44 protein-coding genes and 1 pseudogene (1 of these 45 running past the window's edge) are annotated in these 42,142 nt (G+C 42.5%); 25 read left to right on the forward strand and 20 right to left on the reverse strand.

What is annotated here, in order from left to right; genetic code table 11:
* On the reverse strand, positions 1–701 hold the 5' portion of the coding sequence (gene icd / locus BKH46_RS06780) for an isocitrate dehydrogenase (NADP(+)) (protein ID WP_095226083.1). The gene continues 592 nt to the left of window position 1, outside the view; the window shows 701 of its 1,293 coding nt (coding positions 1–701); its start codon is at positions 699–701; its stop codon lies beyond the left edge, outside the window.
* Between the two features lie 167 nt (positions 702–868).
* On the opposite strand from icd, the gene BKH46_RS06785 reads away from it, so the two are divergent.
* The 5 genes from BKH46_RS06785 to BKH46_RS06800 all read left to right on the forward strand — a co-directional run bounded on the left by BKH46_RS06785 (position 869) and on the right by BKH46_RS06800 (position 5,076).
* Complete coding sequence (locus BKH46_RS06785; RefSeq protein WP_095226123.1) at positions 869–2,152, forward strand: citrate synthase; 1,284 nt, start codon at positions 869–871, stop codon at positions 2,150–2,152.
* A 45-nt stretch (positions 2,153–2,197) separates the two neighbouring features.
* On the forward strand, positions 2,198–2,356 hold the full coding sequence (locus BKH46_RS09505) for a hypothetical protein (RefSeq protein WP_172402589.1): 159 nt from the start codon (positions 2,198–2,200) through the stop codon (positions 2,354–2,356).
* A 117-nt stretch (positions 2,357–2,473) separates the two neighbouring features.
* Positions 2,474–2,977: a Rieske 2Fe-2S domain-containing protein gene (locus tag BKH46_RS06790; protein WP_095226084.1), complete on the forward strand. Its 504-nt coding sequence runs from the start codon at positions 2,474–2,476 to the stop codon at positions 2,975–2,977.
* A 9-nt stretch (positions 2,978–2,986) separates the two neighbouring features.
* Entirely contained in the window at positions 2,987–4,219 is a 1,233-nt protein-coding gene (locus tag BKH46_RS06795; RefSeq protein ID WP_095226085.1) for a cytochrome bc complex cytochrome b subunit, read from the forward strand.
* Positions 4,219–5,076: a c-type cytochrome gene (locus tag BKH46_RS06800; protein WP_095226086.1), complete on the forward strand. Its 858-nt coding sequence runs from the start codon at positions 4,219–4,221 to the stop codon at positions 5,074–5,076. Before BKH46_RS06795 ends, BKH46_RS06800 begins: the two co-directional genes overlap by 1 nt.
* A 69-nt stretch (positions 5,077–5,145) precedes the next feature.
* Here the strand turns inward: BKH46_RS06800 and thrC are convergent, their stop codons facing one another.
* Positions 5,146–6,615, reverse strand: coding sequence for a threonine synthase (gene thrC / locus BKH46_RS06805; RefSeq protein WP_095226087.1), 1,470 nt, complete (start codon positions 6,613–6,615; stop codon positions 5,146–5,148).
* 115 nt (positions 6,616–6,730) lie between these two features.
* Between thrC and BKH46_RS06810 the strand changes: the two genes are divergently transcribed.
* From BKH46_RS06810 to BKH46_RS06905, 20 genes are all read left to right on the forward strand, one after another.
* Positions 6,731–6,943 carry a hypothetical protein gene (locus BKH46_RS06810; RefSeq protein WP_095226088.1) on the forward strand — a complete coding sequence of 71 codons (213 nt, stop codon included), beginning with the start codon at positions 6,731–6,733 and terminating at the stop codon, positions 6,941–6,943.
* Positions 6,940–7,953, forward strand: coding sequence for an NADH:flavin oxidoreductase/NADH oxidase (locus BKH46_RS06815; protein ID WP_095226089.1), 1,014 nt, complete (start codon positions 6,940–6,942; stop codon positions 7,951–7,953). The genes BKH46_RS06810 and BKH46_RS06815 overlap by 4 nt, the downstream gene beginning before the upstream one ends.
* An 11-nt stretch (positions 7,954–7,964) precedes the next feature.
* Positions 7,965–9,335 (forward strand): potassium transporter TrkG, encoded by a 1,371-nt coding sequence (locus BKH46_RS06820; protein WP_095226090.1) that lies wholly within the window; start codon positions 7,965–7,967, stop codon positions 9,333–9,335.
* Complete coding sequence (locus BKH46_RS06825) at positions 9,332–10,003, forward strand: TrkA family potassium uptake protein (protein WP_095226091.1); 672 nt, start codon at positions 9,332–9,334, stop codon at positions 10,001–10,003. Before BKH46_RS06820 ends, BKH46_RS06825 begins: the two co-directional genes overlap by 4 nt.
* Positions 10,004–10,075: 72 nt before the next feature.
* Positions 10,076–10,453, forward strand: coding sequence for a hypothetical protein (locus tag BKH46_RS06830; RefSeq protein ID WP_095226092.1), 378 nt, complete (start codon positions 10,076–10,078; stop codon positions 10,451–10,453).
* Positions 10,454–10,474: 21 nt separating this feature from the next.
* Complete coding sequence (locus tag BKH46_RS06835; protein ID WP_095226093.1) at positions 10,475–11,143, forward strand: response regulator transcription factor; 669 nt, start codon at positions 10,475–10,477, stop codon at positions 11,141–11,143.
* The gene (locus BKH46_RS06840; RefSeq protein WP_095226094.1) at positions 11,134–12,348 is read left to right on the forward strand and encodes a HAMP domain-containing protein; all 1,215 of its coding nucleotides are present in this window, start codon (positions 11,134–11,136) and stop codon (positions 12,346–12,348) included. The genes BKH46_RS06835 and BKH46_RS06840 overlap by 10 nt, the downstream gene beginning before the upstream one ends.
* Positions 12,349–12,472: 124 nt before the next feature.
* On the forward strand, positions 12,473–15,082 hold the full coding sequence (locus tag BKH46_RS06845) for an HD domain-containing phosphohydrolase (protein ID WP_095226095.1): 2,610 nt from the start codon (positions 12,473–12,475) through the stop codon (positions 15,080–15,082).
* A gap of 1 nt (position 15,083) precedes the next feature.
* Positions 15,084–15,467: a LysR family transcriptional regulator gene (locus BKH46_RS06850; protein WP_095226096.1), complete on the forward strand. Its 384-nt coding sequence runs from the start codon at positions 15,084–15,086 to the stop codon at positions 15,465–15,467.
* 45 nt (positions 15,468–15,512) lie between these two features.
* On the forward strand, positions 15,513–16,259 hold the full coding sequence (modA, locus tag BKH46_RS06855; protein WP_095226097.1) for a molybdate ABC transporter substrate-binding protein: 747 nt from the start codon (positions 15,513–15,515) through the stop codon (positions 16,257–16,259).
* The gene (locus BKH46_RS06860) at positions 16,237–16,650 is read left to right on the forward strand and encodes a TOBE domain-containing protein (RefSeq protein WP_143428924.1); all 414 of its coding nucleotides are present in this window, start codon (positions 16,237–16,239) and stop codon (positions 16,648–16,650) included. Before modA ends, BKH46_RS06860 begins: the two co-directional genes overlap by 23 nt.
* Positions 16,643–17,326 (forward strand): molybdate ABC transporter permease subunit, encoded by a 684-nt coding sequence (gene modB, locus BKH46_RS06865; protein WP_095226124.1) that lies wholly within the window; start codon positions 16,643–16,645, stop codon positions 17,324–17,326. Before BKH46_RS06860 ends, modB begins: the two co-directional genes overlap by 8 nt.
* On the forward strand, positions 17,323–18,189 hold the full coding sequence (locus tag BKH46_RS06870) for an ATP-binding cassette domain-containing protein (protein WP_095226099.1): 867 nt from the start codon (positions 17,323–17,325) through the stop codon (positions 18,187–18,189). The genes modB and BKH46_RS06870 overlap by 4 nt, the downstream gene beginning before the upstream one ends.
* Positions 18,190–18,315: 126 nt before the next feature.
* Positions 18,316–18,882 (forward strand): hypothetical protein, encoded by a 567-nt coding sequence (locus tag BKH46_RS06875; RefSeq protein ID WP_253248327.1) that lies wholly within the window; start codon positions 18,316–18,318, stop codon positions 18,880–18,882.
* Between the two features lie 22 nt (positions 18,883–18,904).
* Positions 18,905–19,504 carry a hypothetical protein gene (locus tag BKH46_RS06880; RefSeq protein WP_095226101.1) on the forward strand — a complete coding sequence of 200 codons (600 nt, stop codon included), beginning with the start codon at positions 18,905–18,907 and terminating at the stop codon, positions 19,502–19,504.
* Positions 19,505–19,631: 127 nt separating this feature from the next.
* Positions 19,632–21,218, forward strand: coding sequence for an outer membrane protein transport protein (locus BKH46_RS06885; protein ID WP_095226102.1), 1,587 nt, complete (start codon positions 19,632–19,634; stop codon positions 21,216–21,218).
* 17 nt (positions 21,219–21,235) lie between these two features.
* Entirely contained in the window at positions 21,236–22,228 is a 993-nt protein-coding gene (gene pseB, locus BKH46_RS06890; RefSeq protein WP_095226125.1) for a UDP-N-acetylglucosamine 4,6-dehydratase (inverting), read from the forward strand.
* A gap of 35 nt (positions 22,229–22,263) precedes the next feature.
* On the forward strand, positions 22,264–23,550 hold the full coding sequence (gene coaBC, locus BKH46_RS06895) for a bifunctional phosphopantothenoylcysteine decarboxylase/phosphopantothenate--cysteine ligase CoaBC (protein WP_095226103.1): 1,287 nt from the start codon (positions 22,264–22,266) through the stop codon (positions 23,548–23,550).
* Positions 23,544–24,293, forward strand: a complete 750-nt coding sequence (locus tag BKH46_RS06900; RefSeq protein WP_095226104.1) for a hypothetical protein — start codon at positions 23,544–23,546, stop codon at positions 24,291–24,293. The genes coaBC and BKH46_RS06900 overlap by 7 nt, the downstream gene beginning before the upstream one ends.
* Positions 24,294–24,445: 152 nt before the next feature.
* Positions 24,446–25,051, forward strand: coding sequence for a type II restriction endonuclease (locus tag BKH46_RS06905; RefSeq protein ID WP_095226105.1), 606 nt, complete (start codon positions 24,446–24,448; stop codon positions 25,049–25,051).
* Between the two features lie 26 nt (positions 25,052–25,077).
* Here BKH46_RS06905 and BKH46_RS06910 read toward each other — a convergent pair whose 3' ends face one another.
* From BKH46_RS06910 to BKH46_RS06990, 18 genes and pseudogenes are all read right to left on the reverse strand, one after another.
* Positions 25,078–25,575: a methyltransferase domain-containing protein gene (locus tag BKH46_RS06910; RefSeq protein ID WP_253248322.1), complete on the reverse strand. Its 498-nt coding sequence runs from the start codon at positions 25,573–25,575 to the stop codon at positions 25,078–25,080.
* Entirely contained in the window at positions 25,575–25,868 is a 294-nt protein-coding gene (locus tag BKH46_RS09510) for a hypothetical protein (RefSeq protein ID WP_095226106.1), read from the reverse strand. The genes BKH46_RS06910 and BKH46_RS09510 overlap by 1 nt, the downstream gene beginning before the upstream one ends.
* 34 nt (positions 25,869–25,902) lie before the next feature.
* Positions 25,903–27,912, reverse strand: a complete 2,010-nt coding sequence (locus tag BKH46_RS06920; protein ID WP_095226107.1) for a methyltransferase domain-containing protein — start codon at positions 27,910–27,912, stop codon at positions 25,903–25,905.
* Entirely contained in the window at positions 27,905–28,027 is a 123-nt protein-coding gene (locus tag BKH46_RS09780; protein WP_275542184.1) for a hypothetical protein, read from the reverse strand. Before BKH46_RS09780 ends, BKH46_RS06920 begins: the two co-directional genes overlap by 8 nt.
* Complete coding sequence (locus BKH46_RS06925; protein WP_095226108.1) at positions 28,008–29,912, reverse strand: glycosyltransferase; 1,905 nt, start codon at positions 29,910–29,912, stop codon at positions 28,008–28,010. The genes BKH46_RS09780 and BKH46_RS06925 overlap by 20 nt, the downstream gene beginning before the upstream one ends.
* A 10-nt stretch (positions 29,913–29,922) precedes the next feature.
* Positions 29,923–30,891, reverse strand: a complete 969-nt coding sequence (locus BKH46_RS06930) for a glycosyltransferase (RefSeq protein WP_095226109.1) — start codon at positions 30,889–30,891, stop codon at positions 29,923–29,925.
* A gap of 35 nt (positions 30,892–30,926) precedes the next feature.
* Positions 30,927–31,742: a 3'(2'),5'-bisphosphate nucleotidase CysQ gene (locus BKH46_RS06935; RefSeq protein WP_095226110.1), complete on the reverse strand. Its 816-nt coding sequence runs from the start codon at positions 31,740–31,742 to the stop codon at positions 30,927–30,929.
* A complete protein-coding gene (locus BKH46_RS06940) occupies positions 31,733–32,485 on the reverse strand; it encodes a phosphocholine cytidylyltransferase family protein (protein ID WP_095226126.1) in 753 nt (250 codons plus the stop codon). Before BKH46_RS06940 ends, BKH46_RS06935 begins: the two co-directional genes overlap by 10 nt.
* A complete protein-coding gene (locus tag BKH46_RS06945; RefSeq protein ID WP_253248323.1) occupies positions 32,485–33,147 on the reverse strand; it encodes a gamma-glutamyl-gamma-aminobutyrate hydrolase family protein in 663 nt (220 codons plus the stop codon). Before BKH46_RS06945 ends, BKH46_RS06940 begins: the two co-directional genes overlap by 1 nt.
* A complete protein-coding gene (locus BKH46_RS06950; RefSeq protein WP_095226112.1) occupies positions 33,108–35,432 on the reverse strand; it encodes a PEP-utilizing enzyme in 2,325 nt (774 codons plus the stop codon). Before BKH46_RS06950 ends, BKH46_RS06945 begins: the two co-directional genes overlap by 40 nt.
* A gap of 19 nt (positions 35,433–35,451) precedes the next feature.
* A pseudogene (locus BKH46_RS06955) lies at positions 35,452–36,238 on the reverse strand (class I SAM-dependent methyltransferase).
* A 3-nt stretch (positions 36,239–36,241) separates the two neighbouring features.
* Positions 36,242–37,027 carry a class I SAM-dependent methyltransferase gene (locus BKH46_RS06960; protein ID WP_095226113.1) on the reverse strand — a complete coding sequence of 262 codons (786 nt, stop codon included), beginning with the start codon at positions 37,025–37,027 and terminating at the stop codon, positions 36,242–36,244.
* Positions 37,024–38,244 carry a hypothetical protein gene (locus tag BKH46_RS06965; RefSeq protein WP_095226114.1) on the reverse strand — a complete coding sequence of 407 codons (1,221 nt, stop codon included), beginning with the start codon at positions 38,242–38,244 and terminating at the stop codon, positions 37,024–37,026. Before BKH46_RS06965 ends, BKH46_RS06960 begins: the two co-directional genes overlap by 4 nt.
* 8 nt (positions 38,245–38,252) lie before the next feature.
* Complete coding sequence (locus tag BKH46_RS06970) at positions 38,253–38,993, reverse strand: DUF2972 domain-containing protein (RefSeq protein ID WP_143428925.1); 741 nt, start codon at positions 38,991–38,993, stop codon at positions 38,253–38,255.
* 4 nt (positions 38,994–38,997) lie between these two features.
* Positions 38,998–39,489 (reverse strand): hypothetical protein, encoded by a 492-nt coding sequence (locus tag BKH46_RS06975; protein WP_095226116.1) that lies wholly within the window; start codon positions 39,487–39,489, stop codon positions 38,998–39,000.
* A gap of 57 nt (positions 39,490–39,546) precedes the next feature.
* The gene (locus BKH46_RS06980) at positions 39,547–40,422 is read right to left on the reverse strand and encodes a DUF2972 domain-containing protein (RefSeq protein ID WP_095226117.1); all 876 of its coding nucleotides are present in this window, start codon (positions 40,420–40,422) and stop codon (positions 39,547–39,549) included.
* Entirely contained in the window at positions 40,394–40,957 is a 564-nt protein-coding gene (locus BKH46_RS06985; RefSeq protein ID WP_095226118.1) for a hypothetical protein, read from the reverse strand. The genes BKH46_RS06980 and BKH46_RS06985 overlap by 29 nt, the downstream gene beginning before the upstream one ends.
* Before the next feature lie 63 nt (positions 40,958–41,020).
* Positions 41,021–41,959, reverse strand: a complete 939-nt coding sequence (locus BKH46_RS06990) for a DUF2972 domain-containing protein (RefSeq protein ID WP_095226119.1) — start codon at positions 41,957–41,959, stop codon at positions 41,021–41,023.
* Positions 41,960–42,142 lie beyond the last annotated feature (183 nt).

A 42,142-nucleotide genomic window follows, 5' to 3' on the forward strand; every position in this document is an offset into this window, starting at 1 on the left:
TTTTCTATGGCGTATTCTATGGCTTTTCTGACTAGGCGCTCTGTGCCCTCCTTGCTAGCAGGCTTGATACCGATACCACTGCTTTGTGGGAAACGGATTTTAGTCACTTTCATTTCTTTTTGTAGATATTCAATGAGCTTTTTAGCCTCTAAACTCCCTTGGGCAAACTCAATACCTGCATAAATATCTTCACTATTTTCACGGAAAATCACCATATCGACTTTTTGGGGTTCCTTCACAGGGCTAGGACTGCCATACCACCGCACAGGGCGCAAGCAGACATAAAGATCCATCATCTGGCGCAAAGCGACATTTAAAGAGCGGAATCCCTCGCCCACAGGCGTAGTCAATGGCCCTTTGATAGAAACTTTAAAATAATTGATCGCATCGACTGTATCGGGTAAAAGCCATTGCTCCATCGGTGAAAGCGAGCTTTCGTTCTTGAATTTGTTGTAACATTTCTCGCCCACATACACTTCATACCAAGCGATTTTTCGCTGATTGTTATAGGCTTTTTGCACGCTTGCATTGATGACTTTTTGCATGGCTGGAGTGATATCAACTCCAATACCATCGCCCTCAATATAAGGGATCACAGGGCAATCAGGGACTACTAGCTTACCATCTTTGCTGATTGTGATGGCCTCACCACTTTGTGGCAACGGGAGTAATCGGGGGTTATAACCGCTAAATTTTGACATAATTCTCTCCTTTGTAAAATAGATACTATAGTTTAGCACTAAAAAAATAAAAATGTAGGAAATCCAGAAAGTTGTTGACTTATTTTAAGAGTTTATGTGTAAAATAGTCTTGGTGACCAAAAATGGTAGAAAATTTTTTTAATCCTTTAATAGAAAGCGAGGCACAAATGGCTACGGTAACTTTAATCAACAACGAAACCAATCAAAAGTTTGACTTCGATATCATCGAATGCACACGCGGCCCTAAGGCGGTCAATTTTTCTAAACTCTTTGAAACCACGGGGATTTTTTCTTATGACCCCGGATATGGCTCTACTGCGGGGTGTGAATCCACTATCAGTTATATTGATGGCAAAAAGGGCGAGCTGCTTTATAAAGGCCATAAAATAGAAGACTTGGTCAAAAAATATAAATTCAGTGATGTCTGCAAGCTTTTGATTAGCTCAGAATTGCCTAGCAACGAGCAAGAGTCTTTGGCTTTTGATTTAGAACTCAGACATCGGAGCTTTTTGCACGAGGGATTGATCAATCTTTTTTCTGCACTCCCTGATGGTGCGCACCCAATGGCGACACTCTCTTCGGCTGTGTCTGTGCTCTCAACACTCTATTATGACCATAAAGATATGGAAGATGAAGATGACTACCAGACAATGGCGCGCAGGATTATTGCTAAAATCCCTACAATGGTGGCTTTCTGCTATAGAAACGCTGTAGGTGCGCCCTTTATCTATCCTGATGTCAAGCGCTCTTATGTAGAAAACTTTCTTTATATGCTCCGTGCCTATCCCCATCAAAGACTCAAGCAAACCCTCAATGGAGAAGAAGAAATCACACCCCTAGAAGTCGAAGCCCTCGATAAGATATTTACCTTGCACGCTGATCACGGGCAAAATGCCTCCACAACCACGGTCAGAAATGTCGCCTCCACAGGCGTGCATCCTTATGCAGCGATTTCTGCGGGTATCTCTGCACTATGGGGGCCTGCACACGGTGGGGCTAATGAAAAAGTCCTCAAACAGCTCAATGAAATTGGTGATGTGAAAAATGTCGATAAATTTATCGAACGCGTTAAGGACAAAAATGACCCTTTTAGGTTGATGGGCTTTGGACATCGTGTGTATAAAAACTATGACCCACGCGCTCGAGTGCTCAAATCTCTCAAAGATGAACTCGATAAAAAGGGTATCAAAATGGATACGCATTTGAGTGAAATCGCCCAAAAAGTCGAAGAAGTCGCGTTGTCTGATGATTATTTTATCCAAAGGAATCTCTATCCCAATGTGGATTTTTATTCAGGTATTATCTTGAGTGCGCTCAAAATCCCTACACATCTTTTCACGCCTATTTTTGTCATCGGCAGAATGCCTGGTTGGTGTGCGCAGCTTTTAGAGCATATCAAAAACCCCCACGCTAGGATCACGCGCCCCCGCCAAGTCTATATTGGCAAATAACCCTCTCGCACTTAGCTTATATCTAAGATTGTGTTTTTAGGGATTTTGGATACTTTAAAGAAGTATCCAGCAATTCTATTCAAGTCTATCAAAGTCAATGCACGCACACAATCAGCACATTTAGCACATTGCACGCACGCAATGAGTGCGTTGCAAATACATAACAAACATATCAATAATGGGATAATTCTTAATATTTCTTGAGAGTTTTTGTTAAAATTTTGCTTTTATCAAAGATATTTAAGTCTTTATAAACTAAAATTAGCTGATTTTTCTACGAGAACAATAAAATCAACCAACAATAAAAAGGAGAACTGAGCTATGGCTGAGATCAAACGACGCGACTTTCTGGGTATGACACTCGGGGGGGTGACTGCTGTGGGGGCGGTGGCTTCCCTTGTGGCGATGAAAAAGACTTGGGATCCTCTACCTAGTGTCGTATCTGCGGGTTTTACAACGACAGATGTAGGGAATATGAAAGATGGTGAGTTTTCGACTGTCGAGTGGCGGGGCAAGCCTGTGTATATCATCAAGAAAAACAAAGGGGCTAGTTTCAACCCACAGAGGGATTTTAAAATCGGTGAAGATATATTCACAGTGGGGATTCAGATCTGCACACATCTAGGCTGTATCCCGATATTCCACCCTGAAGATAAAGAGTTTTTATGCCCTTGCCACGGGGGGAAATTCACCCTTGATGGTATCAATATCCCTGGCACACCACCTCCCAGACCTTTTGACATACCTCCCTTTAAGCTTGAGGGGACAAAGATCGTTTTTGGGGAGAGTGGGGCTGAGTATGAAAAGATGATAGGCAAGGCATAAGGAGAAGCAATGGCACAAATAAAACAAGCAAACGGATTGGTGGATTGGCTCGATCAAAGGTTGGGGATCAAGAAGCTCACAAAGGTTTTGATGACAGAATATTGGATCCCTAAGAATATCAATTTTCTATGGGCAATGGGCGTGGTTTTGACAGCCCTTTTTACGATTTTAGTCGTTTCGGGGATTTTTTTATTGATGTATTATAAGCCCGATGCGAATATGGCTTTTGATAGCGTGAATCATACAATCATGCAAGAGGTTGCTTTTGGCTGGTTGTGGCGGCATATCCACGCTGTGGCTGCGAGTATGATTTTTGTGATTTTATATATCCATATGTTTGTGGCCATTTATTATGGTTCTTATAAACACGGTCGGGAGATGATTTGGATTACAGGTATGCTGCTGTTTGTGGTGTTTTCTGCAGAGGCGTTCAGTGGGTATATGCTGCCTTGGGGGCAGATGAGCTATTGGGCTGCTACGGTGATCACTAATCTTTTTGGCGGGATACCTTTTATAGGGAATGATGTTGTTGAGTGGGTGCGGGGTAACTATGTAGTGGCCGATGCGACTTTGACAAGGTTTTTTATGCTGCATGTGTTTTTGCTCCCTGTGGTGATTATGATACTCATTGCTGTGCATTTTTATTCTCTACGAATCCCACATGTCAATAACCAATATGGCGAGGTGCTAGATTTTGAAGCTGAAGAGAAAAAATACATCGCAGGCAAGAAAAAAGAATCCAAAGTGATTCCATTTTGGCCCGTATTTCTCTCTAAAGATATTTTTGTAATCTGTGCTTTTATGGTATTTTTCTTTTATTTGGTGTGCTATCACTATGATTTTGCGATGGATCCAGTCAATTTTGACCCTGCTAATAGTATGAAAACACCTCCACATATCTATCCTGAGTGGTATTTTTTGTGGAGTTATGAGGTGCTCAGAGGATTTTTCTTCAGTGCAGAGTTGGGATTGGTGGCTTTTGGGATTGCACAAGTGATATTTTTCTTCTTGCCTTGGCTTGATAGAAGCCCTAAAATCGCTCCTGCACACAAGCGCCCTGCGTTTTTAGTATGGTTTTGGCTGATGGTGATCGATTTGATTGTTCTGACAATCTTTGGAAAGCTACCTCCTGAGGGGGCTAATATCTATGTAGGTTTTGTCGCTTCGATTGCATTTTTGATATTGTTTTTGGTCGCATTGCCCATCATCACGATTATTGAGAGAAAAAAGGGAGGTGAGTGATGAGAGAGTTTAAGATATTAATTCTTTTGATCGTAGTGATTGGTGTGATTTATTGGGGTGTGGAGCCTTTGGCGCATTCGATCATGCACCCTAAAGTTGCTCCTGCAGATTATAGTTTTAAAGATTTAGAACAGATTGATTTGAGCCAAGGGGACGCACTCAAGGGCAAGAAGCTTGTAGCTGATAACTGTACAGCTTGCCATAGTATCAAATCCCAAGATATAGCCGCCCCAATGGACGAGGCTTCAGCCGCGGCAGCTTATGGCGTTGTCCCACCGGATTTATCGCATGTAGGGGCAGTGTTTGATCATAATTTCTTAGCAAATTTTATCAAAGACCCCATCAAAGCGACCAAATTAGAGCATAAGTTTGGCGATGCAAATCCCTATCCAATGCCTGCGTATAATTGGATGAGTGATGAGGATATTGCTAATATCGTGGCCTATCTTGTTTCGATCGCACCCAAAACGCTCACAGATAAAGAGGTCTTTGAGCAATCTTGTGAGCGCTGCCATAGTGTGGCTTATGACAAACTCACAGCACTCACACCCGATGCAGATTTGGAAAAATATCTAGGCACTAAAGCGCCCGATCTTTCTATGATGATACGCAGTAGAGGAGCACATACTTTGAGTGTCTTTATCAATGATCCTCAAAAGCTGCTTCCAGGGACTCCAATGCCGCGTGTAGGGCTTGATGAAAAGGCTGAAAAGCAAGTCATTTCTTACTTAGAACAAGTCGGCGATAGCAAAAAGGCACAAAGAGATGCTTTGGGCTATAAAATCATGATATTCTTTGTTGTGATGGCTGTGCTAGCGTATGCTTGGAAGAGAAAAATCTGGAAAGATCTCCACTGACTCTAACGCCCCTCTTTTGGGAGGGGAAATTGAAACTTCAAGCACACGAAATGTGTGCTTACAAACTACTCATAAAATATCAGAAAGCCACTGCAAAATCACTGATTTGACTTCTGTTGGATCTACAATATCTTGATGGATAATTGGTTGTGCGAATAGCTTTTGTATTGTTTGTGGAACGGGGATATTTTTTTCTTCACACAAATATTTGATAGCTTCTTTGTCGCTTAAATCTTTGTCAAAAAGGGCTTTTGTCATCGTGGGAGCAAACTTACTCCACTCAGCTGTTGAGCAAATGACTACCAAATCTTTAGGGGCTAGCTCTTGTGCAGCCTTGAGGGCTGTGGCTGTGTGGGGGTCTAGCAAATAGCCATTTTCAAAAGACTCTTTGATACAAGCCAAACACGCACTATCACTGCAAGCTGTGGCTAAAAAATGTTCTTGGAGTTTTTGGAGCTCAGCAGGAGTGAGCTGATAGTAGTGCTTACTCTCAAGATTTTCCATCAATTTATGGGTGCGATTGGGACCAAAGAGGGCAAAAAGCAGCCTTTCGATATTGGAGCTTTTGAGTATATCCATCGCAGGGGAGGTGGTTTTGATGAGTTGCTTGGTGCGAATATCATAGATACCTGTCTGGAAAAACTCTGTTAAGATATTGTTTGCGTTAGAAGCGATGATGATTTTTTGGATCGGTAAGCCCATCATTTTAGCATAAAACGCCCCAAGCGCATTCCCAAAATTCCCACTTGGCACGACGATAGAGATTGCTTTGCCATAGGGGATTTTTTCACTTTCTAAAAGGCGAAAATACCCCCAAATGTGATAGATAATCTGAAATGCAATACGCCCAAAATTCACCGAATTGGCCGCTGAAAGGGAGATTTGCTTTGCTTTGAGAGTTTCTTTGAAAGAGGTGTCTTGGAGTAGGGATTTGAGGATATTTTGCGCTGTGTCAAAATCGCCTTTGATACCTAAAACCTTGAGATTTTTAGCGTTTTGTGTAGTCATTTGGAGGGCTTGGACATCGCTAGTGCCTCCTTGTGGATACAGACAGAGGACAAAAATATTTTCTTGGTCAGCAAAGCTTTTGAGCGTGGCAGGCCCTGTATCTCCACTTGTGGCAGTGAGTATGAGGTATTTTTTGCCTTGTTGGTGGGCTAATTGAGAAAATACAGACCCAAAAGGCTGCAATGCCATATCTTTAAACGCTCGCGTAGGGCCGTGGTAGAGCTCTTGGGCATAAAGTTGGTTGTGGATTTTAACCAATGGCGCAGGATTTTGCGGGTCATCAAAGCTTTTGTAGTGCTCTAGGGCTTTTTTGAGTATCTCTTTGTTGAGCTGTATGCCAAGTTGTGTGAAGATATTTTGCACAAGCTCGGGGTAAGATAGGGATTTGAGCGGCCCAAAATCAATGCATGGGATTTTTTCTAATGTATATAAGCCCCCAAAAGAAGCGCTGGGATCAAAAATAGCTTCTTCAAAATTTTTTTGCTGGGCGATTGTGTGGTCTGTGCCACGAGTCTGTGTGAAATTTCTCATACCAAGCCTTCGTATTTGGAATTTAGTGGATGCGTGATTTTAACAAAATATAAACCAAATGTAATGCAAATTGGAGTAAAGTGCGATCACTTCAAATATAGCTATGGGGTTAAAGATGGAATTTCAATATAAATTAATGATGTTTGGGTTTTCGGCTTTGTGTGAAGATATGGACGAGGTGCATCAAAGAATCAGACAAATACCTATTGAGCGAGCGATGGCAGAAACGATTGAGCAGTGTTATTTGATCGATTTAGCCAGTGGGGAGAAGCGAGATGTGCTTTATAATGAAAAGGGATTTTATATCTCAGGTGAGGAAAATCAATGAATACCACACTTTTTTCAACTTGGCAAATCAAGGACTTGCAGATAAAAAATCGCATTGTCATGGCACCCATGGATCAATACAGCGCCAAAGATGGCTTGGTCAATGATTGGCATTATACGCATTATCTGACACGGGCTATTGGGGGTGTGGGGCTCATTATCATCGAAGCGAGTGCTGTGAGTGCTGATGGGCGCATATCACAAGGGGATTTAGGGATTTGGAGCGATGGGCATATTTCTGGATTGCAGTCTATCACGCAAGCTTGCCAGTCTTATGGCGCAAAAGTAGCTTTGCAAATAGGGCATGCAGGCAGAAAATGTGAGTGTGGGTGTGGGGAGATTTTTGCTCCCTCAGCGATTGCTTTTTCTCCCACTTCTAAAGTGCCTAAAGCCCTAGAGATTTCAGAGATTGCGCGTATCATAGAAGATTTCAAGCAAGCAGGCAGAAGAGCTCTAGAAGCAGGTTTTGACGCGATTGAAGTCCATGGGGCACATGGATATTTGATCAGTGAGTTTCTCTCACCTTTATCCAACAAGCGCACAGATGATTATGGCAAAGATAGAGCAAAATTTTTGCGAGAAATCCTCCTTGCGCTCCGTTCTGTGCTCCCTTGTGATTTTCCTATATTTTTGCGCGTATCAGCAAGGGATTACCATCAAGATGGGAATGATGTGGGGGATATGATTGCTTTGCTTAGGGGGCTCAAAGGGCTTTTTGATGTTTTAGATGTGAGTAGTGGGGGAGTAATCGAAGCTGCTATTAAGGTCTATCCGGGGTATCAGATTGAGTGTGCTCGCTTGCTTAGAGAGGCTTTAGAAATCCCTTGTATCGGTGGAGGGCTTATCACAGAGCCCAAAATGGCCCAAAGGCTCATCAAGTCTGATACAATCGATGCTGTATTTTTAGGTAGAGAGTTGTTGAAAAACCCATATTGGGCTTTGCAAGCTGGATTGGAGCTAGGCGAGGAGATAAGCTTGCCTAAGGCATATGAGAGGGCGCGATACCTCTAAGGAGGAGTCTTGTGAGGCTCAATAGTATCCGTATTTTGCTTTTTAGCTATTTTGGGATTGCGCTTTTTGGGGCGTTGCTCTTAAGCCTAGATGTAGCCCATAGAGGTGAGATGAAGTTTTTAGACGCTTTTTTCACGGCTGTGTCTGCTTTTACTTGCACAGGATTGATCGTCAAAGATACGGCTTTAGATTTCACTCCTTTAGGGCAGGGCATTATTTTGGGGCTCATACAGCTTGGGGGCTTTGGGTATATGACAATGCTAGGGCTGTTGTATGTGCTTTTTCGGAAAAACTTAGGCAAAACAGAAAAAACTCTCATCAAAGAAACGCTCAATTGCTATTCTTATGATGGGTTGGTGGTCTTTATCAAAAAGATTTTTATTTATGTAGTGATTTTAGAGAGTGTAGGCGCGGTGCTTTTGGGTCTTATTTTTTGTGTGAAATTTGGGCTTGATGGGGTTTGGTATAGTGTTTTCCACGCAATTTCTGCGTTCAATAATGCAGGATTTTCTACTTTTTCTACTAATCTTATTGATTTTCGAGCAAATATATTGGTCAATCTTGTGATATGTCTTTTGATTATTATCGGGGGTTTGGGCTATATCAGCATTGCTGAATTACATTTTTTTGCCTATCAAAAATTCCAAAATTCCAAAAAATCAGATTCTCTGCAAGCTGGATCCAAAGAAATACGCCCTTCGTTACATCTTAAAATCGTTTTATCAGGGACTTTGATTTTGATTGTTTTGGGTATGGTCATGCTTTTAGTCCTTGAGTGGGATAATATCAAGACTTTTAAGAATTTTTCTTTGTATGAGAAAGTTTTGAGTGCGTTTTTTACTTCAGTCAATTACCGCACAGCAGGTTTTAATACCTTTGATTTGGGTGGGTTGCGGGATTCGAGCTTGTTTTTTTCTGTTTTATTGATGGCTATTGGCGGTGCTCCAGGGGGGACAGCTGCAGGGATTAAGATCACAACGGTGGCAGTTTTGCTTGCTTTTTGCCGAGGGGTGCTGACAGATTCAAAGCCGCGGCTTTTTGGCAGAGCAATTGATGGGGATAATGTCCAAAAGGCGATTGCGATTTTTTTGATTGCTTGTATTTATATTTTGGGTTCTAGCTTGATTTTGAGTATCGCAGAGCCTGATGCGAGGTTTTTAGGGATTATGTTTGAGGTGGGTTCGGCTTTTGCTACCGTGGGAGATTCTGTGGGAAATGGGGGGACTTTGAGCTTGAGCGCACATTTTAATGATTTTGGAAAATGCGTTATTATATTCATGATGATTTCAGGGAAGATTGGGATTTTGGCGTTTTCATTGGCCTTGTTTGGATCGCCTAGAACTCCGAGGGTGGAATACATCAAAGAAAGGGTGGTGCTATGAAAAAGACTTATGCTGTGATTGGATTGGGGAAGTTTGGCACTTATATGGCAAGAGGGCTTGCAACACAAGGCGAGAATCTCATCGTTTGTGATAATTCACGGGAGAATTTTAGGGATTTGCAAAATGATATTGAAGATCTCTATGTCCTTGACTCTACAGACAAGGTCGCGCTCGCAGAAGCAGGGATCAGTGAGCTTGATGTGGTGATTGTCAGTATCGGGGAAAATATCGAAGCTTCTATCCTCACAGTGATGGCACTAAGAGAATTAGGGAACAAAACCATCATCGCTAAGGCTGTGAGCCAAACGCACGGGCAGATATTACTCAAAATCGGATCTGATAAAATCATCTATCCAGAAAAAGAAGCAGCAAATCGCTTGCTCAGTGAGCTTGTGAGCCAAAAGGCAGATGTAGAGCTTATCAGCGAAGACCTCAAGTTGTGTAAAATGATTGCAGGGGAGCTTTTTGGTAAAAAGACAATTGCAAGCATTGAGAGCAAAACCCCTGAACTCTCAAATCCCCAATCTAAGGAGAGTCTGAAAGTCATAGCCATCAAGAGTGCTGAAAAATGGCAGCTTGATATCGACCCCAATTATGAAGTCTTGAACGAAGATTTTTTGGTGCTGATTGGGAGTAGTGGCGTGATTGATTTTTGTGCAAAAATGTAAAGTTGTCGGATAATTGACAAAAACCAAAAGGTTAGTGATTATAATTTTATAAATATTTAAAAAAGGTTAGTGATGAAAAAAATCTTGCTTTGTTTGTGCCTGCTTGGTTTGCTGAGTGCTGATAGCTGGCGGGATCTCAACGAGCTACATAAGGGCTTGAAAGAAGTGGATTTGAGCCATAGACAAGAGAAAGAAATCAAAGAATTATTCAAACAATACCACGATGAACTCAAGCAATGGTGGCATAATAACGAAAAAGTCGATGGGCTGATTATGCATTATTTTACAAAAGACAGCTTGGATACTAAGAAAATCAAAGCCCAAATGCAGGCCAATTGTGATAGGAAAATAGAAATGGATATGCGATTTTTGAAAAATCTACACGCTATTTTAAACGCCAAACAAAGAGATAAAATATCTCATGAATTCCACGAACACGACGATGATTAGAAATAACCTCAAGGAGTATATATGGGTAAATTGCTATTGATAGAAGATGATTTAGAAATGCAAGGGCTGATTAAGACTTATTTAGAACAAGCAAAATTTGAAGTCCTAGTCACAGGGCTGCCCTCAGAGTCTTTGGAGCTATTGAAGGAATATCAAGGCAGCATTGATTTGGTCGTGCTGGATTTGACTTTGCCTGAAATGGACGGCTTTGAGCTCTGCAAGAAAATCCGAGCCATCTCACAAGTCCCTATCATCATCTCCACAGCAAGGGGCGATATTTATAACAAAATACAAGGCTTTGAAAAAGGGGCTGATGATTATTTGGCTAAGCCTTATGAACCCGCTGAGCTTATTGCGCGTATTCATGCGATGTTAAGGAGATTCAAGCCCAAAGAAATGGTGTTTGATAATTTAGCTATCAATATCCAAAAACGCGAGGCCAAAATCGACCATCAAGTCCTAGACCTCACAAATACAGAGTTTGATATTTTGGTGTTTTTGATAGAAAATCGCCTCCACCCTGTTTCCAGAGAGGCTATTGCCAATACAATCAATGCAATCCACGAAGACAGCTTGCTACGCAGTATCGATACACATGTGCGTAATCTGCGGCTCAAGCTCAATGACAACGCCAAAGAACCCAAATTTATCCAATCTGTATGGGGGATAGGTTATAAATTTTGTTTATAGGTAACTTGCGTGTAAAATTCAGTATTCTTTTTGGTATGGCGTTTTTGTTTGTCGTGGGACTATGGTATCAGACAGATAAAATCATCATCGAGCGCCAAAATGAACGGATCAAAAACGAAACAATGCTTTTTATCCAGAGCATTTTACCCAACTACACAGCGGGGAATCTCAATGCTGTCATGCTTTCAGTGAAAAAGTTTGGCTACACGCGTTTGCGGTATATGCCCACTCATTTTGAAGTCATCGAATCCAGACACGATGATATGCTAGGTATCAAGATATTCCGCACGCAGCATAAAATCGGCTTTATGATGAATTATTTTGGAGATCATTTTATTGTCGTCAAAAATATCGAAATCAATTTTTGGGAGAAAAATCGCTTGCGGGTATTTTTCTTACCGATTGTGTTTATTTTGATGGTGCTTTATATCATTTCTTTTTCTCTACTCACGCCCTTAAACAAGCTCAGCAATGCCATCAAAGAATTTGCTAAAGGCAAGTATGATCGGGTGCTAGATACCAAACGCAAAGATGAAATCGGGGATTTGATCAGAGCTTTTAATTTCATGCGCGATAAAATCCATAAAATGCTTAAAAGCCGCGAATTGATTTTGCGTAATATTGGCCATGAGCTCAAAACCCCTCTAGCGAAGATGAAGCTGCTTTTAGCCTTGGAGAAAAACAAGACCCAAGCAGTCAAAAAACTAGAACTCTATGTGCTAGATATGCAAAAAATCTCTGATAATATGCTGGAGTTTGAGCGCGTTAATAGCGGGAATATCGTGATTGCAAATGAAAAATTCTTGAGTGAAACTCTGATGTTTGAAGCACTCTCTAGCTTTGGAGATGAAGAGAGCAAAATCATAGCAGATTTTGGGAATAACTTTGTGATCACAGGGGATTTGCGGCTTTTGTCTGTCGCAGTGAAAAATCTCATAGAAAATGCCCTGAAATATTCTAAAGAAGAAAAAATCTATGTGGAGTGTATCGCTGATAAAATCTCTGTCAAAAATAAAGGCGATCCTTTAGAGCATGAGATTGGTTATTATTTGGAGCCTTTTTGCCGCGATGTATCGCATAATGCAATCAGTGGGCACGGGCTGGGGCTTTCTATTGTCAGTGAGATTTTATCCTTGCACCGCTATAGGCTTGAGTATGTCTATGAGGAGGGGTATCATATCTTTAATATCTGTTTTAAGGGATAATATGGGTTTTGGTCTAAAAATCTTGACCTTTTTTAGTGTATAATCTTTAAGAAAAATATCTATATTAGTTTTGTTAAAGGCTAAAATATGTTTATTCTAGTCTTTTTAGATAAGGAAAAAATGATTGAGATTAGTCAATATTATTTTTAGCGATAAACAACGATTGCAAGTCGATTTCAAGCAACATCAAATCCAATCAGGTGGGAGGGAGAAGTATTTCATACAAGTTTTTGGACCTTTGAGTCGTGAAATATCTGAATACCTCATCGATGTCCTCAATGAACTTTTACCTGATTGTGAGATTTTGCTAGCTTCAAGTGCGTATCAAGTCTATGAACTCAAAACCATGAGCCAGATAGTCTTGGGTATCTCTTGTTTTGAATATTCAGACATCAAAACAGCGCATTTCCCTAGTGGGCTTGATGAATTGGCTATGGCGCAGAGGATTTTTGATACGCTCATCACGCCCAGAACAAAGCTTTTGATTATTTTTATCGAGCATTTTAGTGTTTCTGGGGAGATACTTTTAGCAGAATTGTTTCGGTTATGCCCTGAATTGATAGTCTGTGGGGGTAGGGCTGCGGGTAATCAGATGAAAGCTATCCGCACGCTAGTGGGCGATAAGCACGGTGTGTATATTGATGGGATTGTGTGCGGGGTGATTGATTCAGATGTGCTGCGTGTCCAAAATAGCTATGTCTTTGGTTGGCGGCCTATTGGACTGAGCCTTGAAGTGACTCGATCAGAAAAAAATACCATTTATGAAATCGAACACACCCCAATCAAAGAGATTTATCGCCATTATTTGGGCGAGGAAGTGTCGAGCAATCTTGAAAAGGTCGGTTGGAATTTTCCTTTTATCTTAGAAGATGAGAAAGGGAATTTCATCGGCAGAGTGCTCAATGAAGTTCGCAGTGATGGGGGGATTTCATTTTTGGGGAATATCCCTAATGGTGCGCGTGTGAAGTTTTCTTTTGGTTTTTTGGAAAATGTCGAAAAAGATTCCTTGAGAGAAAAAATCGATACACCCCAAAATGTCCAAGCTGTGTATATGTATTCTTGCATTGGTCGGGTGCTGTTTTTGGGGCTTGAGGGTATCAATAGGATTTTAGAAGTTTTTATGGATACACAAGCAGCTTGCGGGTTTTTTACCTATGGAGAGGTCTATCATTTCTCAAACGCCAACACAATGCTCAATCTGGCTAATACACGGATTGTTTTGAGCGAAGATGACTTTAAGGATACAGAGCTCAAAAAGGAAAATCCACAGATACAATGGAACCAAGAGTCGATGATATTAAATGCCATCACGCATTTATCTCAAGTCACCTCTAAAGAGCTTGATGAAGCGAGCCTTTCACTCAAAAGCTATAGAGATCTTGTCATTGAAGCTGTCCAGCATATCGAAGTCGATAGGGATTTGAGAATCACTTTTACCAACGAAAAAATGAGCCGTATTTCAGGCTATAGCCCTCAAGAGCAGATTGGCAAGAGTGTTTTGGAGTTTTTGGATGATGAGATGATTGCTTATGCGACTGATGTCGTGATCCCCACATTGCAAGCAAAGGGCACTTGGAGCGGGAAAATGCACCATATCAGAAAAGATGGCAGCCCTTATTATGTCAATATTTTTATCAAAGCTGTCTTTGACCATAACAATCAAGTTTCATCTTATATCATCGGTGAGATCGATAGGACTGAAGAAGAAATGCGCCAAAGGAAGCTTGAAAATGATTTGGTGAATCTGAAATATTCTGAAGAAGAAAAGCGTTACCTCTTGCAGCAATATGAAGACATCATCGATGAAACACAAAGCCATTTTAGGCTTGATTTGAATCGAAATTTTATCTATGCGAATAAAACATTTTTGGATATTTCAGGTTTCAAGCTTGAAGAGATTTTGGGCAAAAATATCTATGAATTTTTATCCCCATCACAAAGAGATCAATTCCAAGAAATCGGCAAAGCACTCAATACAACGGGTATCTATCGAGGGATTATCGAACACAATCGCACTGATGGGACACATTTTTATGTCCATAGTATCGGGGTGTATATACGCAATCTCCAAGGCGAGCCTGTCGAGATCATGGCAGTGGGTGTGGATATTACCAAGATTATGGAGTTTCAAGCTGAGATTGAGAGCGTGCAGAGGGATATTATCATCGCAATGGGGACAATCTGTGAGGGCAAGAGCCGCGAAACGGGCAATCACATCAAAAGAGTGGCAGCTTATTCTGAGCTTTTAGCCAAACTCTATGGTTGTAGCCCTGCAGATCAAGAACTGATTTTTATCGCTTCTCCCATGCACGATATTGGCAAGATTGGTATCCCTGATGCGATTTTAAATAAGCCCGGCAAGCTCACTGCAGAGGAGTTTGAAATCATGAAAACACACACGACTTTGGGCGAAGAAATGCTTGGTGGATCCCATCACTTGATTTTAAAGACAGCATCTCAAATCGCAGGCTCCCATCACGAGCATTGGGCAGGGGGTGGCTACCCTAGGGGGCTTATTGGAGAGGATATTCCGCTTTTTGGCAGGATTGTAGCGCTTGTCGATGTCTTTGATGCAATCAGCAATGATCGGGTGTACAAAAAAGCTTGGCCCTTGCCTGATGTGATCGCTTATATCAAAGAGCTCAAAGGCAAGCAATTCCAGCCAGAGCTTGTGGATTTGTTTTTGGCAAATATTGATGAATTTTTGGCTATTTCTGCGATGTATAAGGACTAAAATGCGCGTTTTCATACGATTTTGGATCACAAAAGAAAATAAAAATTTTTTAGGCAAGGGCAAAGTCGAGCTTTTAGAGCATATCAAAGCAACAGGCTCGATTTCAAAAGCAGCCAAAAATATGCAGATGAGCTATAAGGCCGCTTGGGATAGTATCGATATGATGAACCATCTTTCTGTGGGCGCTATGGTAGAGAGTGTCAGTGGAGGCAAGGGCGGGGGAGGGACGAAGCTGACCGCACAAGGTGAGCGCGCAATTGTTGTATTCAAGAAGCTTGAGCGCGTGATAGCACAGATAGAGGGGGCGATGTGTGCGAGTGAGGATTTTGATAGCTTGGAGCAAAAAATCATACTTTTAGAAAAACAGCTTACAAATTTATCCTAGCATTATATAAAATAATATATAATGCTCCAAAAAGGAGATAAAACGATGAGAAAGTTATTTGTAATCAGTTTTTTGTTGATAGGCTTGCTTTTTGCGCGCGAAAATGGTGAGATCAATGTGGCTGCTGCTGCTAATCTTGCTTATGTGATGGGGGATATTCAAAAGGAATTTTTAACCACACACCCCAATGACAAAATCAATATCAGCTATTCTTCTTCGGGCAAGGCATATGCCCAGATTACACAAGGTGCGCCGATTGATTTATTCATCTCTGCAGACAGAGAATTCCCCCACAAGCTCTACACACAAGGCAAAGCACCCCAAAAAGAGCGCGTGTATGCACAGGGAGTTTTGGTGCTTTGGAGCGCTAATCCTAAGATCAAAATCACTTCTTTACAAACGCTCACACTGCCATCTATCACGCACATTGCTATCCCAAACCCAGCACTTGCCCCCTATGGATATGCTGCAAAAGAAGCTTTAGAAAAAACTGGCCTTGGGCAAAAAATCCACACCAAGCTCATCAATGCGACCTCAATTTCTCAAGCCCATCAATTCGTTGCCACAGGGAGTGCTGAAGCAGGCTTTGGGGCATTGTCACTCATCGATAAACAAGATAAAAAAATCAGCTATATTATCATCGATAAATCTCTCTATAGCCCTATAGAGCAGGCTTTGATACTCACAAATCACGGCAAAGACAAAGAGCTAGCCAAGGAATTTGAAGCATTTATCCTAAGCCCAAAGGCAAAAAAGATTTTTGAAAAATATGGCTATATTGTCAATGAATAAAATCCCGTGCGTGATTAAGACTATCACAAATAGTGGTGGCGTGAGTTTTGTGTGTATGGAGTTTGGAGCACATAGGCTTTTTGCAATGCTTTTAGGTGGGGCTAGAGATACCACGCAAGCTATGGGGGCGAGTGTGGCAGCGCTTTTTAAAGAAAGCGAAGTGATGGTTTGTGATAAAGATTACACCAAAATCAGTGCGAGGAATCGCTTTGTTTCTGAGGTTTTGAGAGTGGAGAGTTCTGAAGTGCTTGCACGGGTTGTGTTTGCTTTTGAGGGCTTAGAAATCTCTGCTTTGATCTCAGCTCAAGCATATCAAGAGCTTGGAATAGAGGTGGGAAAAGTTTTTGGTTGGTTTGTCAAATCCTCTGAAGTGATGCTTGAATATGCTTGATAGCCAATTTTTGCAGACAATGTATCTGAGCTTTTTGCTCGCCTTTTGCACAACAGTTATTTTGTTGCCTATTGGGATTTTTTTGGGGCATTATCTTGCTTTTAGCAAGGGGTTTTTAAAGGTTTTGTTGGAAACTCTGATTTGGATGCCTTTGATTTTGCCTCCCACGGTTTTGGGCTTTTATCTTTTATTGACCTTTTCGCCCAATTATGCTTTCGGAGCGTTTTTGCAAGATCGCTTAGGCGTTAAGCTCGTGTTTAGTTTTTGGGGTTTGGTGGTTGGTAGCGTGATTTTTTCCTTGCCTTTTATGGTAAATCCCATCAAAAACGCGCTCTATTCTCTCCCATCTTCTTTGTCTGAAGCAAGCTATACTTTAGGTAAAAGCAAGTTTTATACATTGTTTTTTGTCTTATTACCCAATGTCAAATCAAGCATTTTAATGGCAATGGTGACTACCTTTGCCCATACAATCGGTGAGTTTGGTGTCGTGATGATGATAGGAGGGGATATCGCAGGGGAAACGCGCGTTGCAAGCATTGCGATTTATACCCAAGCTGAAGCGGCCAATTATTCTTTAGCCAATCAATATGCCTTGAGTCTTTGTATTTTGAGCTTTGTTTTGCTTTTTGTGGTGATTTTTATCAACAGGAAGAGCGAGAATAAGGGCGTTGTATGATTGAAATGGATTTTTCTAAGACACTTTTTGGCCCTCAAGGTGAGTTTGTCTTGCGTATTTCTTTGAGGCTAGAAGAGGGCAAGTTTTTTTCTATATTTGGCAAATCCGGTGCGGGCAAAACGACTATTTTACGCATTTTAGCAGGGCTAGAAACTCCAGATAGCGGCAGGATTGCTTGGGGAGATCGGGTGTATTTTGACTCCTCTGCAAAGATCAATCTCCCACCCCAGCAAAGAAAAATCGGCTTTATGTTTCAAAATTACGCACTTTTCCCACATCTGAGTGTTTATGATAATATCGCCTTTGCGCATAAAGGCGATAAAAAGCATATTCAAGAAGTGATTGCTTTGATGGAGCTCGATGGGCTTTGTCAAAAATCTATCAACACCCTCTCAGGAGGGCAAGCCCAGAGAGTAGCGATGGCTAGGGCTTTAGTGAGTGCACCTGATATGTTGCTTTTAGATGAGCCTTTGAGTGCGCTTGATGGGCAAATGCGCCTAAAGCTCCAAGATGAGCTCAAGGCCTTGCGTGAGCATTTTGCTATCACTGCCTTTTTAGTCAGCCATGATTTGGGCGAGGTTTATCGGCTTTCTGATAGTGTGATTTGCCTAGAAAATGGCACAATCTCTCAATATGGCAGTCCTGCAGAAATATTTTTACCTCAGCATTTTAGTGCTAAAATGCAAGTCAGTGGCGAGATTCTTTTGATCTCAAAACAACCTTTAATCACCATCGTAGATATTTTAGCCCAAGGCTCTATCATCAAAATCGCCCTAAGCCCCCAAGAAGCCGATGGTCTGAAAGTCGGGGCGCGCGTGGGCGTGATGGCAAAGGCTTTCAGTCCTATTGTCGTGCCTTTATAAAAATGGCACATCTTTTGCTTCAAAATGCTAAACAATATTTGAAAAGGATGTTTTATGACAAGAAGGTTATTAAACAGCTCGGCTTTTTTGACAGCAGGTATCATATTTGCAGGGTGCAATGCGCTCATGACCCCATCAGATGAAACCAGCCTTATCCCTCCCTCAGCTGTGTATCAATCCAATGTGCAAGCCCCCGTTTATCCTCCCGTGGGCTTTAGCAACCCCAATCTCAATGCGGGCAATATCGTTGCTAAGCGCAATAATTATGACACGCTCCCTGATACACGCTTTGATAACTCCAATGACTCCATCGCGCCTAAATCCGATCCCATGATTCCCAACACGCCTGTGCTCACACCGACTAATATCATCGAGCTCTCAGCTGTAGGAATGGGCGTTGCTCCTGAATCGACCATCTCACCCTCTCAAGCCCTAGCCTTAGCCAAACGCGCTGCGATTGTGGATGCGTATAGGCAGCTTGGTGAGAAAATGTATGGCATCCGTGTCAATGCCCAAGATACCGTGCGGGATATGGTGTTGCAAAACTCTACAATCAAGACAAAAGTCCAAGCCCTAATCCGTAACGCAGAGATCACTGAAACCGTTTATAAAGATGGTCTATGCCAAGTCAGTATGGAACTCAAACTTGATGGGAGAGTATGGTATCGTGCTTTGAGTGGTGTCCGCAGCTAAGTGGGTTAAACAGAGAACTTTCTTGAAAAAAATCTATTCTTTTTTAGGGTGGGTGCTGATCCCTATATTTTTTGCTTCTTGTGCTTCTGTGGGGGACTTTTTTTTAAATAAACCTTCAAAAGAAGCCCTTTCAAACAAGCAAGGGGCTTTTAACGAAGACAAAAAGCCTGCTCAATTCAAACTCATCTATATCAAAACAGCCTTATTCAAGTATTATGACTATGGGATTTTAGATATCACACCAAAAGATATCCAACTCAAGCTTTTTAAGCTAGGCAAGACTATCGGGAGTATCTCTATTGGGCCCTCACAGATTTGTTTTCTGAGTGATTGTGCGCCCAAGTGGCCAGCAGCTAAGGAATTTTTTGGCAAAGTGAGCTATGGAGATTTGTTTGAAGATATTTTGTTGGGTAAGGATATTTTTGGTGGTATCGGCAAGCAAATTGCCCCAAATGACACGCTCATACAGCGATTCCAAAAGAGTGGAGAAATTATCTTTTATGAACGCAAAAAAGGCCATATACTTTTTCGCAATATGACTACAGGTGTAGCGATTGCTATCGATGATTATGACAGCCCTAACTCAAATACGCAAACCTCTCCTACCTCTCCTAGCCCTTGAAACGACAGAACTTTAAAACAACAGAACTTTAAAAATTATGCATTTTTTAACATTAATCCGATAAAATAGGCTTTATTTTGTTGGCTATGCAACAATATGCAGATAAAGAATCATTTGATGGGGCGTGATGAAAAGATTTTTGGGCTTGGTGGTGTTGTCTTCTATGGCTTTTGGCAATGGCTTTAAAATCCAAGAGCAAAGTCTCAATGCCACAGCCCTAAGCTCTGCGTATGTCGCAGGCGCTAGAGGGGCTGATGCGAGCTATTATAACCCCGCTAATATGGGCTTTATCAATGATTGGGGGGAGAACAAAAGCGAGTTTGAAATCGCCACTTCACTCATCACAATCCCCGGCTTTCAGTTTGATGTCCCCACAACCAATCAAGGGCTGTATTCAAAAACAACCTTGCAATTTGATGATTCAATGATAGGAAAAATGGCATCGGGTATCATGAGTAAGCCCATTGACCTCTACCACTCCCCGCCCGATTCTCAGATTGTCGATGGCAAGACGGGCGATACAAATTTTATCTTGCCAAAGTTTTTTTATAAATCCCGCACACACAATGGCTTCACCTTTGGCGCAAGCTTTGTCGCGCCCTCAGGGCTAGCGATGAATTGGCAGGGCAAGGGTGGGGAATTTTTGCAAGATGTGTTTATCATGATGATTGAATTTGCCCCGAGTGTGAGCTATACGATTGGGGATCGCTTCTCCATAGGCTTTGCCCCGCGCGTGCTTTATGCGATGGGGAGTTTCAATAATGTCGTGTATGTACCATTAGACAAAGATGGAAAAGGGATTTCTTTGAGCAAAGACCAAGTGATGAATTTGACCGATGAGCAAATCAATGCACTGATCCCCAAAGACAATGCACTCATCAATGCTGTTTTAGCAGTCTTAAAGCCATTGGGCTATAGTATCAAAGATTTGATGGGCTCGCTCAAATCAGAAACAACCAATCTCTATGGCACAGCTAAAGTCTATCAAAAATCTGATGGAAAAGCCCTCTCAACGGGCTATCGTGTGGCCGCTTCGCTTCGAGTGTTTGATCACGGAATGTTTTCTGTGGTCTATAATTCTCCTGTGAAATTCGATATGAAAGGCAATTTATCAGCGACGACTTATATCGGTGGGGCTATCGGAAATGTCCTCACTACAGGCGATCTCAATATCGCTGTGACAATGCCTGAAATCTTGACCTTAGCCTATGCGCAGACATTTTTCAAAGACCATTTACGGGTTGAGGGCGTATATGAACGGACTTTTTGGAGTCGGGGGAGCAAGTTTTTAGTCACTCCTGATTTTGCTAATGCGACTTATAGCGGGCTGAGTGGAATGGTGGCCAATCAAAATGTATTCAATTCCAACACGCTCAAAAATATGGTCGGATTAGCAGATTTTGCTGGTGTGATGAATATGGGAGCGGGCTGGAGAGATACAAACACTTATCGCTTGGGCGTGACTTATATGGGGAAAAGCTTGCGTTTGATGGGGTCATTGGCTTATGATGAAGCCCCTAGCCCGCAGGATAAAATCGGTATCCCTGATTCAGATGGCTATATGGTCGGTTTGGGTGCGAAATATAATTTCAGAGGTTTTGACTTGGGCGTGGGGTATTCAGTGACTTTCAAAGACAACAGACGCAGTATGTATCAATCAGATGGGCTCGGACAGCTCAAAATCGCAACGATGAGCTTAGGCTATCGGTGGTAGGAGAAAAAATGGCGCATATAGTAGATGGCAAAACGATTCTCATCACAGGAGGGACAGGGAGCTTTGGCAAGAGATTTGTCCAGATGGTGCTAGAAGAGCACAATCCCAAAAAAATCATCGTTTATAGCCGCGATGAACTCAAGCAATATGAGATGGCCCAAGTATTTAATGACAAAAAAATGCGCTATTTTATCGGCGATGTCAGAGATAAAGAGCGCTTGAGTAGTGCGCTTATGGGGGTGGATATTTGTATCCACGCAGCTGCACTCAAGCACGTCCCTATCGCAGAATACAATCCGATGGAATGTATCAAGACTAATATTTATGGGGCAAGTCATGTGATCGATGCGGCCTTAGAGCGTGGCGTGGGGCATATTTTGGCCTTAAGCACAGATAAAGCGACCAATCCCATCAATCTCTATGGTGCGACCAAACTTTGCTCTGATAAGCTATTTGTGAGTGCTAATAACATCAAAGGAGCGGCTAAATCTAAATTTGGCGTGGTGCGTTATGGCAATGTTGTGGGCTCTAGGGGGAGTGTGATACCCTTTTTCAAGCATTTGGTTGCAACAGGCGCAAAGACAATACCGATTACAGACACGCAAATGACGCGCTTTTGGATCACGCTCACACAAGGCGTGCGTTTCGTGCTTGATAGCTTAGAGAGAATGCAAGGGGGCGAGATATTTATCCCTAAAATTGCGAGTATGAAAATCACAGACTTAGCCCAAGCCCTAGCGCCCCATATCCCCATTGAAGTCATTGGAATCCGGCCAGGTGAGAAGCTCCATGAAGTGATGATCCCTAAAGATGATGCGCGTTTGGCTTTGGAGTTTGATGACTTTTTTATTTTAAAGCCCACGATCAGTTTCCAGACGCCCATTGATTATACCCATACGCTCAAAAATGAGGTCGGTAGGGCTGTGTGCGATGGCTTTGAATACAGCAGCAATGGCAATGACAAATGGCTCAGCCAAGAAGAGATTATATCAATGAGCCAAGGGCTTTGAGTATTTGAGGAGTCTTTGGATACAAAAGGGGTGCTATGAGAGGGCTTGAGAAATTGAATTTAGAAAATCTGCAAAATCTGCAAGGTCTTTTTGAGATAGCAAAGGGCAAGCATATTTTACTTTTGGTGAGTGGGAGTATTGCAGTTTATAAGAGTCTTGATCTTGTCCGAGCGTTTAAAAAGCTCGGTGCGTGCGTGCGTGTGGTGATGAGTGAAGAGGCTAAGAAATTTATCACACCTTTGAGCTTTGAAGCGCTTGCACACACACAAGTCCTGCATACACAAACCGAGAGTTGGGCGCAGAGCGATGGGGAGATTGCTTGCAATCATATTGCTTATGCCAAATGGGCGCATATCGCTATTTTAGCCCCTGCAAGTGCTAACACTCTAGCTAAAGTGGCCCATGGGATTACAGATGGTTTGGTGCTGAGCACATTTTTAGCTTGCAAAGCCCCCAAGCTCATTGCCCCTGCGATGAATACAGCAATGCTAGAAGCTCCCCAAATAAAGCAAGCCATCGCCTTGCTCCAAGCATATGGTTTTGGTATCATCAAGCCCCAAGAAGCCCTGCTAGCTTGCGATACCTATGGCAAAGGGGCTTTAGCACACATAGATGAAATTGTTTATAATACTTTAAGGACAATCCATACAGATACATTTTGGCAACACAAAGAAGTCATCATCACAGGGGGAGGGAGCGTGGAGAATATCGATTCTGTGCGTTATATCTCTAACCACTCCAGTGGCTTGCAAGCAAGCTTTTTAGCGCTTGCGCTCTATTTGCGCGGGGCAAAGGTTACTTTGATTGCTTCTGTATTCCCGATGGCACTTCCTACGGACATAGAGTGTATCAAGGCAAAAGATAGCCAGACTTTTTTATCCACGCTCAAAGAGTGTATCCCTCAAGATAGAGAGGCCTTTTTGTTTATGGCTGCTGCAATCAGTGATTATGTCCCCAAAGAGTCCTTTTCGCATAAACTCAAAAAAGACGCCATCGGAGAGGTCTGGCACATAGAATGCCAAAAAAATATCGATATCCTCCAATCCCTCACATCGCCCTATCTGCATAAAATCGGCTTCAAAGCAGAGTCTGATGGACAAGACGCCCCACAACACGCGCAAAAAATGCTCCAATCCCCAAAAGATGGAGGCAAGGGCTGTGCAGTGGTGTGTTTGAATTGTATCGGCACGCATAGCCCTTTTGGAGCTATGGATAATGAAATGACACTTTTTTCTCATACGCACACCCATCATATCAAGCGCCAAGACAAGCTGGCTGTGAGCTTTGAAATCCTTGAATTTATCCAAAAGACATTATGCTAGAATCCATCAAATCCCTAGCCCAGCTCTCTATGCTCGCCCCAAAGGGCAAGGAGGTCAATGGATTCAATGCGACTTTGCCCTTGCTCCTTAAGGTGCTTGCTAAAAAAGGGGCGCATGAATATTTGCTGCAAGTGGGGAATGTGGCTGTGCATACTAAGAGTCAAAAAGAACTGTTTGTCGGGCAGAGATATTGGGCAAATATGTCAAGAAGCACCACAGGAGCGATCTTGCTTTCTAATCTCTCTCCTACCCCCAAACTCCTCCAAACGCTCCAAGATAGCCCACTCAAGCTGAGTTTTTCAGATATTCAAAAGCTCATCAAAAAAGGAGAGTTAAAAGAGCCTTATCATGAGCTATTGCTAGATAAAATGCTCCATACCCAAAGCCGCCATGAGTTTTTGACACTGGGGAATTTGCTGCTTTCTTTGCAAAAAGATGTGCTGACATTTTTTATCCACGAAAAACATCAAGAGAGCTTGGTGCAGATAAAGGCAACTAAGGGTAGGGAGCAAAGTTTGGAATTTTATGGTTTATACCCCCATCTAGGGGCTATCAGCGGGCGTGTGTATCTGGATAAAAACGGCGTTAATGCCCAGATTTATGTCGCTTTTGAGCGAGTGGTGAGATTTTTAGAAGCGCGCAAAAAGAATCTGCGGGGCTTTGAATCTGTTGTGATCTTACACAAGGAGGTTTTAGAGCCTTTGTTTGCCTTTGAAGAGAGCCTTTTGGATATCAAGGGCTAAGATGAGTGAGAAAATGGATAAGAAAATGCGTGTGTATTTGGATGTTGTGATAAAGGATTGTAGTTGGGTGCAGAGGGAAAAATAGGCTAGAGCGTGGAGATCAGCACAATATCAAAAAATCCCACGAGCTTTTAATTATCAAGGAGTAGCTATTGTATATAAAGGAAGTCAAAACAGCTTTTAAGATTGCAGATGTTGCGTTTGTAGAGGGAAGCACAAAGTTGCAGTTTAATTATGTAAAAAAACTAAAAGATGAAAAGGGCAACCCACTACCCCAAAAAATTCTCACAGAAAATGTCGCACGAGTTTATATTATCGTAGTTGATGGTGAGATAAAAAAGATTGGAGGTTCTCAAAGCAAGGGGGGAATCAAAAATACTTTGATGATCTATCAAGATGGGGGCGTAAAGGGTAGGCCAAGTATTCGAAGTTTTGGGATTTGGTATTTTTTGTATTCTACAATTTTAAAAAAGAAAAAAATAGAATTTTATATGGTGTATCAAGAAAATTTTGAGAAGGAAATCAAAGGACTTTTTGGATTAAAAAAGGTCAAAAATGCCTATATCAGCTACAAACTGATTGAGCAATGTTGCATTGATGATTATTTGGCAAATGAAAATGGGCAATACCCCGAATGGAATGTCCAAGAGAGGGGTATGGATTTGCCTATGGGGATTGAGGATGAGCACGTTGAAATACTTAAAATGAGCGCGACCAAAGATAAAACCATCATAAGAAAAGAAATCAAACGCATATAAAAAAGATTTAATCGTATTTTGTTGTGTCATGATTTGGTGTGGAGTTTGAGTAGGGTGTGGGAATCTTGGAGTGTTTTGGGGGTCATTTTTTTGCTGATAAGCCAAAAAAGTCCTTTAGAAAAGAGCTTGCAAATCAGAAAAAACTTAATTTTAGAAAAAGGCTTTTGGGTCAATAAATGCAGTGAGTGGCCGTTGGTATTGAGATGGAGATGGTATTTGTTAGCTAGGTAGTGGAGTGTTTTTTGGTCATAAAAGCTGATGTGTTGTCCGTGTTTGAAGCCATAATACTCCCATGTTATATCAGGGACAGCAGTGGGTAATAATTCGGTGCTAAAGAGGATATTTTGAGAGATAGCAAGCATAGATTCTAGGTGGGCGATGGGATTAGGGAGGTGCTCAAAGACTTCAAAACTTGTGATCAAATCGATGGTCTCTCCTTGGTATTCAAAACCTTTGGCAAATTGATTTTGGCAGTATTTGTCTTGCCAAAAGGCTTCAAACCCCACATCACGCAGCAATCGCACTAAAATCCCTGTCCCCCCCCCCCATCAAATATCTTACATCGCTCTTTGAATAGCGCATAAGCAATCACAGAAGTGAGCTGATAGAGCGCTAGATTTCTCTGCAATAGCCCTGTGTCGCTGATATTGATAGGGTCTTCATAGGCCAATGCGAGCCAATGGGGGTTATCAAAGCCCAAAAATCCGCAATGATCGCATTTATAAAGTATGGCTTCATAGCGTTCAAGGATAGGCACGCATAAAGTCGCGTGAGCGCTGTGGGAGCAGATTTTACATTGTGTGTTGAGCTTTTGCATATTTGGTCTTTCTATATTTTAATTTTTCTGTATTCTAGCCCTTGGGGGGAGTGTTGGTTATGAGAGCTTTGATTTCATAGCTATAGACTTCAGGGCTTGGTAGGTGGTAGGAGCTTGAGGTGATGCGATTCCAGAATTTTCTGTTGGCTTTATAGAGAGCAAGTAAGGCTTTTTTGATGATTTTTTTGGGGCGTGTGATACCGACTAGACAATCGGGGTCAATCAATGTGATATGCTCAAACCCTGCCATCAAGAGGGTGTATTTCAAGCTTCCAGCTGTGAAAAGCCATTGGTGTGTGAAATCTTCATAAGCCCAGTAGCAGCCAGTGTTGGATTGGGCGTTGGGGACGGCGATGAAAAGCTTGCCTTGGGGCTTGAGTAGGTGGGTCTTGATGTAGTGGAGTGTGGGAATGATTGTGTCTTTAGGCAAATGCTCTAAGACATGCATCATTGTGATGAAGTCATATTGCCCTTGATAGTGGGTGATTTGCGTGATTTTTTCGACATCTAGCCCATTATTTTGGCAGTGCTTGATGGCTTCTGGGTTGGTATCAATGCCTTTGATATGTGTGTAGCCTAGTTTTTTGAGGGCTAAAAGAAACTGCCCGAGCCCACAGCCAATATCTAAAATTTGCATGGCTTCCCTTGGTTGTGCTCTGTCATCTGTTTGCTTTGTTGCGTGCTTGTTTGCCGTTGGCGGGGGGGGGGGTAGAATTTCTTTGAGATAAGGGGGGATTTGGTAGTTGTCATAGGTGCTAGCTTGGATACCGTGTGCGTAGAAATAATCAATCATTGTGTTTTCCTTTGTTGTTGGGGTTTCTTGGGTCGCTGGGATTTCTGTTGTGTTTTCTTTGATGGTGGGTGCGGGCTGTATTTTGCGGGCTTCAAATAGTGTTTTGATAGCGGGGTAGATGTCTTGTGGGCTGATGGTGTTGATGTTGAGCTGACTGATTTGGTGGTTGAATACTTGGGCGTAATGTTTGATGTTATCTCTGATGAGAGGGGGTAAAATGAGGTAATGGCCATTGGGTAAAGGGCAAGGGGTGAAGCGCGTGAGATGGTTGCCATTAGAGATGGTGATACAAGGGGTGTGTAAGGCGTGGGCTAGATGGGGGGCAGAGGTTTCATTGGAGATAAGCATTTGAGCGTGCGCGATGAGTGCGCTCAAGTCTAAAAGGCTAGTTTTTCCCACGAGGTCATGGACTTTATTTTGGAGGGTTTTTTTGATATGCTGCTTGAGTATTTGGGCGTTGGGTATGTCTTCTTTGCCCGAGCATAGGAGTATGTCGCAGTGATAGTGCGTGATGATATGGCTTGCGCTATGGGCAAAATGCTCCATACTCCAGCGGCGCAGAGGGCTGTTAGCCCCGATAAAAAGCAGCACATAAGGGGCGTTGATAGCAAAAGTTTGGCAAAGGTAAGACCAAGAGGGCAGGGATTGGGGGGATAAAGAGAGCTTGGTGTTTAGATGTTTGCCTAAAAATTGCGTGAAAAACTCTTTGTTTCTGTCAAATTCAAATAAAATTTCTTGAGTATTTTTCAAAAGATGGTGAAAAATTTTATCAGCCTTTTGCTTTTGGGCTTGGGAGATGTTGGAGCAATCGCCCTGTGGAGCGAATTTGTGCGTTGCGTGTATATGCCTAGAGAGAGCATAGTCAGTGTGGTAATCCCTAGAATAAGTGGGGTTGAGTAGATATGTATAGCTTGTTTGGGTGAGGGTGGCGATGATTTTGGCTCGATAGAGGGGGTTTTTGAGAAAAGCGGCTTTGTCTAGCCAGAGAAATGTATCTACCCAAGGGCTATCACAGGCTTGCGCGAAGTCTTTATAGATATGATTGCCTAAAAATGTGATGTGGTAGTGCGTGGTGTTTTTGAGCGTTTCTAGGAAATTGCGTAATAAGATATAATCCCCAATCCCATCGGTTTTGATGACAATGATGGAGTGCTTGATGGGCTTTGGGGTCTTATGGCACACACATCTATCTAAGAGTGCAAATCCTATATCTCGTAAGCTTTTTAAGATATTTTTAAAAAACTTACGCATATTTTGTCTTTAAACAATCAGTGCGATATTTATAGAGTGCGTGCAGCGCAAAAAGCAGATACAAAGACGCAATGAGCCCTAGGGCTATCTTGAGGTTATCGCCCCCCCCCCCCATCCATTATTGCTTGATAAGCTTTCAAGTATTTTTGCGCAACAAGCAAGGCTTCAAATTGTAGCAAAGCCTTTTGTCTGCTATTTTGCGCTAAGGCTTGGTAGTCTTTGGGGCTAAGGTTTAGCACCCACTCTATGCCCTTGCATAAATCAGTGCAATCAGATTCTTGGGCTAGATAGCCTGTCTTTTTGTGCTCGATAATATCGTGATTCCCACCGATATCAAAGCCCACCACAGGCGTGCCACAAGATAGGCTTTCAACAATGACATTGCTAAGATTTTCTGCCAAACTTGGGATCACAACAACATCAGCAGCGTTATAGACAAGTTTTAAACTCAAATCATCATAAAGATGACCTAAATAATGCGTTTCTATCCCCTCAATATTTTCACAAACTCCCATTTCATTAGCACTTGCGCCAAATACAAGGAGCTTTAGGGATTGCTTGTTTTTAAGGAGTTTGAGGGCTTCTTTGAGTTCTGCATAGCCTTTTCTCTTGATAGAGGTCGCTTGGATTGCACCAAAGGCAATGATTTTTTGCGTAGAGATAAGGTGTGTAGCTAGCTTTTCACTCGCCCCCCCCCCTATCGCTATTATCTCTTTATAGCTTTCAAGGTATTGTAAAGATACTTTTTTTGCTTCAAAGCTTGTGAGCACTTTTTGTCTGCTATTTTGTGCTAAGGCTTGGTAGTCTTGAGGGCTGAGGTCTAATATCCACTCTATGCCTTGTGCGAGTTCGCACGGGTCAAAGGGAGTGGCTAGATAGCCTGTTTTTTTGTGTTCTACAATGTCTTTGAGTCCGCCGATATTAAAGCAGACTACAGGGGTGCTGCAAGCAAGACTCTCGCTTGCGACTTGTCCAAAAGACTCTGCCAAACTTGGGATCACAACAACATCAGCAGCGTTATAGACAAGTTTTAAACTCAAATCATCATAAAGATGACCTAAATAGTGTGTTTCTATGCCCTCAATATTTTCACAAACCCCCATTTCATTACCACTAGAGCCAAATACAAGGAGTTTTAGGGATTGCTTATTTTTAAGGAGTTTGAGGGCTTCTTTGAGTTCTGTATAGCCTTTTCTCTTGATGGAGGTGGCTTGGATTGCACCAAAGGCAATGATTTTTTTGGGATTATCCAGCCGCAAAAGTGTGCGTGCAGTGTGTTTATCAAGAGGGGCATAGAGCGTGGTGTCAATGGGATTGGGGAGATTGATGATGTGTTTGTCTTTGAAAAGGGCTGATTCTTTAGCACATTGGGCAATCCAGCTACTGAGTCCATTGATGGTGAGATTGAGCTTTTTATAGGCCTTTTGCTTCATAGCAAAGTTCCAATAACTCAGATCAAAAGGAAAGTTTGAGTTCAGCAAGGGGCATTTGCCACATTGGTTTTCAACCCCTATACAGGAGGGTGCCACATAGTGGCACCCTCCTGTATAGGGGTTGGCGTCGTGCAAGCTCCATATCAATGGGGCTTGGATCTTACAAAGGTCTTTGACACTCAAAAAGCCGCCATTGATCCAATGCAGATGGACAATATCGGGTTTGTGTGCGTTGATTGTTTTGATGAGATGGCGGTTATGGATAAAATCGACAGAAAAGATGTCTTGATGGCGTTTGGGGTAGAGAGAGAGAGGCAGGGCGCAAAGGGCAGGGCGGAGTTTTTCAAAGAGTTTTTGGGTCTTGGTCTTTGCTACGCGTATGATACTCGTGAGATCACTGCTCTTGTTTTGCACAAGCATTAGAGATTCTATGGGCTCAGTGGGTTTGGTATTTTCTGTGCGTGCGTGTTTGTCTGTGTCTGCGAGCTTTTGGAGGGCTAAATGCAATCGCAAGGCTGCTCTGCCTGCTCCTCCAGAGTCTTGTGTGACTAGGTGCAGTATTTTCAATATCTAGCCCCTAGCAATCCAAAGGCTTAGAAAGCCTTTTGGGCTTGAGTTTGTCTTTGAGCGCTTTTAAGGGGGCGTAGAGATGGAATTTTGTCAAAATGGGCTTGAGAAAATCGCGCTTGAAGGAATAAAAGACTTGGCGGTGCAGCTTGCCTATGGTCATATCATAGGGCAGATTTTTGCATAGCTTGGGGCAAAAGCCCATTTCTAGGGCTTGATTTTGTAGTTCGAGGTTTTCTCCGCAATGCTCCCCGCGCCCATCGTGGCCGCGATTGACCGATAGGGGCTTGATGGGGAAGAGCGTGTAACGTTGTGCGTGGAGCATATTACAGCACACGATGGCATCGCCATATTTTTTGCCCCTTTCTACCATATCGACCAAAATAGGCACGAGATGGGTAGTGATAGCGTTGCAAGCACGGACTTGCTCTTTGTCTTGGATCAATGCAGCAATATCAAGATCCCAATCAATGCTTTCATATCTGTCTTTCCACATCGCCACGCCCCAAGGGGAGTAGATTTTGAGTAAAAACACTTCGTGGGGGTAGGATTTGGGTATTTGGACTTTATGGTGTCTGTGTGAGGCGATAGAAATAATGCGCTGGTCGTCTTTGTAGTATTCTAGCGCATGGTTCATGTATTCTAAAAATCTATCCGATACTAAAATATCATCTTCAAAGAAAATCACCCGATCGTATCGAGAAAATAGATATTTGAGGGCATCTTGCGCAGAGTCAAAACTGCCTTTGTTTTGCTCCCAAAAAATCCCCTCAACACTTTTAAAACCCGTGATGGAGTTGATATAAGCACGCACTTTAGCGATAGCAGGCTGATGGGCGGGGTCATAAGCATAGTCAGAAACGATATAGAGGTCAGTCTGGGAACACTCAGGATTGCTTAAAAGTGCGCTGATGGCGTTTTGCAAGCAGTCCAATCGATCATAAACGGTGATAAGAACAGGGCTTAGGGGTGCGTGCATCAAAGACCTTTTATGGAGTTAAAAATTGTGCGAGATTATAGCATATTTGCTAAAAAATCCCGATAAATCTTGCCATCAATGAGGCTTTTGCTGAACGCTATGAAGTGGTTGTTTCTCAAATCGGGTTTGTTGTATAACAAGGGCTGTTTGGTCTTGCAATCTAAGATCACGCCCCCTGCTTCTGTGATGATGATATCACTTGCAGCTGTGTCCCATTCTTTGGTGCCATTGAATCTTGGGTAGATATGGGCTTTGTGCGTGGCAAGTGCGCAGAGTTTGAGGGCTGAGCCTAAGGGGAGGGGCGTGAGGTTGTAGTGCTGTAAGAAATCTTGGGTTTGTGGGGTGTCGTGGAAATTACTCACGCAAGCTATGGGGTTTGATGGGCTTGTTATGGGGCTTTGGGGGGTGATTTTGATCGCTTGGGTGGGGTCAAAATTTGTTGTGGATAAGAAGTAAGCGCCCTTGCCTTGATAGGCATAATAAAGCTCTTTGAGTGCTGGGGCATAGACAATGCCGAGTATGGGGAGATTGTTTTTTAAAAGCGCGATGTTGATTGTAAAGCCATCATTTTGTGCTAAGAAATCTTTTGTGCCATCTAGGGGGTCTAATAGCCATAAATAGGGTAAATCTTTGCGTTCAGCATAGGAGAGAGGGGCTTCTTCTGAGCAAACAGGAATATGGCTTTGGGCGTTGAGTTTGGCAGAGAGAAAATGATGGGATTGCATATCAGCGATACTCAAGGGGCTTTGGTCGGCTTTGAGCGTGAAGGTGGGGTTTTTGTAGTGTTTGAGAATTATTTCTCCGGCTGCATAGGCGAGCTTGATCGTTGGATAAAGTAAATTTATAGACATATTTTGAGATCTTCTATGCTGTCTATTTCTGTCCAGCCACGATGGATATACACAGGTGAGGCGTTGTGATAGGTGTCAATGAGGATTTGTAAAAAGCTAGTCATATACATATTATTGAAGTCTTTGCCATCATAGAGGGCGTTTCTATCAAGGCTCGCATACAGCTCTAAGACTGCGGGCAAAAAGCGATGAGAAATTTTAAACAAGCCGATGTATTGCCCTTGTATTTCAGCGATATTTTGGGGCTTTTTGCCAATTTCTGTGATGGTGTCCCCAGAGATTTTGAGCGTTTCAGCATCACTCAAAGGATCAGCAAAGCGCGCTCTCCAGAGCTTTTCCCACTCAGTATCGATGATAATACCTAAATCCCCTTGGAAATTTTTGAGTTTTTTGATGATAGTGTCTGTGTAGATGATATCAGCATAAGAGATGATGAGGTCTTGTTTTTGCTGGATACAAGAGTGCATGAAGTCTTGCGCGCAAAACATTGTAGCAACCATATTGGTATGCATAAAATCAATATTGGTAAAAAATTTCAGAGATTGATTTTGGAGATATTTTTGCAAAACAGGGAAGAGATAGCCCCCAACTATAGCAATGTCTGTGATGTCGTTGTGTTTGAGTGCTTGGAGCTCATGATCAATAATGGGTTTATCATTAAAAGCGACCATACATTTGGGGATAGAATCTGTGAGTGGGGCAAGGCGCGTGCCTCTGCCTGCTGCTAAAATCAAAGCTTTCATCATTGTATCCCCTTTGCTTGTATCTCTTTTGTGTGTATCTCTTGGATAAAGTTTTCCCATATTGCCTTTGAGGGATAGGGGTGGTGCTTTTCGCGTTCGATATGCCACATCATACCAAAAATCGGCAAAGAAGTGTGTCTATAGGCTTCGATACTCTCATCTTGTGCTAGTCCTAGGGGTTTGAGCGGCTCTTTGAGTGCTGTGATGGCATAATGATGGTAGGAATTGACCTCATAGGTATTTTGGTCTGCTAGCCATAATAATTGATGGGGGTTTGGGCTATGGCCTTTGGATTCTGTGATGGTCGCGCCAAAAAACTCTGCGATACACTGCGCGCCTCTGCATACACCGAGCAATGGGATTTGCGTTTTTAAGCAATGGGAAATGATCTCTTTTTCATATCGATCGCGTTTTTGGTTGAGGGCATTGGGCGTGATAGAAGAGAGGTCATTGCCCCCGCTTAAAATCACAGCTTTCAGCCTAGGAGCATAGCGCGCAAAAGGAACAGCATAGCTCAAGGGCCAAAAAGCCCTTTCACCCAAAAACTCCCCCCACTCACAGCCTAACCCCTCGCGGATTTCGTGGTAGTTTGGGGCTTCTATGAGTCGTTGCGTGATACCTATCATAGGGGGAATACCTGTTGATTGCTCGCATCGATACATAGTTTTGAGGCCTTTTGGTATTGAGAAAATCTCTCTTCTCCCACGCCAATCACTGCAGGCAAGGAGATTTCTGAACACCGAATAGCCATATGCGAGTTTGCGCCACCATAGCAAGTGATGAGCCCTGCGATATTTTTAGCAAACAAAAAGTCATAACCGGGATCGGCTGAATGGATTAAGACAATTTTATTGGCTAAATCTTTGTCTGTTTCGCTGGCTGTGGGGGCTGTGATGGTTTTGTCTGTGATGAAATTTGGCTCTATTTTGGTGCTTGTGTGATAGAAGACATCTTGGGCGTTGAGTATCACAGGGGGGATTTTTAAGGCTGTAGTGATTGCGTATTCTTGTTTGTGCTTATTCACATCGCTCATCAAGGCTTCTTGCAAGCTCGTTTTGTATTGGCTTGATTGGAGGGAGAGTATGGATTTGATGTCTAAATGGGCGAGGTCTTGCTTGTTTATGCCTAGCTCGTGTCCTAATTCAGTGATAAGGTCTAGGATAATTGAGAGTGTTTTGGTGAATTTGAACTTCACGAGCTCTCTGCCCTCAATGACGATTTTAAGGAATTCAAACAGCTCAGAAGCATTGAGATAAAGACCATTTTGGGCTAAGAGCGTGTCTAATTCTTTGCTTTGTTGGGTGCTCAAAGAAAAATGTGTTTGTGTGCTCAAAGGAGGGGGTGAGGCGTCTTGGGAAAAATACAATTCAAAGGCTTCTTTATAAGTGGGCGAGAGGATATTATAAGTCCCTGCCCTCAAATGCCCATATTTTTCGATGAATTTTTCTTTAGCGAGGGTTTGATTTGCAAGGCGATAGACATCACAGGAGAGTTCTTTGCTGATAGTGCCTAAAGAGAGCAAAAAGTCATCTTTTTGCTTGGGAGTAAAAAATTTGATTTCGACTAGGGAATTTAGAATCTGCATTGCCACAAATGCAGCCCTTGCTACGCCTGCAAAGGGCAGAGTGCCAAAACGTTTGCAGTCTTCGATGAGCCAATAGATTTTATCGATTGTGCATAAGGAAGATTTTAAAACTGCTTGCGTGCGCTCTTCTAAGCGATTGACCTTGCTAAGGTCTTTGAGATAAAGACCTTTTTTGGTATCTAAAATCGTGTTGGTGAGCTCTAGGAGCGAGAATTCAATCCTTTTGAGTTCGTTTTGATTGAAATTGTGCTGCTTGAGTTGGGAGAGCTTGGAGGGGAGATTGAGATCATAGCAAGAAAAGACAATTTCAAATTCGATTTTATCGTGGAGATGGGGCTTTTGGGATAGGGAGTTTAGATAATAATTGACAAGTTTATTTGCGATGGTATCATCGAGGCTTTTGGGGATAAAGGAATTGAACGAAAGTCGCACATCGATATAAGGCACGCCCAAAAATGAGTGCATCAAAGGGTGGGAACGGAGATTTCTGTAGCCGTAGTTATCGCGTTGATAAGCCCAGATATTATCAGTCACTAGCTCTTTATAAAGTGAGATAGCTAGTCTTTTGGGCTTGAGTCCGATAATCTCTGCGGGATTCCAATCAGGCATGACGCCAAATATGGTTTTATCGCCAAGAATATGCGGGTGTCTTTGCTTGAGTGAGTCGATACGCGCACAGAGGGCATTGAGCGTAGATGTTTGGAGTGTGTCAAAAAGATTGAGTTTATTTGCCATCACCAAAGGGCGCACTTGCAGGATATAAAGATTGCCATCTTTAAAGGCAAATTCAATGTCTAAAAAATGTGTGCCAAAGATATTTTCTAGCTCTTTGATAGCTTCGATGAGTGCAGCGATATGATGGTCTTTGGGCTGATGTTCTCGATATGAAATGATACGCACAAGCTCTCCTGCCCTCCCTGCAGTCACGCTGCTTGTATCCCCGCTGCTATCATAATCGATACAAAAATATGGAGCGCCATTGTCTTTATCCACGCTAAAAGCTACCCCACACATTTGCGGGTTCTCTAGCATTGGCTGGACTAAGATGAGGTGCTTGCCTGCTCCCATTGAAGCACTGACAGATTCTAAGGCAGATTTTAGGGCTTCTTTTTGGGAAGTATCAACACTACTGATACTCAAAAACGCTCCTGCTTGTGAAGACTCTAGGGTGTCTTCGTGGGCAGCAGAGCTTCTGATGATAACCTTTTTTCCTAGTTGGGAGATTTCTTGCAAAATAGTAGGGAGATTGTCTTGAAGTGTTTCTGTTTGGATAAGACATAAGGGGAGGATTTTTGCTTTTTTGATGATGGGGGAGAGGGCTTTTAGGTTCTCTCCTTTAGTGGCAAAGCTCAATGTTTTCAAACAGAATCCTTTTCAATGGTTAGTTTACTTTTTTTGCACTCCAACATCTGGTTGTGTATTTGATGTCAAACTCACTTGGGAGTTGGTGGCGCATTTGATAAGAGATTTTCTCAAATAATTCTGCCCCCTTAGGGGTTTCTAAATCCCAATACGGGTTTTTCACGCTTTTCCACGCTAAGATATAGTTTTGGATATCTTGATGGAAATAAAAATCTTGCTCCAAATAAATGATATTATCAAAAAGGTTTTTGTGTGCCTCGATGATAGGTCTTTGATCTTCTCGCCTTGTGCCGGTTTCATAGTTGGGGACTAAAGAAAGGATAATCTCTTGTGCACTCTCTTGGATTGGGTCAAAAAGATCTCTATGATTCCACATACAAGAAAAATATCCATTGTCTTTGAGAATGCGATGGGCTTCTTGGAGTGCCAAAGAGCGATCCATCACATTGAAACTACTGCCAAAGGTGACCCAATCAAAGCTTTTATTTTCTAAAGTGCTTTCAATACCGATAGCGCGTATCCATTTGATATCTTGACCTTGAGTCCTTTGGATCCCAATTTCTCGCATTGCATCATTAGGCTCTACAGCGACCACCTCACACCCTCTTTCTAAAAGCATGATACTAAGATTTCCTGTGCCTGCACCAATATCAGCTACACGAAGCTTTTTAGCGCCCCCCCCCCCTTAGAATTTTTGTAGCTAAATGCACGAGCATATCAATACTCTCAGGGGCGTAATTTGGGCGATAGCTGTAATACTTAGCGTGTTTGGTGTAATCCCAATTTTGTTCGACAATTTTTTCCATTTTTTATCCTTTTGTGTTGATTTTGGTTTTTTGTGCGCTCCAAGCGCGGATTTTATAAGGGATCTCAATCGTATCAAGATGAGCGATTTTAGAGGCTATCATTGCTAAGATTTTTTGCCATCTTGCCTCGCCTGCTTGTGCTTGGATATCATTGACAGACTCCCAAGCACCCATATAACGCTCCTTACTCATCATCTCAATATAATCACATTCCATAAAAAAGCAGTCTTGAAAATCCCCTGTAGATACGAGCACTTCTTCCCATTTTTGGGTATTTTGCTTCCCTGAACTGACGCGCTTGAGCTCAGGGATCATTGCTTTGATTTCTTCTTCGATTTCATAAAACACCGATCCCTCCAAGATATTGCGCGGATTCCATATTGCTGTGAAATAGCCATCATCTTTGAGAATACGGGCAAATTCAGGCAAGGATTTAGCGGGGTTTGTCCAATGGAACGAACTTGCCATGATTACCCAATTGCAAGAATTTGAGGGCATTGAGGTGTTTTCACCATCGCCTTTTTTCCAGATGATGGAGGTATTTTGCGTGTATTTCTCACCCTCTGCGCGCATGGCATCATTGGGCTCTATGGCTGTGATAGGGAGTCCAAAGTTTGCTAACATTTTAGTCAGCTTGCCTGTGCCTGCACCAACTTCTGTGACTTGAAATTCGCTTGTTTTGATACCTTTAGGGTTAATACATAAGAGTAATTTTTCTAAGAGCATCGCACTATAAGCAGGTCTGTTGTGGTAGTGCTTGGCTACTTGTGTGAAGTCGCCTTGATTCATAATGCCTCCTTTGTGATTGAAGTTGAAAATATATCAATGCCATTTTGTGCTAGAAAGCTCGCTGTATGGGTAAATTCTGCTAAAAAATCCGGCCTTTCTTTGCGGATATATGCAAGCTCGCTGTGGATTTTGATAGCAAGTTTGGTGCGATCTGGCCATTGGCGCAGGGCTTCAATAATGCTTGCTTCACTAAAAGCAAAGCTCTGGTGTTTTTTGATTTGGCACAGGGCTTCATCGATATAGGCTTTGATGGGCTCGTGGGATTTTTCTATCAAGTCTTTGGGCGGGGTCTTATCAGCAGGTGCGATGAGAACTAAGGGGTATTGGGGGTAGGTATCAATCGTGATATTGTCTTTTAAGATCGTGTAGTCTGTGGGGACTTTGGTGTAGTTCCCGAGATTTGTATTCATATCGAGTTCTTTTCTGAAATGGCTTTGGAGTCTTGAGCGGGGTGAGAGGATAAAATCATAGCCTTGCAAGGAAAAAGCAAAGGGGAAGCAGCGAGGGAATAAAGAGCCTTTGACAACGCTTTCATTATCATTGTTATCATCGCCCCCCCCCCCATTGAGTTTAAGAGCTTCTTGATAGCCAAAAGAGTATGCGAAATTTTGGAGCGTGGTGGGCATATGCATATCATCAAGATCGCACATTCTCAGATAGGTGACATCTGTGGTGATATGGTCGATGAGCTTTCTTGTAGAAGCAAAATAAAACATCAAGTGCGGGATATTGGTAATGATCTCAAAAAGCACACGCTTTGCGTCTGCTTGGGAGTGGATACTCGAGATGGTGTGGAACATTGTCACATTGACATTGCTTTTGATGACAGAGATGGGATCGCGAATGATTTGATAGAGGGGGACTTTCTTTTTGAGTGTTTGGAGCACTTTAGAGGCGTCTTTATTGAGAGGGGCTTTATCAAGCACCAAACCATCAAATTTCCGATAAAAAATAAAAGGTCTGATGACTTCATAAGTCCATATTTCAGTGGCTTTTGCACCCATTTTATTGAGATAAAAGAGCAATGCTGTCATTCCCAGCCCGTGCCCGCCGATGAGGATATAGCGGTATTTTTGGGGGTGGGGGAGGTAGTTTGTGAGGCTCAAGAGCTTTTTTAAGGGAGTGATTTTGTCCCATAAAAGCCCCCAACGCCTACTTTTGATGATTTTTAGCAGTGTTTGGAATTTGCTGATAATAATCTTGATTTTCAATCGCATCAATATCCCTAGTTTGAATCAGCCCCTATGTGCTGTGTTATGCTTTGATGGGCTTTAGGTGGTTTTGTATCACCGAAATCCCCATTTACTTTTAGACTTGAGTTTATTTGTAAAAATTCTCGGTAGTATATCCAATTTTTTAGGATTTCAGGTGCTTTTTTGGCTACATTTGAGATTTCATGATGGAGTAATTGGCTGAATTTTGCATACAAATCCTGATTGTTTTTAAAAAATTCTAAAACATCGCTTTCATTGAGTTTCAAACGCTCATATTGCATGAATTGTTTTTGGGCAAATTGCAAATGTGTATTGATGGCTTCGATAAGCTTGTTGTAAGCTTGGGGAGTTTTGCGGAGTTTTTTGTTTGCTTGGGATTTGTTAGCCCCGATGATACAAATCGAGATGACTTGCCCTTGGTAAAAGGGATTGGGGAATTGCTCGCATAAAAAGAGGAATTTTTTGTGCGAGGTGTTTTCATAGGGGAGGATTTTGATTGTTAGGGGAATATCTAGGAGTGTGTTTTTGGGGAAAAAGAAGTCTTTTTCGATATTGAGGGCATAAGAATCAGCAATTTTTTTGGAAAAAATAGGGTTGTTTGGAGGGCAGGGCAAACCGATGGTGTGGCATACCTTTTTCATCGTGTTGTAGGCATTTTGCGTGGAAAGTTCGGACATATCGATATAAATGAGTTCTTTTGTGAGTGGGGCAAATTGTTGGGCAGAGGTCGTGAAGATGAAATGATGGGGCATTTGCTCATAGGCTTGCAAATAGGACTCTAAGACCTTTTGGAGGCTTGTCTGCCCCCCCCCCCATAGACATTAGCTCATGTGCTAAAGTCAAGTTATAGCCGCTGCGGATAATAGAGATCGGATCTCTGAGTAGGCAAAATACGGGGACTTGATGGTCGAGCTTGGCGATGAATTTTTTGGCTGCGTCTAAATGGGAAATATCTCTATCGACTACGATACCATAGATTTTTCTCCAGCTAAAAAAGCAGATTCTATCCATGCAGCAAATATCAAATTTACGCATGGGATAAGCCCCGCAAGCTTGCAAGAAATGCCAAAATGCATTGCGCCCTGTGCCGTGTGAGGCGAGCATAATGTATTTGTATCTTTGGGGTTTGAGGGTGTTGGTAAAGAGCGAGAGTCTTTTACCTAATAGGCTTGAGAGGATTTTATCGTATGCACCGAATTGATAGCATTGTATGAGAGAGTGGTATTTCTTTTTGAGTGTTGCAATCACAAGCTGCCTTTAGGGGGTCAAAAATTCTTGCCCTTAGAGAGTTAAAAATTCTTGCCCTTAGAGAGTTAAAAATTCTTGATAGTATAGCCAATTTTTTGGTATTTGAGGGGCAAGTTGCGTGATGGGCGCGATTTCTTGGGCAAGAAATGCCTTGAATTGCTCTTTGATGGTTTGTGATTGCTTGAATACTTCTAAAATGAGCCGTTCGATCCCACCTTTTTGTAAAAACCCATCAAGCCAAACATAGCACTCTTCAATCCTTGCCATCATCGCATCAAGTGCCTTTGGGTCATGGGAGGGGGTAGTATCTTGCGTGGTTGCATAGATTTTTAAGCCGTTTTTAAAGGTATGGATACAAAGTATTTGCGTGTTGGGAGGAGGGGGTTGTGTGGTGAGTGTGAGCTTGGGGCTATGGATAGGGTTTGTGGGGTGAGGGGGCAGGGTCAAGGTATAGGGGAATAATGCCTTGGTGGTATGGATACTAGAATAATTGATATCAAAATCATCGATTGTGTTTGTAAAAGGGAGGTTTAAAATCTTAGCAATCGAGCGCATTGTCACAAAAGCTTTTTCTTTGGAGCTGAAATCTTGGGTGTCGATGTAGTGGATTTTGGCCGTTGTGTTTTGGAGTGGTTTGAGCGCAGAAGAGAAGCAGAAAAACGGGAGCATATGGCATTGGGTGGTGATGTTTTGCGTGAGGAATTTTAGCATAAAGGTGATGGCTGCTTCTGCTTGTGTGAGAAGTTTTGGGTCTTTTAGGATATGGCTAAAATCTTGATGGGTGTTGTCTAAGGGGGTATTAGAAAGGGTGTGTGGGGCTGTGCTTTTAGCTTTGCTCTCTATGCTCTCTATGTTATCTATTTGGATTTTCTGTTTTTTGTTTGGATTATCTAATTTGGATTCTTTACTCTTTGTGTCTGCCCCCCCCCCCATTAGGATTGATAGCAGCTTTGAGTGTGGCGGCTATGAGCGGGAGGAGGGAGGGGTGTGTGTGGGTGCGCAAGATAGAGATCGGATCTCTGAGTAGGCAAAATACGGGCACGCGATGTTGTAGTTTTTCAAGGATATGCTTGCGATGGGGGTCGGTATAAGCCTTTTCTAAGCTCAAGCCATAAAGGGAGTTTTTGTGCTTTTTGGCGTGCTTTTTCATCAATAAAAGTGGGTCAGTGGAAAAATACAGATGGTCTAGGGGCATAGGGTTTGCCCTGATTTGCTCACATAGCTTGATAAAAGCAGCAAATCCCACGCCGTGTGAGCCTGCGATGATATAGGAATAATCATTGGGGACTTTGAGGTACTTAGTCCATTGGGGGAACACAAAGATGTTGTATAAAAATCGGTGTTGGATATGGAAGGTATCGGGGATTTGGGGCAGAAATATCCATAATATCCGTTTGCAGATATAGCCAAAATCTCTGTTTTTGATACGAATTTTTAGGTGCTGGAGTGCTTGTTTGTAACGTTTCATTGATGGGTCTTGCCTCTTTTGTGTTTTGATGTTGGTGGGTTAGAGGGTCAAAAATTCTTGCCTCTAGAGAGTCAAAAATTCCTGATAGTATAGCCAATTTTTTGGTATTTGAGGGGCGAGCTGGCTGATGGGGGTGATTTGGTCTGGTAGGGTGCTTTGGAGATGTTTTAGGGTCTTTGGGTGGGAGGTGAGATAAGAGAGGATTGCTTGGGGTGTGAGCTTGTGCTTGTCATAGAGTGCTTGGAGTTTTTGGACTTGGAGGAGGTATGCTTCTGCTTGATCTGTGATTTGTGCATAGAGTGTGGGCGTGATGGTGATGGGCTTTGGCGTGGAGATGTATAGGGGTCTTTGGGGGAAGCGCTCGGAGATATAAGAGCGGGTGATATAGAATCGGTGGTCTTTTTTGTTGTAAGTGAGTTCGCGGTCTTTGGGGTCAAATATCCCTTCAAAAGGCGAGAGCATGAATTCGTGTTTAGAGATAGTGAAGCGATGGGGGAAGCAGCGCGTGAAGGTGTCATTGACTTTGATGGAGAATTTGTCTTTTTGCGTGGGCGTGTTGATGGATAAAAAGGCAGCGATTTTTTCCATTGTTGTTTGGGTGATCTCTCCGATGAGTTCGGTTGTATCAATCACAAGTATTTTTATAATCAGTGGGCTCACTTGGGCGATATTTTTGCCAAAATAGATAGTTCCATCTAAGAATTTTTCATCATTGATAGAGATATCCAGATAATCTTTTTGGGCTTCAAAGCTATTTTGCAAGATATTTTTGAAAATATAATAATTGATCCCTGAGGCGATTGCTGTGATCGGATCTCGCACTAAGCAGAGCGCGGGGACTTTCTTTTTGAGCTTGTTTTGGATAAAGGGGGTTTTAGAGGGGCTATAGCCATCTTGCGTGAAGCCCCATTTCCCATAACCATCGCCTTTAAAAAGCTGCCAATAGACTTCAAAAGTGCTGTTGTGGTAGCAAAATTCTGGGTGCAAGATATGCAAAGGCATGGGCAAGACATTGTGTGAGAGAGGGCGTTTGCGTGTTAGTTGTTTTGATTTTTTAATCTTTTGATTTGTGAGGGGGAGGCAGTGATGGTAATGAGTCCTGCACCTTTATTGATTACTATAGGCTTAAAGGGGAGTTTATCGGGTTGGTTTTTATCTCCAGGGCGATAAGTGATTGCATAGAGT

This window comes from Helicobacter sp. 12S02634-8, from assembly GCF_002272865.1.
GTDB lineage: Bacteria > Campylobacterota > Campylobacteria > Campylobacterales > Helicobacteraceae > Helicobacter_J.

Coding starts and splice junctions, on each gene's coding strand:
- BKH46_RS06985 (WP_095226118.1), bottom strand. CDS start 40,957: ATGAAACGTTACAAACAAGCACTCCAGCACCTAAAAATTCGTATCAAA.
- BKH46_RS09780 (WP_275542184.1), bottom strand. CDS start 28,027: ATGGGGGGGGGGGGCGATAACCTCAAGATAGCCCTAGGGCTCATTGCG.
- BKH46_RS06810 (WP_095226088.1), top strand. CDS start 6,731: ATGGAATTTCAATATAAATTAATGATGTTTGGGTTTTCGGCTTTGTGT.
- BKH46_RS06980 (WP_095226117.1), bottom strand. CDS start 40,422: ATGGGGGGGGGGGCAGACACAAAGAGTAAAGAATCCAAATTAGATAAT.
- coaBC (WP_095226103.1), top strand. CDS start 22,264: ATGAGAGGGCTTGAGAAATTGAATTTAGAAAATCTGCAAAATCTGCAA.
- BKH46_RS06815 (WP_095226089.1), top strand. CDS start 6,940: ATGAATACCACACTTTTTTCAACTTGGCAAATCAAGGACTTGCAGATA.
- BKH46_RS06990 (WP_095226119.1), bottom strand. CDS start 41,959: ATGCCTTTGCATATCTTGCACCCAGAATTTTGCTACCACAACAGCACT.
- BKH46_RS06790 (WP_095226084.1), top strand. CDS start 2,474: ATGGCTGAGATCAAACGACGCGACTTTCTGGGTATGACACTCGGGGGG.
- BKH46_RS06920 (WP_095226107.1), bottom strand. CDS start 27,912: ATGCGTAAGTTTTTTAAAAATATCTTAAAAAGCTTACGAGATATAGGA.
- BKH46_RS06825 (WP_095226091.1), top strand. CDS start 9,332: ATGAAAAAGACTTATGCTGTGATTGGATTGGGGAAGTTTGGCACTTAT.
- BKH46_RS06935 (WP_095226110.1), bottom strand. CDS start 31,742: ATGTCTATAAATTTACTTTATCCAACGATCAAGCTCGCCTATGCAGCC.
- modB (WP_095226124.1), top strand. CDS start 16,643: ATGCTTGATAGCCAATTTTTGCAGACAATGTATCTGAGCTTTTTGCTC.
- BKH46_RS06860 (WP_143428924.1), top strand. CDS start 16,237: ATGGCTATATTGTCAATGAATAAAATCCCGTGCGTGATTAAGACTATC.
- BKH46_RS06960 (WP_095226113.1), bottom strand. CDS start 37,027: ATGAATCAAGGCGACTTCACACAAGTAGCCAAGCACTACCACAACAGA.
- BKH46_RS09510 (WP_095226106.1), bottom strand. CDS start 25,868: ATGCAAAAGCTCAACACACAATGTAAAATCTGCTCCCACAGCGCTCAC.
- BKH46_RS06850 (WP_095226096.1), top strand. CDS start 15,084: ATGCGCGTTTTCATACGATTTTGGATCACAAAAGAAAATAAAAATTTT.
- thrC (WP_095226087.1), bottom strand. CDS start 6,615: ATGAGAAATTTCACACAGACTCGTGGCACAGACCACACAATCGCCCAG.
- BKH46_RS06875 (WP_253248327.1), top strand. CDS start 18,316: ATGACCCCATCAGATGAAACCAGCCTTATCCCTCCCTCAGCTGTGTAT.
- BKH46_RS06940 (WP_095226126.1), bottom strand. CDS start 32,485: ATGAAAGCTTTGATTTTAGCAGCAGGCAGAGGCACGCGCCTTGCCCCA.
- modA (WP_095226097.1), top strand. CDS start 15,513: ATGAGAAAGTTATTTGTAATCAGTTTTTTGTTGATAGGCTTGCTTTTT.
- BKH46_RS06945 (WP_253248323.1), bottom strand. CDS start 33,147: ATGTATCGATGCGAGCAATCAACAGGTATTCCCCCTATGATAGGTATC.
- BKH46_RS06830 (WP_095226092.1), top strand. CDS start 10,076: ATGAAAAAAATCTTGCTTTGTTTGTGCCTGCTTGGTTTGCTGAGTGCT.
- BKH46_RS06930 (WP_095226109.1), bottom strand. CDS start 30,891: ATGCACGCACCCCTAAGCCCTGTTCTTATCACCGTTTATGATCGATTG.
- BKH46_RS06800 (WP_095226086.1), top strand. CDS start 4,219: ATGAGAGAGTTTAAGATATTAATTCTTTTGATCGTAGTGATTGGTGTG.
- BKH46_RS06900 (WP_095226104.1), top strand. CDS start 23,544: ATGCTAGAATCCATCAAATCCCTAGCCCAGCTCTCTATGCTCGCCCCA.
- BKH46_RS06835 (WP_095226093.1), top strand. CDS start 10,475: ATGGGTAAATTGCTATTGATAGAAGATGATTTAGAAATGCAAGGGCTG.
- BKH46_RS06965 (WP_095226114.1), bottom strand. CDS start 38,244: ATGCGATTGAAAATCAAGATTATTATCAGCAAATTCCAAACACTGCTA.
- BKH46_RS06785 (WP_095226123.1), top strand. CDS start 869: ATGGCTACGGTAACTTTAATCAACAACGAAACCAATCAAAAGTTTGAC.
- BKH46_RS06885 (WP_095226102.1), top strand. CDS start 19,632: ATGAAAAGATTTTTGGGCTTGGTGGTGTTGTCTTCTATGGCTTTTGGC.
- BKH46_RS06870 (WP_095226099.1), top strand. CDS start 17,323: ATGATTGAAATGGATTTTTCTAAGACACTTTTTGGCCCTCAAGGTGAG.
- BKH46_RS06970 (WP_143428925.1), bottom strand. CDS start 38,993: ATGCCCCATCATTTCATCTTCACGACCTCTGCCCAACAATTTGCCCCA.
- BKH46_RS06795 (WP_095226085.1), top strand. CDS start 2,987: ATGGCACAAATAAAACAAGCAAACGGATTGGTGGATTGGCTCGATCAA.